Raw genomic sequence first — 57,671 nt, forward strand, 5'->3', positions numbered from 1 at the left:
ATGGTATCCGGATCGATATCAACATTGTGTCTTTCTTTGACTAATTTTAAAGCATCTTTGATGATCGTTAAGGTACGAAGACCCAGGAAGTCCATCTTCAAAAGTCCGGCACTTTCTGCTACAGAGTTATCAAACTGAGAGACTAAGATATCAGCATCTTTCGCTGCAATAGTCACAGGAACAAGATTACTCACATCTTCCGGAGTGATAATCACCCCACAAGCGTGGATCCCGGTATTTCTGATACATCCTTCCATCTTTTTGGCACTCGCAAGAACCCCAAAACGCGGATCTTCAGGATTGCCAAGCACCATTCTCATCTCATCGACAAGCATCTGTTCTTCAGGCCGTAATTTATCGTATTTTGCTAATGCTTTAGCAATATTCATTCCCGGTACAGAAGGAATCAATTTTGCAATATTATTAGTATCAGGAATAGGGATATCTAATACTCTTCCGGCATCTTTAATCGCGGATTTACCTCCAAGAACTGAATAGGTAATGATCTGTGCTACCTGATTTTTTCCGTATTTTTCAACTACCCACTTGATAATTCTGTCACGCCCTTCATCATCAAAGTCAATATCAATATCCGGCATTGAGACCCTTTCTGGATTCAGGAATCTCTCAAAAAGGAGATCGTATTTAATAGGGTCTACATTGGTAATTCCAATGCAGTATGCGACAGCAGATCCTGCAGCAGATCCTCTTCCGGGACCAACCCAAACACCCATATTACGGGCTTCATTACAGAAATCCTGTACAATAAGGAAGTATCCGGGATATCCAGTATTGGCAATAACGTCCAGTTCAAAATCAAGACGCTCTTTTATTTCATCTGTAATTCCAGTGTCAAAATATCTTTTTTTGGCTCCTTCATAAGTAAGGTGGGTAAGATAGGCCATCTCCCCTCTTTTCCCTCCATCAGCCTCATCTTCAACATGTATAAATTCTTCCGGGATATCAAATTTAGGAAGGAGAACATCTCTTTTCAGTGTATAAGGACTGAATTTGGCGAAAAATTCTTCGTACGCCTCAAAAGCATCAGGATAAGCCAAAAATGTCTCTTTAATCTCATCACTGCTTTTCATATAATATTCTCCTGCGGCCAGTCCTCTTCTTTTCCCGAAGCCCTTCCCTACAGGGGTTGACAGCTTTTCACCATCTTTAATACAACTTACGATATCCTGAATATTGGAATCATCCTGATTGCTGTAAAAAGTTTCGTTTTGAGCTAAAATCTTAACATTATATTTATCAGCCAAATACAATAGTACTTCATTTAAATGCTCTTCTTCTGGAAGTTTATGGTTTTGGATCTGAGCGTAAAAATCATCCTGAAAAGTATCTTTCCACCATTTAAAAAGCTCCTCCCCTTTCTGTTCCCCTGTATTTAAAATAGCATCAGGAATATCTCCCAAAATACCCGAAGTTACAGCAATTAGTCCTTCTTTATATTCAGCGATAAGCTCTCTGCTAATCCTTGGAACTCCAAAATAAAATCCTTTTAAGAATCCGATACTTGAAAGTTTCGCAAGGTTTTTATAGCCATTAAAGTCTTTTGCCAAAAGAACGACCTGCGTTCTCCTATCCGGATCATCTTTTGTAAACTGTTTTTGTTCGTACCGCTCTGAAATATAAAATTCACAGCCTACTACAGGAATTAAGGGCTCTGAAACAGGTTCTGATTCTGTAAATCCTGTTCCATTCTCTTCTGCTTCCTGTTTTTTAGCCAGATATTCTTTATGTTTTTTAACCCGGTCTGAATTGGCAGATTCTACAGCAGAAACAAACTTAAATGCTCCCATCATATTTCCCAAATCCACCATTCCTACAGCAGGAAAGTTCTCTTCAGTAGCTTTTTTTATTAAATCTGAAATACTGGAAGTTGCCAGTAGGGTTGAAAAAACACTGTGATTGTTGAAATTAAAATATTTACCCAGATCAATTTCATCAATACTTCCGAAATCGTTCTGCTTTTTCTTATTATTAAACTCTGCAACCTGCCTTCTGATGACAATGCTAAAAGGTTTAATGGGATCCGGATGAAGTCTTTTAAAATATTCTAACTGATCTTCAGAAACCTTGAGTATCTCGGCGGGAATAATCCCAATCCTCATCATTTCGAAAAACACCTGAGCAGTTGCATTAACGTCAGCTGCAGCGTTATGAGCTTCATCGAATTTATGTCCGTAAAGCTTTTCGTAGAGTTCCTCCAGTTTGGGAGACTTATATCTTCCTCCTCTTCCTCCTCCGAGCTGACAGTAATTGGTACCCAAAATCATGGTATCTGCCTTCGGCTTTTGCTGAAGATTATCTTCTAAATTTTTTCTGTAAAATTCTGCGCCTACGATATTGTAATCAAATTCCACATTGTGTCCAGACACAACTCTTACTTTGTTTAAGACTTCAGAAAATTTTTCTAAAATCTCTTGCAGATCCTTTCCTTCTTCATTGGCTATTTTGGTGGTAATACCGTGAATTCTGGCGGCATTAAAGGGAATATCATATCCTTCAGGTTTTATAATGTAATCCTGATTTTCTATCAACGTTCCATCGTCATCATGCAGCTGCCATGCGATCTGAACCATTCTTGGCCAGTTATCTGAATCCGAAAGCGGCGCGTTGAAATTTTTTGGTAAACCGGTTGTTTCTGTGTCAAAAATTAAATACATGTAATTTTCTAACTTTTTTAAAAAAGAGAATGTAAAGTTACTTCATTTTTTCTAATTATTTGATCACCTACGGCTAGGTAAATTGATACTTTTCTTTTGTATTATTATTAACAAAATTAAAAATATATAATTTAAACACCTCGTTTAAGATAACAACAAAAATACAATTTAGCTAAATAGTGCTAATAGATATTCAGTAAAAACTACAATAAACTATCATAAAACATGTAATTTTAAATATTTTATCATATATTTGTTCGCCTTATAATTTTAACAATTTACTAATCATTATGAAGAAACATTTACTTTTGGTCGGCACTTTGGCTATTTCACTGCTAAGTGCGCAAAACAATGAAGGTCTAAAAAGAGAGTTTGAGAGACAAAATATTGAGAATAACAAGAAGTTTGATTCTTATGTATCTAAACATTATGGAGCAAATAAGTCTCCAGAGATTTTAAAAGAAATTGAAGAGCAAAGAATTAACCTTGCAGGATTTAATCCAGACGGAAAACCTTATTTTTATAAAAATGAAGATATAAGACAGGTTTCCAATGCTAATGCTGATGCTCTTACTACCGCAGGTGGAGTAATTGGGTTGACAAATGCTTATAACGGTGAAGGTATTAAGTTTACAATTTTCGATGGAGGAAGAGTATACGCAGCACATCCTGCTTTTGCAAACATTGCAGGAAGAATTACCAACAAGGAAGCAACTACCCAAATTTATAGTGCCCACTCGACGGGCGTAGCAGGGTTCATCGGAAGTACCGCTGTAACGATTAGTGGAACTATTGGAGGTGTCCCTGTAACAGGGAATATTCAGGGAGTTGCTAAAAATTCCACTATAGATTCTTACAGATTCGCAACGACCACACTACCAGGAAACACCTCAACCAGTACAGTATATCAGAAAATACTAACTGCGCAACCTGCGCTTTCTAATCACTCTTATGGAAGTAATCAAGGATGGGATATTGCGACAATAGGTGGAGCAAATGCATGGATATGGAACGGAGCTTTTGGAAGCCCTAGTACATCTTATGATTTACAAGGAACTTATTTTGGGGATGATCAAAATTACGATCAAATAGTATACAATAATCCTTCTTATATTATTGTAAAATCTTCTGGTAATTATTTTGGATATGGTCCTGATTATCCTGGAACATCAGCTTTTCCAAAATATTATACAAATTCCAGTGGTACTCAAGTTCAGTTCGCAGCTACTGATGTATTACCTTCAACAAACTGTTCACAAGGATTTGATTGTATAGGCCCTGGATCGTTAGCAAAAAACATTATTGTTGTTGGAGCTACTGATGTTATTACTACAAACAACTTCAAATATACCACGTCAACTGATGTTGTGCATTCAGATTACAGCAGTGCAGGCCCAAGAGATGACGGCGGTATAAAACCGGATATTTCCACTACCGGAACCAATGTTTTTTCTGCAGCAACAGCAGAAGATACAACAGGAAGTATTAGTTATGATTATGGAAGTGGAACGTCATATTCTGCTCCAGTTGTTACAGGAGTAATCGGTCTATGGACACAAATAAATAAGGATCTTTTCTCTAACCAAGTTTTAAATGCATCAAGCGCTAAAACGTTAATGATCCATTCTGCTTCTGAGGCAGGAAACATCGGACCAGACCCATTATTTGGATGGGGATACATTAACGCTAAAAAAGGTGCAGAATTATTAGTAGGAAAATCAAATAATACTGTTATATTCAATGATGAGACTTTAAATAACGGTATAATCAATAAAAAAACTATTACAGCTTCTGGTACAGAACCCCTTAAAGTAACTATTTCTTGGATAGATCCAGCATATACACTTCCTGCCAATCTAACATGGGCAGCTGCATATAACAATAGAAGTTCAAGATTAGTAAATGACTTAGATTTAAGAATCATTGACACCGTTACAAATACTATTTATTATCCTTGGAAGTTAAATGCGGACTCTCCAAATACACCCGCAACAAAAGCAGACAATACAGTTGATAATGTGGAACAAGTAGTAATCGACGCTCCTGTTGCTGGAAGAAACTATAGAATTGAAATTTCAAACAAAGGAAGCTTGGTTAATAGTACTGGTGCAATTGCTCCTCAAAATTACTCTATTATTACTACAGGATATAGCCAACTAGTATTAGGAACTAATGAAATTAATAAAACAAGCGGTATTACCGTTGCTCCTACCATTACCAAAGACATTGTAAAAGTATTGAAAGCGCCTAAAAAATCTTCTTTCAATGTGTACGACTTATCTGGTAAGAAATTACAGAGTGGTACTATCAACAATGATCAGGAATCTATTGACCTTTCTTCATATACTAAAGGAATCTATATCATTGAAGTGAAAACCGGAAATGATGTTATTTCTAAAAAAGTTATCAAGGAATAATTAATAAAATATATCAAATTATTACAAAATACTAACACTTGTTAGTATTTTGTTTTTTTATGTATATTTGCTTTCTATGGAAAATACACTTCACGAAAAAGTTTCTCAGGATATTTTGCTTAAGGCGTACAATCATATGATGCTTGCAAAGGCAATGGCCGACATCTATGAAGAAAACAGAAATATTTGTAAATATGTTCATAGTACTTCAAGAGGTCACGAAGCCATTCAGTTGGCAACAGCTTACCAGTTAAAGAAAGAAGACTGGGTTTCTCCTTATTACAGAGACGAAAGCATCCTTTTGGGTATTGGATTTGAGCCTTATCAATTAATGCTGCAGTTATTAGCAAAAGCTGAAGACCCTTTTTCAGGAGGCAGATCGTATTATTCACACCCTTCGAGCAGAGACGAAAACATGCCGAAGATCATCCATCAAAGTTCCGCTACAGGAATGCAGACTATCCCTACAACCGGTGTTGCACAGGGAATAAAATACATTCAGGAATTTAACCTTCAACAATTCGAAAACAATCCTGTGGTTGTTTGTAGTTTGGGAGATAATTCCGTGACAGAAGGTGAAGTAAGCGAGGCATTACAGTTTGCTGCATTGCACCAGCTTCCGATCATTTTCCTTGTTCAGGATAATGAATGGGGAATTTCCGTAACCAAAGAAGAAGCAAGAACATGTGATGCTTACGATTTTGTCGCAGGATTCACTGGTTTAAGCAGAATGAGAGTGGACGGAACGGATTTTACGGAAAGCTTTGAAGCCATGAAAAAAGCCGTAGATTTTGTAAGAAATGAAAGAAAGCCTTTAGTAGTTTGTGCAAAAACAGTATTGATCGGCCATCATACTTCAGGTGTAAGAAGAGAATTTTACAGAGAGGAAGAAGAGATCGCACAACATAGAGAAAAAGATCCAGGAGAAATCCTTAGAAAACAATTGCTGGATTCAGGAGCTGATGAAGAATTATTAAAACAAATCACGAAGAAAGCAAGATTAGAAGCTGAAGAAGCTTTTGAAAAAGCTCAAAATGCAGAAGATCCAAAACCTGAAACCGTAATGCACCACATTTTCGCTCCTACTCCGGTTACGGAAGAGGTGGGAACACGTGAACCTGCAGGCGGAGAAAAAATCGTTATGGTAGATGCTGCGATTCACGCTATCCAGGAATTAATGTGGAAACATCCGGAAGCATTGCTTTACGGACAGGATGTAGGAGAAAGAATTGGAGGGGTTTTTCGTGAAACCGTTACATTAGGAAAGAAATTCGGAAATAAAAGGGTTTTTAATACCGCTATTCAGGAAGCCTATATTATCGGTTCTACAACCGGTATGAGTGCAGTAGGCTTAAAACCTATTGTAGAAGTACAGTTTGCAGATTATATCTATCCTGGAATCAACCAGCTGATTACTGAAATTTCAAAATCAAACTATTTAAGCAACGGAAAATATCCGGTTAGCAATATCATCCGTGTTCCAATAGGAGCTTACGGAGGCGGAGGACCTTACCACAGCGGAAGTGTTGAAAGTATATTAGCCAACATCAAAGGTATTAAAATCGCCTATCCAAGTAATGCAGCCGACTTTAAAGGATTATTAAAAGCAGCTTATTACGATCCGAATCCTGTCATCATGTTAGAGCACAAAGGCCTATATTGGAGTAAAGTTCCTGGAACTGAAGACGCCAAAACCATAGAGCCGGCAGAAGACTATATGTTACCTTTCGGAAAAGGAAAAATCATTATAGAAGCTGATAAAAATGAAGTTGAAAAAGGCCGTACCTTATTAGTAGTAACCTACGGAATGGGAGTTTATTGGGCAAAAGAGGCTGCGAAAAATTTCAATGGGAAAGTTGAAGTTATTGACCTGAGAACTTTAATTCCACTTGATGAAGAACTTGTTTTTGAGAGAGTGAAGGCTCATGGAAAATGTATTGTTCTGACAGAAGAACAGCTTAATAATTCTTTTGCAGAAGCTTTCGCACACCGTATTTCAAAAAATTGCTTCAGATATCTGGATGCTCCTGTAGAAACAATGGGATCGCTCGATACTCCTGCAGTTCCAATCAACCTGATTCTGGAAAAGGAAATGCTTCCCAACGCAGAAAAACTTTCGAAGAAGATCGAAGAAATGCTTCAATATTAAATTCATATAAAAAATTAAAACCTCTAAATATTTTAGAGGTTTTTTTGTGTACATTTAATTAGCATAAATAGTTCCTGTTATAAATCAAACTAATAATCAAAAAACCAATGAACTAGATCAGTCGTATGACAAAAAGTAAAGCTATGGGATGATGTATGATACATCAATTGGTCTCTATTTTGCTTATTCCCGTCCATTAAAACACAATATTCCCTATGATCACCACCAAATACTTCAACTATCAACAGATATTTAACCTGGCAGGCGTACATCTTATATGGCTTAGTGTATGGTGTACCGTGGTCGCCACCGTATATTACTTCTCGAATTGGCAGTGGATGATTATTCCATGGGTGCCTGTAGCTTTGATTGGTACTGCAGAAGCGTTCTATGTAGGTTTCAAAAATAACCAGGCTTATGACAGGCTTTGGGAAGCCAGAAAAATTTGGGGCGGTATTGTCAATTCAAGCCGGTCCTTCACCTCTATGCTCTACGCTTTTGATACAGAGAAAGGAACGATCAACGATCTAGATGAAAGAAGAAAAAAAATAGTATACAGACACATTGCCTGGCTGTATACCTTCCGGGAACAGCTTCTGATTCCTACCGAATGGGAACATATAAGTCTTAAAAAACATTTTGGAACCATTAACCAAAAACGCCACCGCCTCATCAAAGCAGGTTTTCCGGATTATGGAAGGACTTCTATTTTCCAGCATAAATATCTTTCAGAAGAAGAATTCTCAGTGAATGGTGATTATAAAAATTTTGCCACTTATTTAATTTCATTACAGGCTAAAGACATCAACGATTTAAAAAACAGCAACGTTATTTCAGACTTTAATCAAACGCAGCTCCAAAATTGTTTAAATGAATTCTACAATTACCAGGGACAGGCGGAAAGAATTAAAAAATTCCCTTCACCAAGGCAGTTTGCCAGCACAGGATTTATTTTTAATGTCATATTTACGATTTTACTTCCCCTTGGCTTGGTTAATGAGTTTGCTAAATTAGGAGATTGGGGAATCTGGACGAGCATCCCGTTCTGCATCGTTATCGGATGGATTTACATCGTTATGGAATTGGTAGGAGACTATTCTGAAAACCCTTTTTCAGGGTTAATGTTCGACATTCCCATGCTTTCTATCTGTAGAAACATTGAAATAGATCTTCTTCAAATTATTGGAGAAAATGAAGACCTTCCTGACGCCATATCTTCAAAAAACGGTGTTTTAATTTAGATTAGAGAACAATTGCAGTGGTGTTTTTTACCTCAGAGATCATAAAAGAGCTGTGGGTACTCGCAATATGCTGCAAAGTCGTTAATTTGGATAACATAAAATTACGGTAATCCGCTATATCTTTCACTCCAATTTTCAGGATGTAATCATAATCACCACTCACGTGAAAACATTCGGTCACTTCCTGTAAAGTCATGATTTCCCGTTCAAACTGAAGCACATGCTCCTTTTTATGCTGAGTCAGTTTCACATGACATAATACGATGAAATCCCGATCGACCTTGTTCCGGTCAAGAATAGCTACATATTTTGAAATTACACCTGTATTTTCAAGTTTCTTTATCCGCTCATATACAGCAGTTACCGACAAACCAAGCTTGTAGGACAGCTCTTTGGTAGTTTGTTTAGCATCTTCCTGTAAAAACAGGAGCAGTTTTTTGTCAGTTTCATCTAATGCCATAGATAATTTGTTGGTTAGAATTTACATTATTCAAATATAACAAACATTTTTTCGGTATAATCAGTTTTTAATAGTTTTATATTCTAATATTTCAAAAATAGGTTGTAATAATTCTGGAATTCATTCATTTTTAGTCCGAACAAAAAATAATACGATCATGAAAGACTTTAACGCAGCTAACGAAATACAGGATTTACAATATTTCGGTGAATTCGGCGGAGTAAACCCATCCATTTCAGACAGTTCAACGTATACTTTCCTTTCTGCTAAAACGATGTTTGATACCTTTGAAGGGAATGCAGACGGCTGTTATTTATATTCAAGGCATTCTTCGCCCATGAATCTTTATCTTTCTCAGGCATTGGCAAAATTGGAGAACACCGAAACAGCGAATGTTACCGCATCCGGTATGGGAGCAATCACTTCCGTTTTATTACAGGTATGTAAAAGTGGTGATCATATTATTTCCAGCAGGACCATCTATGGAGGTACCTATGCTTTCCTTAAAAACTTCCTTCCCCCTTTTCAAATTGAGACTACCTTTTTAGATATCAATGATTTTGAAGCGGTAGAAGCATCTATAAAACCTACTACAAAAGTAATTTACTGTGAAAGTGTAAGCAATCCTCTTCTTGAAGTCGCTGATCTGAAAAAGCTTTCGGAAATCTGTAAAAAGCATAATCTACAGCTTATTGTTGACAATACATTCTCCCCGCTTTCTATTTCTCCTAAACTTCTAGGAGCAGACATTGTGATTCACAGTCTTACAAAATTTATTAACGGCAGCAGTGATACTGTAGGCGGTGTATATTGTGGAAGCCAGGAGTTCATTAATGATACTAAAAATGTAAATTCAGGGGCTTGTATGCTGCTGGGGCCTACCATGGACAGTTTCAGGTCTGCAAGCATTTTAAAGAATTTAAGAACACTGCATATCAGAATAAAGCAACACAGCCACAACGCTATGTATTTAGCTGAAAGATTCGAAAAAGACGGATTACGCGTAGTTTACCCCGGTTTAAAATCACATAAAAATCATGAGTTGATGAAAAGCATGATGCATGAGGAATATGGATTTGGCGGATTATTGACTTTAGACGCAGGAACGACTGAAAAAGCCAATGAACTAATGGAACTTATGCAGCAGGAAAACTTAGGGTATCTGGCGGTAAGTTTAGGATTTTATAAAACTTTATTCTCATGCTCAGGAAGCTCAACATCTTCTGAAATTCCGGAAGAGGAACGCGCTGAAATGGGAATCACCGATGGATTGATCAGATTCTCTATAGGATTGGATCACGATATCCAGCGGACGTACGAAAAGATGAAAGAATGCATGCAAACGGTAGGCATTCTCAACCATGAAACCATCTCTATATTAAACTAATTTATTGTAATAAAAGCTGTTGATTTTCATCAGCTTTTATTTTTTGTGAAAATGTTTCGGGAAAGCATCTTCAGGTTTCATTCTGAAAATATTGATCAGAATCCAGGATTTCAAAAAGCCATACCCGTAAGAAAACATTTGAATATAGGTGGAGATAACAGCCATCCCCGCAATGCTGATATTCTTAGTCACCCACAAAGCATGGAAAAGGACTAAAAAGGTATAAAGACCATACAAAGCAAGGATAATCCCTCTTCCCAGAATATAATATTCTAAAAAGCCTACAAAATAGCCCAATAAAAACAACGTAGGAAAAGCAAATGAAATTTTTACATAATTAGGATGTCTTTGGTTAAGAATAGGTCTTGCACATCCAAATTGATACACCTGCTTGGAAAACTTCCCAAAATCTACCCTGCGCTTGTGATACACTCCAATATTGTCAAAAAAAGCAGTGGTAAAACCATTTTCCCAAAGCGTCATGGAAAGATCCGGATCCTCCCCGATTCTCATCTCAGAAAATCCGCCCACTTTTTCAAAAACTTCTTTTTTAACGCCCATATTAAAACTTCTCGGCTGAAATTTCGAAATTGAATTCTTATTACCCCGTATTCCTCCTGTCGTAAAAACAGAAGTCATTGAGTAGGAAATCGCTTTCTGCATCAGATTAAAACCTTTATGGGCTTTATCAGCACCACCAAATGCGTCGCAAGGCGTTGTTACAATGTTTTTCTTAATATTTTCAATATAATCCTTTTCTACAATAACGTCACTGTCTACAAAAACCAGCCATTCGCTTTCTGCTCTCCGGGATCCGTAATTTCTCGTTAAGCCAGGTCCGGAATTGTCTTTTCTGAAATATTTCACTTTCAGTATTTCTTCAAAATTACTGATGGTGGGCTTAAGGTCAATAGAAGAACCATCATCCACAATTATAATTTCGAACTCCTTATCGGTTTGATGGGTGAGTGAATTCAGCAACTCGAAAAGTTCGTCTCTTCGGTTGAAAATGGCAACGATAATGGAAATAGTAGGGTTCAAGTTGAAAATTTTTCAAAATTACTTATTCAGGAAAGAACGTGCAAATGTAACCTCAGTTTTATGAGAAAATTAAGGTTGTTCTTTCAATTCATTGAAAATTTGTAAGGATCAAAATAATCCTAATTTGAAATACAAATACAACACCACAGCCGTACACAAGGCGATCAGGGAAATACAGAAAAAATCAAAAAAGAAAAAAACCTTCCAGACCGGAAGGTTTTTATAACAATTTTATTGATTTTCAATTTTATGAAGTTTTTTTGTTCCTTCATACATTTCATACTGTAAAAATCTGGTTTCCAGTTTTCCGTTGAAAAGCTTGATTTTTCTTGAAGGGCGAAGACCGATTTTCTTTACCGCTTCCAGATCTGAAGAAATCAACCAGGCTAACGTATTAGGATAGTGAGTTTTGAAAGTATCTCCAATCTTTTTATAGAAATCCTCATCATTGATGGCAATTCTTTCATCATAAGGCGGATTGAAAACCATCAGTAACGGGAAAAGTTCTTTCGTAGACTCAAAGAAGTCCTGTTTTCTTACTTCAATGATATCTTCCATCTCTGCTGCTTCAATATTCGTTCTTGCTGCGTTCAGCATTCGGGTATCGATATCATAACCAACAATTTTTCCGGTAAATTCTTTTACTCTATTCACTCTGAATTCCTTGATCTTGGTGAATAAATCAGCATCATAATTACTCCAGTTCTGGAAAGCAAAACGATGTCTGAAGATCTGAGCCGGAAGATCTAGCGCAATCATTGCCGCTTCGATCAACAACGTTCCGGAACCACACATCGGGTCAAGAAAGTTTCCTTTTCCGTCCCAGCCTGCCAGCTGAAGCATTCCGCTTGCCAGCACTTCATTGATAGGAGCCTCACCCTGTTCCTTTCTGTATCCTCTTTTAAATAAAGGATCTCCTGAAGAATCCAGAGAAATGGTCACCAATTCACGGTCAATATGAAGATGGAATTTGATGTCCGGTCTTTTGGCATCTACATCCGGGCGTCTTTTATAATTATCCTGAAAATAGTCCACAATGGCATCTTTCATTTTCAGGGTAACAAACTGTGAATGTTTAAACGTTTCGGAATTTACGGTTGAATCAATCGCAAATGACTGATCTACATCCATAAACTTTTCCCATTCCACTTTAAAAAGCTTATCGTAAAACTGATGTTGGTTAAAAGCTTTAAATTCAAGAACAGGAATTAAAATTTTTAACGCAGTTCTTGCTGAATAATTAATTTTGTAAAGAAACCCAAGGTCACCTTCACAGTTTACAGCACGGTTTTTAATTTCTACGTTTTTACCGCCCAACTTTTTGATTTCTTCTGCCAAAATCGGTTCCAGACCGAAGAATGTCTTTATCTGAATCTTTAGATTTTCTGTGTCCATATTTTTAGATTAACTTAATTTCCCAATGATTATTTTTGAATCCTACAGATCAAAATAAACCATCAAGAATACTAAGAGTATTATTTTTAAACGATATCGTTTTTCTCTATCGTTTTGTTTCGATTTATAATTCCTTTAAAACTAAACATTTACTTTATTTAAAGGACATATTTCTTTTTTAGACTGCAAATTTAGTTATTTTTGCATTATGGAATGGTTTGAATCTTGGTTTGATACACCTTATTATCATTTGCTTTATAGTAACAGAGACTATACGGAAGCAGAAAACTTCATTACAAAACTGACTGCGGAGCTTCAGCTGCCGCCTTCTTCCAAGATCATTGACCTGGCTTGTGGAAAGGGAAGACACTCGGTTTTCCTTAATAAATTAGGCTATGATGTGCTTGGATTGGACCTTTCCAGACAGAGTATAGAATTCGATAAACAGTTCGAAAATCAGACCCTTCTTTTTGATGTTCACGATATGAGAAATCCTATCGATACTGATCCAATGGATGCTGTTTTTAACTTATTTACAAGTTTTGGATATTTTGACAATGAAAATGATGACAAAAAAGTTTTCCAGTCGGTATATAATTCTTTAAAACCCGGCGGTTATTTTGTGTTGGATTATCTGAATGAAAAATATGTAAGAAATAATATCGTTGCGGAATCTTTAGTAACCCGCGGTGGTATTGATTTTAAAATTCTCAAAAAAATTGAGGGCAGACATATTGTTAAAGATATCCGTTTCGAAACGGAAGGTCAGTCTTTTCATTTTTTCGAAAAAGTAAAGCTTCATACGCTGGAAGCTATCAACTCTTATGCAACAGAATGTGGTTTTGAAAGAATAAAAATTTGGGGAAATTATCAGCTGGATGAATTTGACAAAGAAAACTCACCACGTTGCATCAATTTATTTAAGAAAAAGGCATGATAACAGTTTTTTTACTGATTTTAAGCGTCATTGCAGGAGTATTTCTTGGAAAACATTTTGGTAAAAAAGAAAAACTTGCAAAAAATTTATTGGTTTTAAGTGCAGGATTTCTGATCACGATCTGCCTGAATGAAGTATTTCCGCAAGTATATGCTTCCGAAGAAAGCAGTAATCTAGGAATTTTTGTCATCGCAGGAGTCCTTCTTCAAATGATTCTCGAGGCTTTAACAAAAGGCTTTGAGCACGGGCATTTCCATCATCATAGTGAGAACAATATTCTTCCTATGGCTTTAATGGTAGGACTTTTTGTGCATGCATTCATTGAAGGAATTCCTTTAGCCAACGAAAAGGAGGCATTATCCCCCTACCTTTTAGGGATCGTTTTTCATAATCTTCCGATCTCATTTATTCTGGGTGCTTTCTTATTCAACAGAAAAAATGAATCTAAAAGTTCACCTTACCCATCTTTGCTGATCGTTGCTTTATTTGCCCTCGCTTCACCTATGGGAATGCTTCTGGGTAATTATTTCAATCCTGATCTGCAGCCTTACTTCCTTGCTATTGTAGGCGGAATCTTCCTGCATATCTCTTCAGTGATTATTTTTGAAAGCAACAAGAATCATAATATAGACTGGATAAAAATCGGATTGGTTATCCTTGGGGTTTCTCTAGCCCTGATCATGCATCTTTTCCATCATCATCCTGCTGGACATCTTCATTAAAAATAAACAATCAAATTATTGACAATAAAAAAAGCTCCGAATGAAATCATTCGGAGCCTCAATTTAATCACTCATTACACAAGCTGGAAATTAGAATTTCCAACCGAATGTAAGGAAAAAGTTATTTCTGCTGTTTTTCACATCAGAGACAGCGTAAGAATCGCTGGTCACGATATTTCCTGGTGAATAGTAAGCAGAATCTGTATTACCATTAAGCACACCTCTCAAAAATGGATTGCTGTACTTAGACGTTATGTTCTGATAAGAAGCATCTACATAGAAAGACTTGAAATCATATCCTAAACCAAATGACAATAAGTTTCTGTTATTAAGAATAAGGTTATTATAAGATTGATCTACAGAAGAAGTTCCCGCATCATTAAATCTACTGATCGTTAAAGCATCAAATGGACTGGATACAAATGAATATCCACCTCTTACTCTAAACTGTTGTATTCTGTATTCCCCTCCTATTCTTACTTCTGATAAGTTCTTGTAATTATCTTTGAAGAAATCATTCAATTCTGTTTCTGCACCACCATCTACTCTGTATTTCGGTTTTGTTAACCCAAGTGTATAGTCTACGTTTAAAGAGAAGTTTTTACTGGCTACAAAAGCAGCACTTACGGTTGCTTTAAGCGGAGAAGTAAATCTTCTTCCCTCATAAGCCATATCATCACCTAAATTAGCATCATTGTAGAAATTATAATTTCTGTCAATCGTCCAGAAAGTAGGTGTTTCAATCGCTGCTCCAACTCTGAAATTAGGATTCAGTTTACCAATTACCCCAAGGGTTGCTGAAAAACCTGAAGATCTTTCAAAATAGGGAGTATTCTGCTTGCTGAAATATTCTGTAGAACCATTTTGAAGAGAATTGAATGCCGCTGTATCATACTGGTCGATAGAGGCATTGAAGAAATTCAAGCCTGCTCCAATATACACACTGTGGTTATAATTAGCTCCAACACCGAAACTTGTTTTAGACAAGTATCCATACCTATTATAGGCATGACCGCCAAGTGAAGAACTTTTATTGGTGTCAAAATCATAGACCAGGTTACTGTTTCCCGGAGACTCTACATAATTATCAAGAGACTGATTGGAATAGTTGACCCCGATATTAATGAATTTCCATCCTGTTTCAGTCATCAAAGGAAAAGTAAGTACACCACCAACATTCCCAAGATCTGTATTTGTTTTGCTATAATTAATGGATGAACCTGCCCATGTAGAGGTATTTTTATTCCCACTTACAGACAATGTTCCTGAAATTTCTCCGGAAATGGCAACTCCCAAACCGGCAGGGTTGGTAAGCAGGGAGCTAGCATCCCCACCTAGTGCCCCATTAGATCCGGCCATCGCATTGAATTTAGCCGATCCCACCATAGGAGTACTGGAATATGCATCTACAGTATTTCTTATCACAGAAACATCCTGAGCCTGCGCATAAAATGCAGCAGCAACACTCATTAATACTAAAGATTTTTTTAACATTATTTTTTAAATAGTTATTAAGTTTGAAAATTATCTACCCCCTCTGAAGCCGCCACCGCCGCCGCCGGATCTCATACCACCGCCGCCGCCTGAAGAACCACCTCTGAAGCCACCACCTGAATTGAATCCTCCGCTAGATCTGAATCCTCCGTTATCATTGGATCTGAATCCACCATCATTTCTGTATCTAGGCTGTTGTTGCTGGTTGTTATAATTGTAGTTCGGTCTTGTCTGTTGTGTAGAGTTACGGAATCCACCGGATTGCCCTTGCTGATTTCTAAATCCACCATTATAATTACCTTGCTGTCTGAAACCACCATTTGTATTGGTATTTCTAAAGCCACCGCCATTATTTCTGAAACCGGCTGTATTATTTTTATAGATAGAGTTTGTCAGACCTGGATTATTTCTGTTAAATCCACCTCCTTCAGCACCACTTCTTCTGTAGATAGGTCTGTTGTAATATCCGTTACCCCAGTATCCGCCGTTCCATCCCCAGTACGGGTTATAGTATCCGCCACCCCAATAAGGATTGCCCCAACCATAGTATCCGCCCCAGTAAGGATTTCCCCAGCCGTAAGAACCGCCCCATCCCCATCCAAATGAGCTACCCCATCCGAAAGACATACCTAAGCTCCAACCTCCGTTCCAGCCCCAGTAAGGGTTGTAACCACCATAATATCCCCAAGGACTACCCCAGTTATTATTGTAAACATTGGTTTGGGATCCTGCAAAATTTCCCCAATCGGAATCTGTTACATTGGTATTCCAGTTATTATCACTCCAAGTATTATATCTGTTATCCTGCTCTTGAGAATTAGCTTGTGCATTCTGGATGATATTAGAGTCCTGATAATAGTCATAATATTGACCTACCCTGTTTCCGCCATCATTGATAATTACGCCTTCAGGTAGTGTATCTTTATTCGGGTCATAATAAACCCCATCAGTCTCGCTATACCCTCCCATCTGAGCACCACAAGACATAAGCAATAATCCGCTTGATATGGCTAAAATCCCTTTAGATCTTAACACACCGAGCAAATTTTTATGTATATTTCTTTTCATGATAACGTAAAAATTTTTAAATTAAATTATATTTGCAATGTGTACCAAAAATGTACCAAAACACTGATTAAAAAATCTATCAAAAATAGAGTTTTATTTTTAGATAACAATAATAGGAAAAAGTTAAAAAAATTAAAAAAAATAATGGCAAAATTAACCTCAAGAAGCGAAGATTACAGCAAATGGTATAATGAGTTGGTGGTAAAGGCTGACTTAGCTGAAAACTCTGGAGTGCGAGGATGCATGGTTATTAAACCATACGGCTATGCAATCTGGGAAAAAATGCGTGATGAAATGGACAGAAAATTCAAGGAGACAGGTCACGTTAATGCTTATTTCCCGCTTTTTGTGCCCAAAAGCTTGTTTGAGGCAGAGGAAAAAAATGCTGCCGGTTTTGCAAAAGAATGTGCCGTGGTTACCCATTACAGATTAAAAACAGACCCAAACAACCCTGCAAAACTTATCGTTGATCCGGATGCTAAATTAGAAGAAGAACTTATCGTTCGTCCCACATCAGAAGCAATTATCTGGAGCACCTATAAAAACTGGATTCAATCGTACAGAGATTTACCTATATTAATTAATCAATGGGCCAATGTTGTCCGTTGGGAAATGAGAACCCGTTTATTCTTAAGAACAGCAGAATTTTTATGGCAGGAAGGGCATACAGCTCATGCTACAAAGGATGAAGCCGTAGAAGAAGCAGAAAAAATGAATAAAGTGTATGCAGATTTTGCAGAAAACTTCATGGCAATGCCTGTAATTCAAGGGGTAAAAACACCATCTGAAAGATTTGCGGGAGCTGATGAAACTTATTGTATTGAAGCTTTAATGCAGGATGGAAAAGCACTTCAGGCAGGAACTTCTCACTTTTTAGGACAGAATTTTGCCAAAGCTTTTGATGTGAAATTTACCAACAAAGAAGGGAAAATTGAGCACGCATGGGCAACATCATGGGGAACTTCCACGCGTTTGATGGGAGCTTTAATCATGACCCATTCTGATGATTTCGGATTGGTACTTCCTCCTACATTGGCGCCTATCCAGGTGGTTATTGTTCCTATCTTTAAAGGTGACGAACAGCTTAACCAAATCAGTGAAGTTGCTTTAGATATTCAGGCTAAACTGAAGGCTAAAGGTATCTCTGTGAAATTTGATAATGATACTCAGAATAAACCAGGCTGGAAGTTCGCTGAATACGAATTAAAAGGAGTTCCTGTAAGAATTGCCATCGGGCCGAAAGATTTAGAGAATAAATCTGTAGAAATTGCAAGAAGAGATAATCTTACCAAAGAAGTACGTTCTATTGAAGGTGTTGATGTTTACATTGAAGAGTTATTAAAAACTATTCAGCAAGATATTTATAATAAAGCACTCAACTTTAGAAATGACAGCATTACAAAAGTTGACACGTATGAAGAGTTTAAAAAAGTGCTGGAAGAAAAAGGAGGATTCATCTACGCCCATTGGGATGGAACTGCTGAAGAAGAGGAACAAATTAAAGAAGAAACCAAGGCAACTATCAGATGTATTCCTTCAGATAATGACATTGAAACAGGTATTTCGCTAATTTCAGGAAAACCCTCTGAAAGACGAGTATTATTCGCAAAAGCGTATTAACATTTTTAATGATTTCTGAAAATTTCATTAAAATTTCAATAAATAATCAAAAAAAATAACGTTTGGACAGATTTTTGTTTAAATTTATATCAACATTAATCTAAAAAATAAATTTATTATGTCTTTAAATGTTATTGATTTAATTAAAGGACAATTAGGTCCCGCTTTAGTATCACAAGCAGCGTCTCAATTAGGAGAAAGTGAATCTGGTATTTCAAAAGCAATTGGAGGTTTACTGCCTGCAGTGGTGGGAGGATTAGCAAACAATGCTGATCATCCAGGAGTTTTAGATGCAATTACGAATGCTTCATCCAGCGGAATTTTAGGAAATTTATTGGGAGGTTCTTCTAATAATCCTATCATCTCTACTTTGTTATCGTCTCTTTTTGGTGATAAACTTGGTGGATTGGTCAATTCAATTGCCTCTTTTTCAGGAATCAGCAATGGTTCTGCAAGTTCTTTGCTAAGCCTTGTAACAGGAGCAACAGCAGGAACTGTAGGAAAATATGCAGCTGATAATAATCTGGATAAATCTGGTATTTCAAGTTTATTGAGCAGCCAGAAAGGTATTATCTCTACATTGTTGCCAGCTGGACTTTCTTTAGCATCGTTAAATATTGGCGATTGGGCTAAAGGATACAAGTTTGATAATGATAATGACGCTATAAAAACGCCGGTCGGAGAGCCTAAAATAGACGTTACAAGAAGTACAACACCTACAGGAACTAATCCTGATAGAAATAACGAAGGCGGAGGTTCAATCTGGAAATGGTTGCTTCCGCTTTTATTGCTAATTGCTGTTTCATATTTCATTTGGAAGCAATGTGAGAAAAAGCAGACAACCACCACAACCACTGTTGCTGATTCAACAGGATCACACACGGATACAGCGTCAACCGCAGTTACTCCAAGTGATACAACAGGAACTGCTGTAACTACTGCTAAAACTGATGAGAATATCGATTTAAACGGGGTTGCGCTTAAAGGTTATAAAGGTGGAATGGAAGATCAGATGATCACTTTCCTAAAATCTGGAAATTACAAAAATGCAGCTGATGACAGTGCTTTAAAAGATACCTGGTATGATTTTGACCACGTTAATTTCAAAGTGGCTAGCGCTACAGAATTGGAAGCAGGTTCTCAAGGACAGCTTGAAAATCTTGTAGCTATCTTAAAAGCTTTCCCTGAAGCTAAAATTAAAATTGGTGGTTACACTGATAAAACAGGTAATGAAGCATCTAACATTAAATTATCTAAATCAAGAGCTGAGTTTATCAAAGGTGCTTTAGCAAAAGCAGGAGTTGGTGCTCAGGTTTTAGAAGCTGAAGGATACGGAAGCAAATTTGCTAAAGTAGATCCTAAAGCATCAGATGCTGAAAGAGCTGCTGACAGAAAAATGTCTGTACGATTTGCAAAATAATTATAAACAGCTAATACTTAAATCCCGAAAATATTTTCGGGATTTTTTTTGTCTTAGTTTTTATATTTTCATTTATTTAATTACATTTGTTAGACATTTCTAACATTCACATTATTTATGAATCTCAACTTAAAGAGCGCTTGGCGAAAAGATAAAACTTCACATTCATTACCAGAGGTTTATTCTTCCATTAAGGTACCGGTAAAAGGGAGTTTTTGGAGAAAATACCTTGCCTTTGCGGGACCGGGACTGATGATTGCCGTTGGATACATGGACCCGGGAAACTGGGCAACAGATATTGCCGGAGGAGCGCAATTTGGCTATACTCTACTTTCTGTTATTCTTATTTCCAACATTTTTGCCATGGTTTTACAACATTTATCGGTAAAGCTTGGCGTAGTTGCAGAAAGAGATCTTGCACAGGCGTGCAGGGATCATTTCAATCCTACGACCAATTTTATTCTCTGGATATTATGTGAAATTGCTATTGCAGCCTGTGATCTCGCTGAAGTCATCGGTTCTGCGATCGCTCTGAACCTTTTATTTCATATTCCTCTTACCTGGGGAATCGTAATTACTACTGTTGATGTTCTCATCATCCTTTTACTTCAGGCAAAAGGTTTTCGATGGATAGAAAGTATTGTGGGGGGCCTCATTTTTATTATTTTATCATGTTTTTTATATGAAATTATTATTTCAAAACCGGCTATCAATGAGATTTTAGGAGGCTTGGTTCCTCAAAAAGAAATTATTCAGAATCCTGCTATGCTTTATATTGCCATTGGAATTTTGGGAGCCACGGTTATGCCTCATAACCTGTACCTTCACAGCAGTATTGTTCAGACCAGAGACTATCCCCGTGATAGAGAAGGAAAAAAAGAAGCTATTAAGTTTGCCACTTTAGACAGTACTGTTTCACTATTGCTAGCGTTTTTTATTAATGCAGCAATCCTTATTCTGGCTGCAGCCACTTTTCACACGACAGGCAATGAACATGTTGCAGATATCCATGATGCCTACAAAATGCTGACACCCATACTAGGGGCTTCCATGGCCAGTATTGCATTTGCTATCGCCTTGCTTGCCTCAGGTCAAAATTCTACGCTTACCGGAACGCTGGCAGGACAGATCGTGATGGAAGGTTTCTTAAACATCAGATTAAAACCATGGCTCAGAAGATTAATTACCAGACTTATCGCTGTAATCCCCGCCTTAATTGTAGCTATTTTATATGGTGAAGAAGGAACTACTAATCTTTTGGTTTTAAGTCAGGTGATCTTATCTATGCAATTGAGTTTTGCAGTTGTTCCGTTGGTGATGTTTACTAATGACAAAGCAAAAATGGGTGAATTTGTGAATAAACCTGTTTTAAAAGTCTGTGTATGGATCATTTCATTCATCATCATTATTTTAAATCTTTACCTGCTTTATCAGACTTTTGCAGACTAATAACAACTGTCGGCTTCAAAATCAACTATCAATTCATTCACTGATTCTAAAAAATGCTGTTCCATTATTACCTTCAGTAACGGCTGAAAGGGTATATAATCCGTGTAATTTTTTCACAGAATAAAAAATAAACTGCCTTAATGTCTTAATTTTTCATTTGGCAAAGTCTTTGCCAAACACACCTGTAAATAAATATTGAATTATGGACAATCAGGATATTAACGAAGAAAGCATCAATAATCAAGAAGAAAACACGATTCAGAACGAAACAGCTTCTGGAGAAAATGTGACAGCTACTCCAACTGCTGAGGAACTTTTGGCAGAAGAGAAAGACCGTTACATCAGACTGTATGCTGAATTCGAAAATTATAAGAAAAGAACAGCAAAAGAGAAGATGGAATTCTTCCAATATGCTAATCAGGATATGATGGTTTCTATGTTAGGAGTACTGGATGATTTTGAAAGAGCATTGAAAGAAATTGCTAAAAATGGAAATACTTCAGATTTACAGGGGGTAGAATTGATTTATCAAAAATTCAAAAACAGACTTACTGAAAAAGGATTAAAACCAATGGAAGTAAAAGCCGGAGACAATTTCAGTGTTGATTTCCATGAAGCAATTACTCAGATTCCTGCACCGTCAGAAGATTTGAAAGGAAAAATCGTAGACGTTATCGAAACAGGATATACTTTAGGTGATAAAGTAATCCGTTTTGCAAAAGTAGTAATAGGAAACTAAAATTTAATAATGATAAATGATAGGTGGTAATTGATAGACCTTTTATCCAGCAAGAATCAATCATCATTTATTTCACATCAATTGTAAGCATTTAAGCATCATGTCAAAAAGAGATTATTACGAGGTTCTTGAAGTAAGTAAATCTTCATCATCCGAGGAAATAAAGAAAGCATACCGAAAAATGGCGATCAAATTTCACCCGGATAAAAATCCGGGAGATAAGGAAGCCGAAGAAAAATTCAAAGAAGCAGCGGAAGCTTATGAAATATTAAGCGACGACCAGAAGCGCTCCCGTTATGACCAATTCGGTCATGCAGGCGTAGGCGGAAACGGAGGTTTCGGCGGTGGTGGCGGCTTTGGCGGTGGTATGAATATGGAAGATATTTTCAGCCAGTTTGGAGATATTTTTGGTGGCGGTGGCTTCGGAGGTTTCGGAGGTGGCGGCGGACGTCAGCAGGTGAAAGGTTCTAATCTAAGAATCAGAATCAAGCTGAACCTTGAAGAAATGGTGAACGGAACCCAGAAAACGCTTAAAGTAAAAAAAATGAAGATGGCAGAAGGTGCCACTTCAAAAACATGTCCTACGTGTAACGGTTCAGGAGTTCAGGTTAAAATAATGAACACCATGTTTGGGCAAATGCAGACCCAGGCTACTTGTGGAACTTGTCAGGGAATCGGAAAGGTTGCTGATAAAATTCCAGCCGGAGCAAATGCACAGGGGCTTATTAAGGATGAAGAGGAAATCTCAATCAATATTCCCGCCGGTGCAAGAGACGGAATTCAGCTGAATGTAAGAGGAAAAGGTAATGATGCTCCTTTCGGAGGTATTCCCGGAGATCTATTGGTTATTATTGAAGAAGAAATTGATAAAACAATCAAAAGAGAAGGAGACAACCTTCATCAGGAATTATATATTTCCTATGCTGAAGCTGCATTAGGAACCAAAAAAGAAATCTCTACCGTTGGCGGAAAAGTGAAAATAACGGTTGATCCGGGAACACAGTCCGGAAAAATCCTTAGGTTAGCAGGAAAAGGCCTTCCTAGCATCGACAGCTATGGAAAAGGTGATATGTTTATCCACATCAATGTATGGACACCACAGAAGCTTACAAAAGATCAAAAAGATTTCTTTGAGAAGCAGATGTCCAGCGGAGAAATGGAAGCAGAACCTTCCGGAAAAGAAAAAACATTTTTTGATAAAGTGAAAGACTTATTCAACTAAAAATATAAAAGGATTCTTACGGGAATCCTTTTTTTATGGGCAATGGTCTGGTTTAATTTTGAATTAATAAATTAAATCATGAATAAAATTTCATTTACCTTTCTACTTTTATTATTGATTTCTTGTCAGAATGAAAAGCAGAATTCAATTGTTAAAGAAAATAAAATTGTGGAGAAGGATTTATCGAATTATAATTTTCGAAAAATAATTCTTCCTAAATTAAAGCATGAAACTGACAGAAAAAAATTAACAATCCTCTTAAATCATTTAGATGAAAAGCATTTAAGTCTTTGTGATTTTGTTAGAAGAGAATTTGAAATTGATGATTCATGTTTTGCTATTGCAAAAGAAAAATATCCCTATCCTGAAATGCAGGTGGAATTTATGGAAGTTCATGATAATGTTTATGAAATTGCTCATAAAAAATTTCTACGACAAACTAACGTTACTGAACACGATGCTCTTTTTCTTACAGTTGCATATTCTTTTGATGAAAATGTAAAAAATTTCTGCGGTAAATATTAATTGAGACTCTTTTATGGTTTCTCATTTTTCTTTATATTCGTTTTTAAAATAAATTAACCTAAAGCTAAAAATGGATACAAGAGTAGTATTTTTAAATGCTTGCAACGAAATTGCCGCTCAACTCGAGGGTTTTAAAACACTTGAAAAGGGACAAAGGCTTAAGAAAATTTCGAAGGATAAAGATATCTATTTTGAAATTTATTTTCAGTCGAGTTTCAGGAATGATTCTTCATCCATCCAGATACTTCCACATATCAATATCTATTCTAAAATATTAAAAAAATGGCAAATTGAACAGAGAAAAAATGAATATTCGCAAGGATTGATCTATGGAAACCAGATTGGTTATTTAACTCCCTTTAATAATTGGAAAGAATGGAACTTAGCCGGTCTGTCTTATAAAAATTCAATTACTGAAATTACAGAAAGTATACAAAAATACATCCTGTCTATTTTTGAGATTTTCAGTTCTAAAGAAACTGCCATTGCTTTTTTAAAGAATAATGGAACAAAATTTAATCAATGGACAGAAGATTCGATTTCTCCTCTAGATTTCCTCCTCTGTTTTTCTGAAAAAGAAACCGCTGAAATCTTTTTAAACAATTTTATAGATCATTGCCCATACAAAAGAAACATTCTTAAATTGTATGAGAACTTAAAATCTGAGAATGAAATTGATCTCAATTATTCTGAATTTCACGGAGCGGATGCAATTAAATTAGCCTATGTGCAAGGGTTGAAAATACAGTAACTTTATTACAACAGATATTTTAATTTTCTATTAAGAAAAACTAATATTAAACTTACCATTAATAACACTCCGATAAAGATCACAAACCTGAATGTGGTAAGGTGAAGGTTAAAAATCCATTCCATGATTAATGGATGAACCAAATAAATTGCGGTTGAAATACTTGCTAAAATTTTAGAATCTGTTTTTACAGGAATACTTTTACAGTATAAAAATACAATGGGACAGGCAATCAGCAAAGATATTAATAAATCAATGCTTTCCTTTTTATCTAATCCTAATACTTTATAATTCAAAAACGCTTCAAAAACGACAAGAGCTACTGATCCTATAACCAGCAGCAAAGATGGCTTCTGCTTTACATCAATATACAGTTTTTTAATAAGAAAACCTATTCCCAAGAATGGAAAACATACAAATAGGAAATTTCTGTAGGAAGGAAATAAATTCAATGTTGTGTCTAAATCCCCGGTAAAATAATGAAGATTCCCCAACATTTGTATTACATATCCACAACTGAATAGAAACAAAATCGTTGTTATAATAAATTGTGCCGATTTATTTCTTAGCATAAACAAAACAATTCCAGCAAAGAAAGTTCCTATCAGATACCATAAGTGGTGATATCCAAAAAAAATATTTATTAAAATTTTACCTTCTTTCCAGAAAGGAATATAGATTATCGACCATATTGAATACAGTAAAAATATTCTTATCAGCCATTTTTTCAACTTATGAATATCATCTACATGATAAAAATAATATCCCGTTATTATTAAAAAAACAGGAACCCCTATTCTAAAAAGGCCATTTACAAGTACATAACTTAATGAAGGATAAAAATCTATCAGTAAATGCATATGCAAAAAAACCACAAAAAATGCGAGTATAATTTTTAATATATCAATCGATAAATTTCTCATATTTATTAATAAATACAAGGTTAAATGCATTCATAAGCGAATATAAATTATTTTTCAGAGAAACTATTTACGGGTAGCCAAAGTATATATTTTTTTACCCAATGTAAAGACCGCCACAGCAGCCAAACCTCCTACAACTCCAAGTGTAAGCTCTTTCAGAACATCTGGCCAGGTTGGAAGTAAGCCATGAAAAAATTCTACTCTATGTAGAAAAATTCCACCAGCTACCATTATTAAAGCAATCGTACCGACTACTCCCAATATTTTAATAACAATAGGTAAAGCCTTCACTAATAAATGTCCAAGCCTACCGAAAAAACCTTTATCGTTACTTTTTTTAATTAATTTAAATCCGGCATCATCCATTCTTACGATCAAAGCTACAATTCCATACACTCCAACAGTAGCAATAAATGCAACTAAGCTCGTTACTAAAATCTGCGTAATGAAAGGATGACTTTCTTCCAATACGGTTCCCAAAGCAATAATTACGATCTCGATCGATAAAATAAAATCCGTTGTAATAGCCGATTTTACTTTCGCTTTTTCTATTTCTTCAGAACTTTTTTCGTCTTCTACAATTTCCTCTATAACTTCATGACCTTTTTTGTCACGGTGAAAAAGAAACTCTATCACTTTTTCAACTCCTTCAAAAGCCAGATAGAATCCTCCAAGGATCAATACATAATTAATAGCTGGAGCATACAACCAATTGAGTAAAAAAACGATAGGCAGGATGATCAATTTGTTGATAAAAGACCCTTTTGTGATCGCCCATAAAACCGGAATTTCCCGGGAAGAAAGAAAGCCTGTTGCTTTTTCTGCATTTACCGCCAGATCATCTCCTAAGATACCCGCCGTCTTCTGAGTGGCTATTTTACTAGTAACCGCAACATCATCCATCAACGCAGAAATATCATCCAAAATTGCAAAAAAACCAGACGCCATATTTTAATATTTTTTTAATATCTGTTAAACGGAACAAAAATAATTATTTAATTCTATTTTTGGGTTGTTTATAAAACAATAATTTTACTCTAAATTAAAATGACAAATTTTATTCCATAATGATCGTTATACCCACAAAAAGTCATCATTCATTTGAGTTTAAAAAGACCTGTATTGATTGTTGGGAAAGCAATACGGTTTCTGTAAAGACTCCTTCAACGGAAAGTATTTCTTTTGAATTTTCAGATGAATTTTATATAAAAAATTCTGAAAAACCTGACTTTGAAAGTAAGCTGGAAGATTTCATCAATATTTATTTCGAAAATGAAGCAAAAATATCCGCGGTATTTATGCCTGTTCTTGATGCTTTATTAACCGCCAATCATGATATTGGAAATGGTGTACAGGAAGACATACGGCATAAGAGCGTTGAAATTATCGCTCTTCATGAATTCAAATTGACAATAAAATTATATCTCTATCACGGATATACAGAATGTTTTATAACCATCAACAGGGTTAAAGATTATTTTCTGGTCACTAAAATCGACTACAATTGGGCATATCAAAGGTTTTAATATTTCGTAACTTTGATTTGCTTTATCATGAAGATCATTGCAAAAAAATAATACGTTTCAGCCATGAATTCACCTCCAACAGATCTTGAATACAGCTTACAGTCTTACTTTGAAAATATTGAAGATCATGATTTGAAAACCATTGTCTCCTTTTTCAAACCGGAAACTGTTCGCAAAAATGATTTTTTCCTGCGCGCCGGGAAGAGCAGTACAAAATTAAGTTTCATTCAATCCGGATTTTTACGCATCTTTATTGAGACTGAAAAAAAAGAAGTGACCCAGTGGATTTCTACGAAAGGATATTTTATTACTGATCTTTCGAGTTTTATGTCTGCCAGTCCTGCCCGGTGGAATATTCAGGCACTTACGGATACTGAAATCTACTCCATTGACAAAGAGGATTACGAAGCCCTCCATCAGCTGGTTCCTCAATGGTATAAGCTTGAAAAAGCTTTCATAATTCATTGTTTTATTACATTGGAAACAAGAGTTCTCACCCATCTTTCTATGACTGCTGAAGAAAGATATACCGCATTTTTTAATGAAAACCGTGAATTATTTGCCCATATTCCACTGCAGTACATTGCATCTATGCTCGGGATGACTTCCGAAACATTCAGCCGGATAAGAAATAAGACCGCTCACGAAAACTTTTGATATTTATCAAGTAGATATTTTCTATTCTGGCCGAACTTTGTCCTCATCAATATCAAACATCATGGCAAAGAAAATCGAGACACAAATAATTATTAACGCAGCCCCGCAAAAGGTTTGGGAAATTCTCACTGATTTTAACAATTATCCGAACTGGAATCCATTCATTAAAAGTATAGCAGGGTCATTAGATACCGGTAGTATTTTAAAAGTTACCATAGAACCGGAAGAAGGAAAAGGAATGACATTTAAGCCGGTGGTTCAATCATCAGTAAAAAATAAAGAGCTAAGCTGGCTTGGAAAGCTTCTGTTTAAAGGAATTTTTGATGGTAAGCATCAGTTTCAACTCATCGATAACGGAAATGGAACCACCACTTTTATTCAGTCTGAAGAATTTTCCGGTATTCTGGTGTCATTTATTAATCTTGACAAAACTTCCGAAGGATTCAATAAAATGAATCATAGTCTAAAGGAACAGGCTGAAAAAAGACCATAAATATGAACAATATATGCTGCGTTAAAAAGAGTTAGCACACATCATAAAATATTTTATTTTCATTACATTTGAAGTATGAAAAAGCTAATTATCAACTATCATTTTTTTGTTTTAGGATGTATCAGCTTTTTATTAATTTCATGTAATACAAAATTCAGGGTTTGGGTGGGCGATCATAATCAGAAGATTTACAATTTAAAATACGGTGAACATCAAAGACAGAAGATGGATATTTTCCTTCCTGCTGACTATCCTGAAACATCACCTGTTGTTTTAATGGTCCACGGCGGTGCATGGACGTTCGGAAAAAAAGAGCATATGATCCAGATCCAGAAGATGCTTTTTGCGCATAATATTCCAAGCATCAATATGAACTACAGGCTGGTTTCCAGGCGAAAAAATATTACTTATAAGCAACAGCTTGAAGATATTGGCTTAGCCATAGAAAAATTTAATTCTCTGGCTCAGAAGGCAGATCTTCAACCCAATAACTATATTCTGCTTGGAGAAAGCGCCGGCGGACATCTATCACTACTCTATGGATACCAGCATCCGGATCAGATTAGGAAAATCATTTCTCTGAGTGGTCCTACCGATTTCTACAGCCCGGAATATTTGCATTCTTTTTACTCAAAATACACATCGCCTACTTTTCAAAAAGTAGTAGGAGTGAAGTTTGACCGTAAAAATGTGTCTGAAGATTTTAAAGAAGCCAGTCCGATTGCCAATATCACCAATGTTCCTACTTTATTATTTCAGGGAAATACAGATTTTCTTGTTAATCAGCATCAGGGACTTGCCATGGACTCTGCCCTTACCAGGCTAAACGTACCGCATAAACTGGTTTTTATGAAAAGAACGGGCCATGTACCCAGGTTTTTCAGTAAGATGAAAAGAGACAGCATCATCTATCCCAATATTCTGGAATGGATAAAAAAATAACCCGCTAAAAAGCGGGTTATGTAGATTATATTATAGTTCTCCTTATTCAGGATCTTTATCTTCATATTTAGAAAAATCCTGTTTTTTACCAAACATAAACTTGATGATAACAGGAAGCGTCGTTATTAACACAATGATAATAATGATAAACTCAAGCTTTTCTTTTAAGTTAATTCCGAACTGATCCAGAAATAATTTATCCAAATAATGACCTGCGAAAATCAAGATAAATGACCATAAAACAGCTCCAATAACGTTATCTCTCAGAAATTCTCTCTTATCCATTTTAACAATACCAGCTACAATAGGGGTAAAAGTTCTTACTACCGGTAAGAATCTCGCCATAATAATTGCTAAAGCTCCATGTTTTTCAAAGAAATCGTGCGCCTGATAAAGATATTTTTTCTTAAAAAGCATCGTATCCTGCTTTTTATATAGTGTCGGTCCGGCTTTTACGCCGAAATAATATCCTACTTCATTACCAATAATTGCTGCAATGGCTACTGCTGTTGCTAAAATAGTCGTATCTAAAAAATCGCTCCCAGTAGAGCCGAAAGTCTCTTTGATAATTTCTACTGCATAAATCCCTGAAACAAAAAGCAATGAATCGCCTGGTAAAAAAAATCCTACAAACAGACCTGTTTCAGCAAAAATGATAAATAAAATAAGCCAAAACCCACCCATTTTTATATAAAACTCAGGGTTTAATAAATCTTTCCAACTATTGAAATCTTCCATATATATTGATAAGTAACAAAAATAAGCTTAATAAACTTCAAAAGGAAATTTATTATAAGATTTTAACTAAAATTCAAACATGACATTTACAGGTCGAAATCATCGTCTGAAACCGCGGTACCATCAGCCATCAGGAAGGCTTTCAGGAACGGTGTAAGATTTCCGTTCATCACAGAATCCACGTCTGAAGTTTCGTGGCCGGAACGTACATCTTTTATCAGTTTATAAGGATGCATGACATAGTTTCGGATCTGGCTTCCCCACTCGATCTTCATTTTATTGGATTCAATTTCAGTTCTTGCTCTCATTCGTTCCTCCAATTCCATTTCATACAATCGGGAACGAAGAAGCTGCATGGCTTTTTCTTTGTTCTGAAGCTGTGAACGGGATTCGGAGTTTTCAATAATAATTCCTGTAGGTGCGTGACGAAGACGAACGGCCGTTTCTACTTTGTTAACGTTCTGCCCACCTGCTCCTGAACTTCGCATGGTTTCAAATGAAATATCTGCAGGATTGATGTTGATTTCAATGGTATCATCTACCAAAGGATACACATAGACCGACACAAAACTTGTGTGCCGCTTCGCATTGCTGTCAAAAGGAGAAATCCTTACCAGCCTGTGAACTCCATTCTCTCCTTTCAAGTAACCGAAAGCATATTCGCCGTCAATTTCCAATGTAACGGTTTTTACCCCGGCAACCTCTCCTTCCTGGAAGTTAAGTTCACGGATTTTATAGCCTTGTTTTTCAGACCACATGGTATACATCCTCATCAGCATCGCTGCCCAGTCACAACTTTCTGTACCTCCAGCCCCTGCAGTGATCTGCAGCACAGCAGATAGCTCATCACCTTCATTGGAAAGCATATTTTTGAATTCCAGGTTTTCAATTTTTTCAACCAGCTGTGGAAAGGCTTGATCCAATTCTTTTTCAGAATCGGGATCTTCTTTGGCAAATTCCATTAAAACCTGCAGGTCTTCAAACTGGGAACGGATTTCTTCATAGTCTTCCACCCACCTTTTTTTAGAACGCAGTTGTTTCAGAAAAACTTCGGCCCCTTTTGGATTGTCCCAAAATTCAGGAGCGGCTGTTTTTTCATCATCATTGGCTATTTCTATCTTTTTTTTATCAATCTGAAGATATTTGTGAAGGTCTTCAATTCTGGATTGAACTTCTCTTATATGGTCGTTGTTAATCACGAATGTTTCTTTTTTGCAAAAATACGGATATTTGTTGTATTCCCACAGATTTCAAGAATTTACACGGATCTTAGTCGAAATGGGTGCAGTTATACTATTTTGCCTCAAATATTTTTTTCAAGTCTTCTTTTGACCGCATACTTTCAGTTTTGAAACCGAACATACTTAATGCATAAGCAAATAGCAGCATACCTATAGGAATCAATACATCAAAAGATATTTTTTCAACTGCAATCAAGATAGTTGTTAAAAAAAATAATATAAATGAGCACCAAAATACTAGAAAAATAAGTACAAATACGTGTAATTTCATTTTAACTTCAATTTGTGTTTCATTGTTATTTTCTTGTATTGATCCACTTATTTGCGGAAGAAAAGAATTTCTGTTTCTTATAATTCTATTCATTTCAAAATGATGATCATCAATAAAACCTTCGTATTCTTTTGTTGATTTATTATTAGATGTAAAGCCACTTCCTTTCGTTTCCATACAGTCAGAAAGTCTTTTTATGATGTCTCGTTTTGATAAGTTTGTAGTGTAAACTATATGTTCAAAAGGTAAATATTTCATGTATAAATATTTTTTAATGGCAGCTCACCATTACGATTGGAAATATTGGGATATTTTATATTTAGATTAAATCATTTCTGCAACAATTTCACCAAGTTTAGGAGCTAAAGCGACTCCCATTCCTGAAAGTCTCACCACACAGAATTCTCTGTCTGAAAGCTGTTTTACAATGGGAGTTTTCTCAGAACCCATTGCCATAATTCCTGACCATCTCATGGAAATTTCAACATTCTGATGGGGAAGAATAACCTCTCTGAGAAAATTTCCCAAATGATCCTGCAGAAATTCGGTAATTTCAAAATCTGTAGTTTCTTCTGTTTTAAAATCCTGATTTCTTCCGCCGCCTAATAAAATTCTGTTTCCAAGATTTCTGAAATAATAAAATCCTTCATCATAATGAAAAGTTCCTTTTATCTTTAAGTTTTCTATCGGTTCGGTCACAATAATTTGCCCGCGAGCCGGAATGATCTCTTCGTTTTCTATAAATTTTGAACTAAAAGCATTGGTACAATGAATAATTCTGTCTGATTTAATCGAAAGATCTTCCGAAAGCTGTACTTCAATTTCATCAGTATTTTCAACAACCTTTTTGACTTCCATTCCGAAAAGAAATTCAACTTTTAATTCATGGCATTTTTCTAAAAGCTTCATCAAAAGTTTTCCTGAATGCAGACTTCCTTCACAAGGATTTTCAATTAAAAACTCAGATTTTTCCAATCCAAATTCTTTAATTTTTTCTTGTTGTAAAGAATATGTTTTTTCGTTTCCAGTGATAGATTTCAATTGTTCATTTACCTCGTCAATCTTCTCTAAGGGTTGATTATTATTAAGAATTTCATAGCCTTTACATAATTCAAAATCAATTTCAGAATGGTTGAAATACTGTTGGATTTTTTGAAGTCCGTCGAACCTCATCTTTACGAGTTGCAATGTTTTCTCCCAACCCATTTTTTCAGAATCGGCAATGATTTCGGTAAGACTTCCAAAGCATGCAAAACCGGCATTTCTTGTTGACGCACCCAACGGAACAGAGTTTCTTTCAATAACTAAAACCGATTTTTCAGGATATTTTTCTTTAACGGAAATAGCTGTCCAAAGTCCTGTAAAGCCACTTCCGATAATGATTACATCCCGTTTTCTGTAAAATATTTCAAGCTCCCAAATGCTGTTCATAAGTAATGCAAATGGTGTTTTTGTGAATGCTTATTTTTCAACATTACCCTTCACTTTTTTCTTCCCCATTATGATGAAACCCGATGGCTCTCCTCGGTTCTTCCACCGCTTTATACGTTTCGAGTTCTTTTTTCAGTGCCTCAATTCTTAATTGAAAATCATCAAAATTATTGATCACAGCATCTGCCAGGAATCTGGTGATTTGATTCAGATATTCTTCGGTTAATTTTCCGGCAGCTTCTCTCAATGCGGCATTCAAAAGTTTTTGGTCGATTCTTAAGTTTTCGTTTTTGTTTCTCTGATACAGGTTTTTGATGTGCTTTTTCAGGCTTTGTGTAAAATCAATCAGCATGGTATTGCTGAAAACCTTCATTTTGGAAGCGATATCGTGCCAGAAAGGAACTTTATCTGCTTTATTATTCTTAAGAATTTTATATAGGAGTGAATCTTCCTGAAGTCCTTTCGTCATGGCATACAGGATAATTTCAGAGCGCTCTGCGGCATTGGGCGGGAAAATAGGAATCATGACATCGAATCTTCCGGGAGACAGTATTTCTTCATCAATTTCTGATACGGAGTTTGCAGAACCTACCATCAGTAATTCTTCTTTTTCAAATTTCCCGATATAATGAAGAATAAGTTCCTGAGTTTCGAGATTGCAGGATGCGATATCTGTTTCAGCCTTGCGCTGCATCATAATTTCATCAAAATCATCCATGAACAGGAGCACTTTATTCTCTTTCATCATGCTGACCAAAAAGTCATTGAAATTGGTGGGAGTACCATCTACGAAAGAAGTTCCCATATAATGCTTTTTGACTTCTTTGAATTTGTAACCGATTATTTCCGCAATTTTGTTAGCCCAAAAAATCTTACCGCTTCCGGGAGGTCCGTACAGGATAATTCCGGCCGGTTTATTGATTCCCCAGTCTTTGATCTGTTGTGGGTTGAGGAATGGTTCCAACGCGGTAGATATATAGAAAAACAAATCCCGATATCCTATGAAATCCCGATGTTGCAGGCTTGTTTTATGTCCAAAATAGTTGTAGACAAATTGATAGTTTCCTCCTAATTTGTTATCAATTCCATAGCTTGAAATAGATGAACGGAAAAATCCGTTATCAAAGATATTGGGGTTGCTATCTTTCATGGCCTGCTCAATTTTTTCTCTGGGCTGGTTAATGGTTTCAGCAATCTGTTCCACGGTTTTATTCTTGTCCAGATCTTTTTCGTAGCGCCTTAAAAAGTCTATATTTTCACGGGCGAATTTTTCAAAATCGTCTTTTATTTCAAAGTTGGTACTGATACAAAATCCCAGATCCAGGTCAAAATCCTGTATAAATTGTTTGATGGCTTCCGCCGAAACATTGAGCTCTTTTGCCAATTCAATTAACTTCATAACTAATGATTAATTGAATCAAATTTAATATTTAAAAATTATAATTAATCGAAATATCCTGTAATCTTTGTAACATTTCATCAATTACATACACTACTACTATGTAAAACAAATTACATGGAAAAAATTTTATCAGTAAAAAATCTGACAAAAAAATTCAAAAGAACTGTGGTGAACAATATTTCTTTTGATGTAGAAAAAGGCAATGTGTATGGTCTTTTAGGACCTAATGGAAGTGGTAAATCTACAACCTTCGGAATGCTGCTTTCAACGATAAATCCTACAAGTGGCGACTGGTACTGGTTTGGAGAGAAAGGAACAAGTCATGATGTGCTGAAAAAAATTGGTGCTATTATCGAACAGCCTAATTTTTATCCGTACTTAAGTGCGGAAACCAACCTTAAAATTGTGGCGGAAATCAAGGGTACTCCATACGGGAGAATTGATGAAGTCCTGAAAACGGTAGGGTTGTATGAAAGAAAAAAAGATGACTTCAAAACGTTTTCTTTAGGAATGAAACAACGTCTGGCCATTGCCTCTGCTATTCTGAATAATCCCGAAGTACTGATTCTTGATGAACCTACCAACGGACTTGATCCTGAGGGAATTATCCAGATCAGGGAAATCATTTCCAGTATTGCGCTGCAGGGTATTACCATCATTATTGCCAGCCATCTTCTGGACGAGATTGAAAAGATATGCAGCCACGTTATTGTATTGAAGGAAGGAAACGCTATCTACTCCGGAAGAGTGGATGAAATGACGGCTAACAATGGTTATTTTGAGTTAAAAGCAGACAACAACACTCTACTATTGAGTACACTGGAAGAAATGCAGTGGTTTACTTCGGTAAAACTGGATGGTGAACTGATCAAAGCACAGATCCGTGAGGATGCTTCGATCTCAGCTTCCACGCTTAACCAAAAGCTTGCTGAAAAAGGGATTTTCCTTTCGCATCTTAACAAGAAAAAACTATCTCTTGAAACTCAATTCCTTGAACTTGTAAAAAACACCAATACTCATGCTTAAATTATTAAAACTTGAATATTACAAAAACCTGAATTACCGACCATTCAAGGTTTTCACCATACTTTATTTTGCGATTCTTATTGCGCTTCTTTTTATCGGATTAGTAGATCTGGATGTTTTCGGAGGTACCATTAATTTAAAAGAGCAAGGCATTTATAACTTCCCTGAGATCTGGAATTTTACCACATGGATTGTAGCATTGCTGAAGATATTTCTTGGATTGATCATCGTTTTTTCAATTTCTCAGGAGTTTACTAACAGAATGTTCAAACAGAATACGATTGACGGATTAAGCAGAAAGGAATTTATCGGTTCCAAGCTATTAACCATTACGATTTTCACGGTGGTCTCTACGCTGATTGTATTTTTAATCACGTTATTCCTTGGTCATCAGTATTCTAAGGTAACAGATTCAGAATCGGTCTTTAAAGAAGTGTTTTTTATTGGAAACTATTTTGTAAAGCTTTTTACTTTTTTCTGTTTCCTGATGTTTTTATCTGTGCTGTTAAGAAAATCAATGTTCGTTTTCCTTGGATTTTTTGTCTACTGGGTCATAGAGAGCATTTTTACTGTGGTGGAAACGTATCAAAAGGTGAAAGGACTTCAAGGACCTGAAAGAATGAAAGTAATGAAAGATGATTTTTTCATCTCTCACCTTCTGCCGCTGGATAGTATGTCTAACCTTATTCCTAACCCGATGATGCGATTGGATATGGCTAAAATGATGGGCGTAAAGTATGAATTTACCTATCCTACTGAAAGCTTAATCGCGTGTATCGTTTGGTCTGCCATCTTTGTTTTTGGTTCGTACTGGATTCTTAAAAAGAGAGATTGGTAGGTGATTATTAATTGAAGAATTTAAGGATTGAAGGATTGAAAAATTTAAAGATTAAATATTGAAGCGGTTCATTTGAGCCGCTTTTTTTGTGGATGCAAGGTTGGAGGAGCTTATATTTGATACATTCCAAATACCTTTTTATTGGCTATTTGTTGATAAAAAACAAAAAAGATATCCATCATTATAATTTTATATTTAATTTACAGGAAAATCAGAGCAGTTAAAAAGAAGTTGTTTAAAATTTTATTTATTTTTATCAAAATAATGCGCGTTAGAAAAATATATTACGTTCCCGGATTGATCAGTGCCTTATTGATCCCGATTTTGTTTTGGTATTATGGGAACCAACGTGTTCATCCGCTTTATGGCGCCGTAGTATTTGGGACTCCTTCAAAGCATACATCTAGTGATAGTATTGACAATACTTTTGAACCTCTACGAAACTGGAATTACAAAAAAATTATTGTAAAACCCAATACAGCACTTCAGTACCAGCAATATTATGTCTCTGAACTTAAAAAACTTCAGCAAAGAAATGAAAAAGAGAGCGGCATTGAATTTATCATTGGTGATAAAAATAATTATCAGGATCTTATAGCACTGATAGATGCTATGAAACTCTCAAATCAAGAAACTTATGGAGTTGATGTAGGTCATACAAATCATTTTTTTGCCGTTCATTTTTATAAAGATCCAGAGAGGGCAGAATATGGAGATGACCTTATTGAATATCCTACTTATCATGAAGAATACTATTTCACGGATTTCTAAAAATTTGAATCTATACTCAAAAAATTACCTAAACAAGCTTACTACATCATTTTTGGATTTTTAATTCTACTAAACATGTCAATGCTGAGTATTAAAGAAAGATTTCAAGTGCAAAAGTTTCATCATTATAAAATAGATTCTTCACTTCGCTCTGAATGACAAGTGAAACATATCAAAATAAAAAGACCGCCTTTCGGCGGTCTTCTTTCATTTACTTTTTATCTAATAATGGAAGATATTCTCCGTATCCTTTTTTCTCCATTTCTGCTTTCGGCACAAATTTCAGGGAAGCACTGTTGATGCAGTAACGCAACCCACCTTTATCAGTAGGACCATCTGTAAAGACATGTCCCAAGTGAGCATCACCTGTTTTACTGCGGACCTCTACTCTATCCATTCCGGCAGAACGGTCCAGTTTTTCATTAATCAGTTTTTTGGTGATCGGTTTAGAAAAGCTTGGCCATCCGCATCCGGATTCAAATTTATCGGTAGAAACAAATAAAGGTTCTCCTGTAGTGATATCTACGTAAATTCCTTCACGGGTTTCATTCCAGTATTCATTTTTGAAAGGCATTTCAGTTCCGTTTTCCTGGGTAACTCTGTACTGTTCTGAAGTCAGTTCTTTTTTTAATTCTTTTTTGTCCTGTTTCTGATACTTTGCTTTAGGAAGCGGGTTGGCATTTTTCGCCATTTCAAACAATCCCGGTTCAATATGACAGTAACCGCCAGGATTTTTGTCCAGATAATCCTGATGATAATCCTCTGCTTTATAGAAATTTTTCAGTGCAATAGTTTCTACCACTACCGGTTTTCCGTAGTTTTTGGCTAATTTCTGCACTTCTTCTTTTACAATAGCTTCCGTATCTTTATCTGTTGAATAAATTCCCGTTCTATATTGATCTCCTCTATCATTTCCCTGTTTGTTTACACTGGTAGGATCAATGGTTTTAAAATACAAATCGATCAGTAATTTTACATCTACCTGTTCAGGATCATATTTTACTTTTACGGTTTCGGCAAAACCTGTTGAATGGCTTACGACCTGCTCGTAGGTAGGATTTTTAATATTCCCGTTGGCATATCCTACTTCAGTTCCTACCACTCCACGAATCTGTTGAAAAAAATGTTCTGTCCCCCAAAAACATCCGCCTGCAAAATAAATCTCTCTAACGTTCTTATTGTCCATAATTTTTTGATTTTCTTTTTTCTCTTCTTTAGGTTTAGTGTTGTTTAAAAACCCGGCCTTTGCTGCAAATACTGCGATACCCAGAATAATACCGAGTACAATTAATATATTTTTCATTTTTCTCTTTTTATTATTGTCCATTATTTCTCAATTTGATAGATCATTAATCCAAATCCTAAAAACATCACATCTTTGATGATAAAGAAATCAGTGACCGGAATTCCATCCACCATTTTCCATATTCCCGGAGTTGTAAATAAATAACTTAATGTGACCAGAAAGACACCTATCATTCCCATGGCAGCATACTTTCTTAGAAATGCAAATTTCACACTAAAGATCAGTAATGCTGCAATGATAATTTCTATCACTCCGATAGCATTTGACACCGTCTGCACATCCGCTATTTGATATACGAAAAAGGTAAGAAAATGGTTTTCTATTAAAGGTTTAATCGCTGCTGCTTCTGTGGGGGTAAATTTGAAAATCCCGATCCAGAATAAAATAAGTGAAGCCCCTGCCAGCGAAATATAATATCCAAGTGTGTAGGTTGGATGATTTCTGATGTGTGTGGATGTTCCGTTCATGTCTTTAAGATTTTGGTAATACTTTATCGTTTTCAAAAGTATAGTCGGAACCATTTCAAAATCCTGACAAAATATGTCTTATAAATCTAACCTTTCAGCTATTTTATTTTTAAACTCCTGAATATCAGACGGATTAATTTCATTCTCTTTTTTATGAGAACATTTTCTTTTTAAAATATCATCTAAAATTTTCAGTTTCTGCTGATAGGCACGGCACCATTTACAGATTTTCAGATGCAGCATAAGCCTCCGGTTTTCCGTTTTGGAAATGGCTCCTGCATTCTGCTTTTCCATAAGCAGTGTGGCTTCACTGCATGGCAGAAATAGTAAATGAATAAATTTTTTCAACATTTTTTTTACAATTCTTTATGACTTTCTAAACCAGTTATTATCCAAACACTCTCTAAGCTGCAACCGGCTTCTCTGTAAAATCTTCCATAGATTAGTCGTGGAAATCTCCAGTTCCTGACTTACTTCCTGCGCTTTTTTTTCCTGCAGATAATACATTTTTAACGGAATCTTCCATCTGGAGGGCAAATCTTCAATGCAGTCTTCCAGCGTCGTATTAAAATCATGATCATCCAAAAGATGTGTTTCTTTACCCGAAGAATCCCAGTCATTAAGGACCTCATTATTATTCCACGAGCCTGTTTCATCAAAAAAATGATCAAGCTTAATATGAGGTTCAGACTGATATTTTTTACGGTAAAAATCTGAAACTTTCCTGTTTAATATAGCCATCAGCCAGGTTAAAGGCTTACTTTTCCCCTCAAATGATTCATAAGAAGAAAAGGCGGCAAGAAATACATCCTGAACAATATCTTTAGCAGTATCTTTATCGGAAAGCACATAAGCAGCTCTTTTCAAAAGAGGTTCAGAGTACTGTTCCACCCAACTTTTCAGTACATTATTTTTCTCCATACGGCATGAGAATCATTAAAACTCTAAAACGAAGATAATAGAAAAATTTATAATTGATTGTTTAAAATTTTAAATTGATCACATGCTCCCATTATAAAGTTACAATTATTTCTGATATTTTTATTTTTTACAGAATATAATGTGTTAATTTTTAACAAAATTACATTTCATACAGTATAGTTTTCAATAATAACCAGCATATCATTAAATATGAACCTGTAAAGTAAAAGATTTTCCAAAAACATCCTTTTCAACTTCTGCCATTCAACAAAAGGCAACATACATTTTATAAAATATTTCCCTCCATGCTGAGTCTGGCATAACAAAAAATCGTTTTATACCGGCTGAAATAAAAAACTTTATTTCCAAATCCGTTAAAAATCTTAAATTTGCAACTTATCAACTTTTTGATATTTTTTAACGCAAAGCAAAACTATGACATCACAAGAGATACGTCAAAAATTTTTAGATTATTTTAAAAGTAAAGGCCACCTTATTGTTCCTTCAGCACCTATCGTACTGAAAGACGACCCTACCCTAATGTTTTCCAACTCCGGAATGACGCAGTTCAAGGATTTTTTCTTAGGTTACAAAACCCCTACCGCCCCTAGAATTGCCGATACACAGAAGTGTCTGAGAGTTTCAGGAAAGCATAATGACCTGGATGATGTAGGTAGAGATACTTATCACCACACCATGTTCGAAATGTTGGGAAACTGGTCTTTTGGTGATTATTTCAAAAAAGATGCGATTGCTTTTGCCTGGGAATTATTAACCGAAGTGTATGGAATTCCTAAAGAGAATCTGTATGTAACTATTTTCGAAGGGGATGCATCAGAAAATCTTGAAAGAGATCAGGACGCTTACGATTTCTGGAAATCTCACATTTCTGAAGACAGAATTATCAACGGAAATAAGAAAGATAATTTCTGGGAAATGGGTGAAAGCGGACCTTGCGGACCATGTTCAGAGATCCATGTTGATTTAAGAACTCCTGAAGAAAAAGCAGCAGTTTCAGGACTGGAGCTGGTAAACAACGATCATCCTCAGGTGGTGGAAGTATGGAACCTGGTTTTCATGGAATTCAACAGAAAGGCAGATAAAAGTTTAGAAAAACTTCCTCAGCAGCACGTAGATACAGGAATGGGCTTTGAGCGTTTATGTATGGCGCTTCAGGGAACCACTTCCAACTATGATACCGATGTTTTCACTCCGCTAATTGCTAAAGTTGAAGAGCTTTCAGGTAAAAAATATACTGGAATTTTAGAGGACGAAAAAGATATTGCGATCCGTGTAGTGGTAGACCACATCAGAGCGGTTTCGTTTGCTATTGCTGACGGGCAGCTGCCTTCCAACGGAGGTGCAGGATACGTAATCAGAAGAATTTTAAGAAGAGCGATCTCATATTCATATAGATTTTTAGGAATGAAAGAACCTTTCCTTTTCGAATTGGTTTCTGTTCTTAAAGATCAGATGGGAGCTTTCTTCCCTGAATTGGAAAAACAGGGCACTTTGGTAACGGAAGTCATTAAAAGTGAGGAAGAATCATTTTTAAAAACCATTGAAAGCGGTTTGGTAAGAGTAGAGAAACTGATCCAGCAAACTATTGCAGAAAATTCAAAAGTTCTTCCTACACTAGAAGTTTTTGAATTGTATGATACGTATGGTTTCCCGGATGATTTAACGCGAATCATTGCTGAAGAAAAAGGACTTACCATTGATGAAGAAGGTTTTAAAGCAGAAAGAAAAAAACAGCAGCAACGTTCAAAACAGGATTCGGCTCAAAAGGTTTACGACTGGGTCGTATTGCAGGAAAAACCTGAAACATTTGTTGGTTATGATCAACTAGATGCTGAAACTTATATTACAAGATACAGAAAAGTAGAAAATAAAGACGGCGAATTTTATCAGGTGGTCTTAAGCAACTCTCCTTTCTACCCTGAAGGAGGTGGACAGGTAGGTGACAAAGGTCTTCTTGAAAACGCTGTTGAAAGCTTCGAAGTTCTGGAAACAAAGAAAGAAAACGGATTAATTATTTCATTAATTAATGCTCTTCCGAAAGATGCCGGTGCTATTTTCTATGCAAAAGTAGATCATACGGAACGAAAAAACTCACAGGCCAACCACTCTGTAACCCACCTTTTACACGAGGCTCTGAGAGATGTTTTAGGAACTCACGTAGAACAGAAAGGTTCCTATGTAGGCCCTGATTATCTGCGTTTTGACTTCTCTCATTTTGCTAAAATGTCGGAAGAAGAATTGGCGTTAATCGAAGAAAAAGTAAACCAGAAGATCAAAGAAAGTATTGCTTTACAGGAATTCAGAAATATTCCTATCCAGGAAGCGATCGATAAAGGAGCAATGGCTTTATTTGGTGAAAAATATGGAGACAGCGTGAGAATGATCCAGTTTGGAAGTTCAAAAGAACTTTGCGGGGGAACTCACGTAAAAAATACCAGCGAAATCGGACATTTCAAAATTTCTTCCGAAAGTTCTGCCGCTGCAGGAATCAGAAGGATTGAAGCGATTTCCGGAGATAAATCCGAGGAATATTTCAAAAATGCAGAAAAGCAGATCAACGAGCTTTCTCAGTTATTAAAATCTAAAGATGTTGTACGATCTATCGAAAAATTAATCGAAGAGAATGCTGCTTTAAAATCTGAAGTGGAAGCACTGAAAAGAGAAAAAGCAAAAGGCGAAATCGGAGACTGGAAAAATGCGTACGAACAAAAAGGCAACAAACAGCTTTTGGTTAAGAAAACTTCTCTGGATGCAGGTTCTGTAAAAGATATCGTTTTCCAGCTTAAGAAAGAAATCCCCAATTCTGTGACGATCATCCTTTCTAATGCAGACGACAAGCCTATGATTACAGTGGGTGTTTCTGACGATCTGGCAGCGAGCTATCAGGCTGGAGCTATCGTAAAAGAATTAGCCAAAGAGATCCAGGGCGGCGGCGGCGGAAATCCTGGCTTTGCAACGGCAGGAGGTAAAAACCTTGACGGCCTTGAAAATGCGTACCAAAAAGCTTTGAATATGTAATGTTCAAAACACTATAAAAATTAAAACAGAAACAGAAACTTTCCGGTTTCTGTTTTTTTATTATCTTTCAAAAAAAATTACCATGAAAAAACTATTACTTATTTGTTTTACTTCTATTCTATTACTTTCATGTCAATCAAAGAGCGATAAAGTCCGCAATTTTGTTGATATGTATAACAGATCTTCATCTATGATGGTGAGCTCTATGATCAAATCCAGCAAAGCAACCTCTACAGGTCCGGACGAAATTACTATTGAAGTAAACACTGATCATCAGGGATCGGATGATATGGAAGGCCAACTTATTACCTCTTCATTTCCGCAACTTATCGGACAGGCGATTAAAAGCGAAAAACTGGGCCAGGAACTGCTTGACAGCGGTGTAAAATTCAATCTTAAAATATATGGTGCAGACGGAAGAGTGATCGCAGACGAAGCGATTGATCAAAATAAGCTTAAAGGAACTACTCAAGAGGATCTAAGCTCTATTGCATCCGGTAATGCCACCAGCTCTCAGCTTAACTCTGTACTGGAAGTATTCAACAAAAACCTTCCGATGGAAGATAAGGCTACGGGAACAAAAGTAATAAGCATTAAAGCTGATGAAAACAAAAACATCGTGTACACCACAGAAGTTCCGGAAAGCTATAAGAAAATGCTTGAAATGGATGGCGCAGAGCAGGTAATAAAAGACGAAATGCTTAGAATGCCGCAGATCAGACAGATATTTTCGAGAACGGAAGTACTGGGTGTGAAAAACCTTAAATACCTGTATACTGATGTAAAAGGAAAAGTGATTAAAGAGATTACCATCACTAAAGAAGACTTAAAATAATGGATAACAAACCCGTTTGGAGAACTATCTTAAGTGTTGTGTTGGGACTTTTCGCTATTTTCAGAATCGCGACGACCTGTAATAAAAATTCAAGCAGTTCAAATAGTTCATCGTATTCAAGTAATTATCAGCCACAATCGTATCAAAGCGTAACCAGTGCAATTGAAGAGAGTAAAAATAATTACCGGAATAATATTCAGAATATATCGAATGATATTTTTTACGAAAGCTATGACAGCATCAATAAGCTGGGTGATTCTGAAATGACCATCTATCATATAAAAAAGGTGAAAAAAGACACTCTTTTACCGTTGGATCTTAGCGCGAAACTCAATGTAGAAGCCAACAGCTATATTCAGAAAAACTATGATGATTCATTAAAGCTTGCTGTAAAATTACCGGATAACACGTCCATTTTCATGCACAGCTATGAAGCCAAAAATGGTGATGTACTGGACAATCTGAAGGCACTAAAAAAGAAAAAAAGCATTCAGAATATCTCGTTAAAACTGGATCAGCCCAATTCTAAATTTGTAAGCTACAATTACAAACAGAATGGCAAAAAATATAACGGATATGCATTGATCTCAAAAGAAGACGGACAGTACACTTCCATCGAATTTGAAAACAATAAGCTCTCCAAAGAAGAACTTGAAATGAAAACTTTTAAGTTCTTAGCACAGCTTACCAAATAAAAGAAACGCCTGAAAATTTCAGGCGTTTCTTTTATGGTATAAAGATACCTTCTATTAAAACTCATGTGAATATCAATGAACAAAACTTTCCCGAAAGAATAAATATTACTACTTTTGACTAGTTTTTTTTATGAAAAGGGTTTTACTGTTTTTATTTTTTTTAATATCTTTTTTTGGTTTTTCACAATCAAAAATCACAGTCATTGACGAAACTGATAAAGCACCTATTCCGCATGCAAAAATATCCTGTGGCATTACAACTCTCGGATATACTAACAGCCAGGGGGTTTTAGAATTCAACACGACATGTTCAAACATTGAAATTGAGGCAGAAGGTCATCAAAAAGAATCTGCTTTTGTAGAAAAAAACATGCAGGTTTCTCTTTTTAAAAACTCATCCAAAACAACGGATATTGAAGCCATCGTTATTCAGGATAAAAGTGATCCGAGGGCATTGGAAATCCTGAAAAAAGTCACCAGATTATTTAAAGAAAATTCACCGAAAAGCCTGGGTTCCTATTCATATAAATCTTACGAAAAGGTTTCTATGGATATTGATGAAGACAGCATTTCCCAGTTCAACGAATTTTTTAATGAAACGAATTTATTCAAAAAGAAAAGGCAAAAGGATTCATTGAATAATGTTTCTGCCAAAAATATATTTTCGAAAAGTAAATTGTTTCTTTGGGAAAGAGCTCAGGAGTTTTTATATTCTCAAAAGTACGGTGAAAAAATCAACATCCTCGACAATAGAATTTCCGGTCTTAAGCAGCCCATCTATGAAATGATTGCGATGCAGCAAAGTAACCGGGATAAAATACCTAATCAGATCAAACAGGAAAACCGCGGCCTGTACCGTTTTTTTCTAACCGATACGATTGAACTGGACGGAAGAAAAAACTTTGTCATCCGTTTCCGTGAGGTGAATTACAAAAAGCCTGATAAGAAAAGAAAATACAACGGAGCGATCTACATAGATACCGAAACCTACGGAATTAAAAAAATTGAAAACTTCAGCAAAACCAAAAACGATGGAATCATTACAAGTACCTGGGTTTTCTATAACAATAAATGGTTTTTGTCGGATGAAAAAGTAAAACTGCGGATGAGCCGAATGGCTATGGATGAAGACGATAAAGAGAAACCCACCGATAAACCTGAGAAAAAAGACAAACGGCATTTCGGAACCTATGCGGTGCTGACTTCTAAATATTTTGACTATCAATCTCCCATAGCACAGGAAGCTAAGGATTTTAAGGGGTATACTTTTTCCGTGAAAAATGCGGATGGAAAATCGCTGGATCTATACAGAACAGATCCACTTACTGAAAGGGAAAGAAATACGTACACTACCATCGACAGTCTGGGTAAAAAATACAATATCGACAGTAAAGTTAAGGTTCTTACGGGTCTTATCAACGGACAGATCCGGGTAGGAATTGTGGATTTTCCAGTTGATGAGATTGTGAACTATAACTTATATGAAGGCTTCAGGGTAGGGTTAAAAGCTAAACTGAATGAAAACTTTAATCCTTATTTTTCTCCGGATTATTATTTTGCCTACGGTTTTAAGGATGAAAAATGGAAATACGGAATTGGACTTGATATGAAGACCACTCTGGATAAAAGTTCATTTTTCAGACTTGAATATTACAATGATGTTACTGCTTCCGGTGAGTTTTACAGAAGACTCTGGAATTTCAAAATGAGAATGATGAATTATGGAAACAACCTTAATAATGATAAATATTATCATTACAGAGGAGCTACTTTATCTTATCTGAATGATATTACCAACGGACTTACGCTTGTTTTTGCAGCAAAAAGAAACTTTGAGGAAGCTAAATTCGATTATAATTTCAGAAATCAGGGGGCGGCATTTGAAAATTTCAATACGTTATTTACCTTAAAATATTCCCCGAATTCTACCAATATCATGACCCCTCAGGGGAAATCTCTTATCGACCAGAAATATCCTGAACTGTATTTTAATTATGAGCAGAGTTATAAAATATTAGGCGGAGATTTTAATTATACCCGTTTTGACGCACTTTTCGTACACAACTTTAAGTCATTACTGGGAACTACAGGCGTTCGATTGTATGGGGGAATGGTTTTTGGTGAAGCACCGATCTGGAAAAACTTCACGATGAACGGGCTGGCCTCTCCAAGCAGGGATCTTAACTTTAACCTTACTTCTTACCTGGGATTTGCCACCCTGGAAGGCGGAAAGTATTATAATGATAAATTTATTGCCTATTATTTTACCCACAAACTTCCTTTTTACCTAAAAAGTTTTGGTCAGAATGTCTCGAGCTTTGATTTTGTCTTAAGGGGAACTATCGGAGATATGAAGCATCCTGAGTATCATGATTTCAGGTTTAAAGAGTTGGACCACCTGTATCAGGAAGTAGGTCTGGAATGGAATAATTTTCTTTCGAGTTATTTTAATTTAGGTCTGTTTTACCGTGTGGGCTATTATACAACCCCTAATTTCAAACAAAATTTTGCGATACAGTTTAAATTAAAGCTGTTGGAATTTTAATATTTCCGCCTTCAGATTCAAACAATTACAACTGACTTAACATATATTTCAATCAATCCATACCATTCAAAAGAACATGAAAACAATACAGATACAAGCAGAACAGTTTTTTGAATTATTAAAATTAAAAAATACTTCAATGTGGGCTATTTTCTCACAGATGATCGACGGAAGCGAAAAGGAAATTGTTTTCACAGATCATGAAGAGAAGATCCTTTTCAGCTATATCCTGCCTTCCAATCAGGAAAAACTGGAAGAGGACCGGAAAGAATTCTCCAAACAGTTTTCAGACAAATTGGCTAACTTCAATTAAAAAATAACGATGAACAGAAATTATCTATTTTCTATATTGAGCCTGCTTGTTTTCGGCTTTGGCAACGCTCAAAACTATAAAAAACCACTGGTTTCCGCTATTAAAGAAGCTGATCTCAAAAAAGATATGTATGAAATGGCTGCCGATCAGTTTTGGGGCCGTGAAGCGGGAACATTAGATGAGCTCAAAGCCTCGATGTGGCTTGCTGATAAAGCTAAGGACGCAGGAATGAAGCCTGCAGGCGATAACGGAACATTCTTTCAGTTTTTTGACATGTACAGACATCAGGTAACACCGCAAAGTACCTTAAAAATTAATGGAAACAGCCTGAAATTATGGAAAGACTATCTTGTTGCCGAACCTGTAAATGCCAGTATTGATGCTGAAGTAATGTATGCAGGAACAACAGAACCTGAAGATCTTTCCAAACTGAATATTAAAGGAAAAATTCTGGCGATCAATGCATCGGATAAAAATATCAGCAAAGAAATGACGCTTTTTATAAGAAGATATCCGGGTTTTATAAGAACAAAATATTATGCTAAAGCTTTTGAACTGGGAGCGAAAGCCATTATTTTCGTGACGGATGATATTTCTGATCAAAGCTGGGTAGAAGTGCTTCCACAGATGACAAGAGGTTCTTATGGTGTGGAAGGTCTCCGTGAAAAAATCACCAACAATATTCCTGTTGTATGGATCAAAAAGGAAAATGCAGACTGGGTTAAAAATAATCCAAAAATATCGCTAAACCTCATCACAGAAACCTACAAATATCCATCCGTAAACATCATTGGAAAAATTGAAGGGACTGATCCTTCTTTAAAAAGTGAATATGTCTTGCTTAGCGGACATCAGGACCACGACGGAATCAGGCATCCTGTAAAAAACGACACGATCTACAATGGAGCTGATGATAATGCTAGCACCTGTGTTGCCATGCTGGCCATGGCAAGAGCATATAAAAAACAGCCGGGAAAGAGAAGTATTTTATTTGTTTTTCATGGAGCAGAAGAGAGAGGACTGCTAGGTTCCCGATGGCATGCTGCCCATCCTGTTGTTCCGAAAGAAAAGATCGTAGCTGTCCTAAATGGGGATATGATCGGCAGAAATGACAATAATGAAGCGGCTTTACTGGGTGGAAATGCTCCTCACAAAAACTCTGATGAATTGGTGAAAATGGCAGAAGATGCCAATAATGAAAGTACAAAATTCAAGTACCTGAAAGATTGGGATTCTCCGAGCCATGCTGAATATTTCTATTTCAGGAGCGATCATCTTCCGTACGCAAAGATTGGAATTCCTGCTATATTTTTCACCAGTGTGCTTCACGATCAATACCATACTCCACAGGATGAATCTGAAAATATCAATTATAAAAAGCTGTATAAAATGACGGAATGGATGTACAGAACTTCCTGGAAAGTAGCCAACGAGCCTGAACGTCCAAAAGTTCTTTCGAATTTTTCTCTTGAACGATAAAAACTGAGCTAAGCTCTATTTCTGTTAATGATTATTGCTCAGTAAATAGATATGAAAAATGACCACAAACACTCAAAAATTAAAAAAATTATTACCACTTTTCATCATACAATTTTTCACTTGGCTCGGGCTTTTTTCAATGTGGATTTACAGCGTTCCCGTTGTAGCAAAATATGTTTTTAAAGTGGCGAATAATGAGCAGAATTTCGAAAATGCCACTTTTTGGGTCGGGATTTATTTTTCGCTTTACAGCATTTTAGGAACTTCAATTGCCTTTCTTTTGCATCGCTATATTAAAAAATACAATGCTTATTTATTACATTCAATCGCACTATTAATAGGAAGTTTCGGTTTGATTTCGATTTATTTTTTTGCATCGCCAATTGCTTTACTTCTTTCGTTTGGATTGATTGGCGTTGGCTGGAGTAGTATTAGTACAATTCCATATTTAATGGTAGAAAAAATTTCCAAGGATGAAGAAGACGCCGATAAATATTATACAATTTTTAATTTTTCTACGGTAATTCCGCAAGTTGTAGCGGCATTTTTATTGGCATTTCTAACTAGAAATTATTTCTCCGGAGAAACCAATAAAACCATTTTTTTGGGGGGAATTTTTATGCTGATTGCCGCAGGAATTTGTTTTGGGATTTTTTTAAAAAAGAAAAATTAATTTTTTCCTCTTTATTAATATCCTTGTCAAGGTTTAAAACCTTGACAAGGATATTTTCTGGAGACTTTGCATTAGGGTAGTGTATTATGATACAAAAGTTAATAAAACTATACTTCAGTTCTGCTTTCAGCTTTCAAATTGCAGCCTACAAACTTCCTTACATTATTAAAAAAGAAAGCCTTATCCCAAAATCAGGTTAAATAAGAATATTCATCAGTGAGGAATCTTCATTAAGATAATGGACAAAAAAATCATATTTTTTCATATTACTTAATAAGGGCTGAAAGTCTTTTTGGTCTTTCAAGGCGATTCCTACGACAGCAATTCCTTTTTCTTTAGAGTTTTTCTTGGTATACTCAAAACTGGTGATGTCATCATTAGGTCCCAGAACATCAATCACAAAGGATTTCAGGGCACCGGGACGCTGTGGAAATCTTACCAGAAAATAATGTTTTAAGCCTGCGTATAAGAGCGCCTTTTCTTTGATCTCTTCCATTCTGGTAATATCATTATTACTTCCGCTGATGATGCAGACTACGTTTTTTCCTTTTATTTCGTCCTTATATTTTTCCAGAGCGGAAACAGAAAGTGCTCCCGCAGGTTCTACTACAATAGCATCTTTATTATACAGAGAAAGTATGGTTTCACAGATCATTCCTTCATCTACAGTTACTACATCATGCAATACATCTTTACAGATATTGAAGGTGATCTCCCCTACTTTCTGTACGGCAGCTCCGTCTACAAAGCGGTTTATTTTTTCCAGGTGAACAGGTTGTCCTCTTTCTATTGCCATCTTCATGCTGGCAGCTCCGGATGGTTCTGCCCCTATGATTTTTGTATTAGGAGAAAGCTTTTGAAAAACACTGCAAACTCCAGCTGCAAGACCTCCGCCTCCAATGGGTAGAAAAAGGTAATCAATAGGTTGATCTGCCTGTTCCAGTATTTCCAGGGCTACGGTTGCCTGTCCTTCTATAATGGCCGGATCATCAAACGGATGAATAAATACGCCATCATGATGCTCACAATATTGGAGTGCGGCTTCTTTCGCTTCATCAAAAGTATCTCCATAGAGTACAATTTCTACATAATCTCCGCCAAACATTTTTACCTGTCCAAGTTTCTGACTTGGGGTTGGCAGCGGCATGAAAATTATTCCTTTTGTCTTCATGGTACTGCATGCAAAGGCCACTCCCTGGGCATGGTTTCCTGCACTGGCGCAGACGACTCCTTTGGCAAGGCTTTCTTTAGATAAGGTGGCCATTTTATTATAGGCACCTCTTATCTTGTAAGATCTTACCCGTTGCAGGTCTTCTCTTTTAAAACTGATGTGGGCATCGTAAATACCCGACAGATTATTATTGACCGATAACGGTGTTCTGACACTTACATTTTGAAGTCGCTCAGCAGCTTTGTATATTGGATCTAAGGTGGACGGGCACGTTTCATTTTCCATCTTGCATTAATTATTTTCAGGTCTTAAGCTGCGTACCGTTTTCCCGGCCTGCCACATTTCACTTTCTCTAAGTTCTTTCAATTCTGCATCCAGTTTTTCTCTGTAATCCGGCTTGCTGTTGCTGTCAATGGATAGCTGAGCTTCTTTTCCGGCTGCTACACTTTCATATAATTCTTCAAATAAAGGCGAGGTTGCATCTCTAAATCTTTTCCACCAGTCTAGTGCTCCTCTTTGTGCGGTAGTACTGCAATTAGCATACATCCAGTCCATTCCGTTTTCGGCAACCAATGGCATCAGCGACTGCGTTAATTCTTCTACCGTTTCATTAAAGGCTTCTGACGGGCTGTGTCCTTTTTTTCTTAATACATCATATTGTGCAGCAAATATTCCCTGTACAGCACCCATTAAGGTTCCTCTTTCTCCTGTAAGATCACTGTATACTTCATTTTTAAAATCAGTTTCAAACAGGTAACCGCTTCCAATAGCAATTCCCAATGCGATGACACGGTCTCTTGCTTTTCCTGTAGCATCCTGGTATACGGCAAAACTGCTGTTCAATCCTCTATCCTGTAAAAACATTCTTCTTAACGAGGTTCCTGAACCTTTTGGCGCAACCAAAAATACATCTACATCAGCCGGAGGTACAATTCCTGTGCGTTCATTAAACGTAATTCCGAAGCCATGAGAAAAGTACAATGCTTTCCCCGGTGTTAAATGCTGTTTTACGGTAGGCCAGTATTCTATCTGGGCGGCATCACTCAACAGGTAGCAGATAATGGTTCCTCTTTTAAGGGCTTCTTCTATTTCAAATAATGTTTCTCCCGGAGTAAATCCATCAGCCACTGCCTTATCCCATGATGCAGAGTTTTTACGCTGTCCCACAATCACATTGATTCCGCTTTCTTTTTGGTTAAGTGCCTGCCCGGGACCCTGTATTCCGTATCCGATTACTGCTACCACTTCATTTTTTAATACTTCCTGAGCTTTTTCCAGGGGAAATTCCTGTCTTGTTACTACCGTTTCTTCTACTCCTCCGAAATTCAATTTTGCCATTTTTTTACTATTTAATGATTAATTTTTTAGTTTATATTGATATGTTGCGTCGCTCTTAAAAAAACATTCTGATGATGATGTACTTCCAGCACATCGATCTGTTTTTCAATCTGACGGGTCAGTTTTTCTACCGCTTCTTCAGTTTCTTTAATGACAATTACCATTTTTTTTATCCCCGAAGCTTCTGACGGTCCTACACTAAGGCTTATGATATTGATCCTCCTTCTGGAAAACAGGGTATTGATCCGGTTCGCCGACCCCAGATGACTTTCTATATAGGCGGTGATCATATATTCTTTTTGATCCGTATTCATGATTTCTACATTTTATTGTTGGTTAATACTATTTCAGAAACACTTCTTCCCTGCGGTACCATAGGGAAAACGTTGTATTCTTTCTCTACCATGATCTCCAAAAGGTAGGCTCCTTCCGTATTCAGCATTTGCTGTAATGATTCTTTTAAGTTGTCTCTGAGCACCACTTTTTCACCCGATATTCCATAAGCTTTAGCCAACTGGACAAAATCGGGACTCTGGATATCTACGAATGAGTATCTTTCATTATGGAATAATTCCTGCCACTGCCTTACCATGCCCAGAAAACAGTTATTAAGGATGATGATTTTTATATTGGGATGATACTGCATCACGGTACCCAATTCCTGTATATTCATCTGAGCACCTCCATCTCCCATAATGGCAATGATCTCCCGTCCTGTTTCCGCATAAGAAGCGCCTATTGCGGCAGGCAGACAAAATCCCATGGTTCCGAGTCCGCCACTGGTAATATTGCTTTTTGAATGGTTAAACTGAGCATACCGGCAGGCAACCATCTGGTGCTGGCCTACATCCGTCACAATCACAGCATTTCCCTGAGTGAGTTCGTTCAGATTTTTGATCACTTCACCCATGGTGATTTCTCCTTCAGAAGGATTCAGCTCATGATTGATTAAATTAACCTGTTCTATTTCCCGGCAGTCCCTGAACTTCTGATGCCAGGCATTATGCTGTTTAGGTTCAAGCAAAGCAGTAAGTAAAGGCAGTGTTTCTTTACAGTTTCCGATAATGGGAACTGTTACTTTTACATTCTTATTGATTTCCGCTTTATCAATATCAAGATGGATAATTTTTGCCTGCACTGCATATTCATCGAGTTTTCCGGTTACCCGGTCGTCAAAACGCATTCCTACCGCAATCAGAACATCGCATTCATTCGTCAGGAGATTGGGACCGTAATTGCCGTGCATTCCTACCATTCCTACAGCCTGCGGATGATCGGTAGGAATAGCACTCATTCCCATAATCGTCCAGGCGGTCGGGATTCCTGATTTTTCAATACACTCCAAAAATTCTTTTTCTGCCTTTCCAAGAATTACTCCCTGACCTACGATGACAAAAGGACGCTCTGCATTGTTGATTAATTCTGCAGCCTGTTCAATGAATTCATTCCTGATTTCCGGGTCCGGCTGATAGCTTCTGAGAAATTTACAAGGAGTATATCCCTGATATAAAACTTTCTGAAGCTGGGCATTTTTCGTAATATCGATTACCACGGGTCCAGGTCTTCCGGATCTGGCAATATAAAAAGCTTTGGAAATCACTTCAGAAAGATCATCCGCATCAGCTACCTGATAATTCCATTTGGTAACAGGGGTGGTAATATTCATGACATCGATTTCCTGAAAGGCATCGGTTCCTAATAAATGAGCATACACCTGCCCTGTAATACACACCAGTGGTGTACTGTCCAGTAATGCATCGGCCAGCCCTGTAACAAGATTGGTTGCTCCCGGACCGCTGGTTGCCAGTACCACTCCTACTTTTCCGGATGCTCTGGCAAAACCCTGAGCTGCATGTACAGCACCCTGCTCGTGGCGTACCAGAACATGCTCCAACGTTTCTTTATAATCATAAAGCGCATCATAGATCGGGATAATGGCTCCTCCGGGATACCCGAATATTGTTTTTACCCCTTCCTGTAAAAATGCTTCAAGAATAACCTGGCTTCCGCTAAGTTCCGTTCCTATCAAACTGCTTTTATCTGAGGTGAAATTTTGACTGTTCATTGTACTTGATTTTATATTTCATCTGTTACACAGCCTTCTGCTGCTGAAGAAACGGTTAATGCATATTTGTACAGTAATCCTTTCGTAACTTTTAATGGAGGTTTTACCCAGCCCTGTTTCCTGATTTCAATTTCTGCATCAGAGACATTCAGTTGTATGGTATTGCTTACTGCATCGATTTCAATGAGGTCATCATCTTCTACAAAAGCGATTAGCCCGCCTTCCTGCGCTTCAGGAGTAATGTGTCCTACCACAAAACCATGGGTTCCACCGCTGAATCTGCCATCCGTAATCAATGCTACAGAGTTTCCAAAACCTGCTCCGATCAAAGCACTGGTGGGTTTCAGCATTTCCGGCATTCCGGGCGCGCCTTTTGGCCCTTCGTTACGGATAACGATGACATCGCCATGTTGTACTTTTCCGTTCCGTATGCCTTCAACCAGATTTTTCTCTCCATCAAATACTCTTGCTTTACCCAGAAATTTCTCTCCTTCTTTCCCCGTTATTTTAGCAACGCTGCCTTTCTCTGCAAGGTTTCCGTATAATATTCTGATATGCCCCGTTGCTTTTACAGGATTTGAAACAGTTCTTATTATTTTTTGTTTTGAAAAATCCAGCTCTGGTACGTTTTCTAAATTTTCAGCCAATGTTTTACCGGTAACCGTAAGGCAATCGCCATGAAGCAGACCTTCATTGAGAAGGTATTTCATGACCGCGGGGATTCCTCCGTGTTCATGAAGATCCTGCATCAGGTATTTTCCACTAGGTTTTAAATCGGCAAGCACGGGCGTTATATCACTCATTTTTTGGAAATCGTCCTGCGTTACCACCACATCAACACTTTTTGCCATGGCAATAAAATGCAGTACGGCATTGGTGCTTCCGCCCAGCACAATGATCATACGGAGTGCATTTTCAAAGGCTTTACGGGTCATGATATCAGAAGGTTTGATGTCTTTTTCCAGTAATTTTTTCAAATAACCGCCGGCTTCCAGACATTCATTTTGTTTTTCCAGACTTGTAGCAGGGTTTGAAGATGAGTAAGGCAGGCTCATTCCTAATGCTTCTATCGCTGAAGCCATGGTATTGGCAGTGTACATTCCCCCGCAGGCACCTGCTCCGGGACAAGAATTTTTGATCACGCCGTTGAAATCTTCTTCAGAAATTTCGCCTGCTATTTTTTGTCCTAATGCTTCAAAAGCTGAAACGATATTGAGCTGGTTTCCCTTATAACATCCTGGAGCAATTGTTCCGCCATAAACCATAATAGAAGGTCTGTTCAGTCGTCCCATCGCCATAATGGTTCCAGGCATATTTTTGTCACATCCAGGCAAAGCGATGATGCCGTCATAATATTGCGCTCCACAGATGGCCTCAATACTGTCCGCTATAACATCACGGCTTACCAATGAATAACGCATCCCGTCTGTTCCGTTGCTCATCCCGTCGCTTACCCCGATGGTATTAAAAACCAATCCGGCCAGGCCTTGTTCCCAAGTTCCTTTTTTTACGATCTGGGCCAAATCATTAAGGTGCATATTACAGGTATTCCCATCGTAGCCCATACTGGCAATTCCGACCTGGGCTTTCTGCATGTCTTCATCTGTAAATCCTATCCCATAAAGCATGGCTTTTGCGGCCGGCTGTTCAGTGTTTTGTGTGAATGTTTTTGAATATTTATTTAACATAGTATCCTGTATTTGCTGTTCTTATCATTTTCAGTGTGGGATTAAAAATTTCAATTGTTGGAATTTATCAATGAGGCTTTTTATTTAATTTCGAGCCAAAACTACAGCTTGTAATGCTCTTTTTATTTTCACTTTTATAAAAATTACAATATCCAACTGTTTAAAAAACCGATTTATTTATTTGACAATCAAATATTTAAGTATTAAATATTTACAACGACAGAACTCCTTACCAGTTTCAGATAAGCCTGCTGTACCTTTTCACTTGCAGTGTCTTTCCAGTTTTTGGTGAAGGGAACATCATCCAAAGAATCCAGCCCTACAATTTCAGCTGCTGTACCACAGAAAAAAGCGGCATCAGCCCCTCTCATTTCTTCAGGTTTAAAAAAGATTTCTTTAACGGGAATATTAAGTTCGCTGCATATTTCAAAAACGGTCTGTCTGGTAATTCCCGGCAGGATGCTTCCTTTTGCGGGAGTAAATAATGTTCCGTCTTTTTCATAGAATATATTAGCTCCTGAGCTTTCTGCGACGTTGCCGTATTCATCGAGTAAAAGGGCTTCATCATAGCCTTTGTCTTTGGCATCCTGGCAGGCGAGAATAGAATTGACGTAATGTCCGCCTACTTTGGCTTCGACTTTAAAAGCATTAGGATTGGGGCGTTGAAAACCAGAAGTCATGATCTTCATTTTATCTGCCAGATATCCGTTGCTCCATTCCCAGGCGAGCAGCGACAGGTAGGATTCTTTTCCTTTTGAAAGGGACATATTGGGAGAACAGGTAACCAATGGGCGGATATAGGCATCGGTGAATCCGTTACGCTCCAAAAGCTCATAGGTAAGGTCTGTCAATTCACTCACTGAATAATCAAAAGGGATATACATCAGCTCTGCCGATCTTTTCAGCCTTTCATAATGTTCTTTTGCTTTAAAGATTCTGGTCCTGCGATCAGTGCTGTAAGATTTTATGCCTTCAAAAACAGAGTAGCCATAATGAAGTGACTGTCCGTAAAGATCCATTCCGGCATCTTTTGCTTTTACAAAATTTCCTTTAAAATAAATAAGGGTTTCGTTGTCGTAATACATTTTTTATACAGTTTAAAATTCATTGAAATAAAAAAGCCCTCTCACAATGTGAGAGGGCTTAGAATATATACATGCAATATCTTTCCGTCTCACAGTCGTAAGGGAATAATAATGACGATAATAATGATTGCTAATAAGTACATAGTTTCTGAAATAAAAAAAGCCGCTTCAATATGAAACGGCTTTATATAATGTAAAATAATTTTATTGTTATACTACCGCTCTTTACTATTGAATGACAATAGTATTAATAATAGAAATGACAATAATATTTTTCTGATTCGTAAAATTCATGGTGTAAAGGTATTAATTTTTCAATACTAAGCAATATTTTTTACCTTTTTTTTGATTTTTAATTTTTTCCAAGCAAAAAAACATTGGAAATTTACAGATTATGAAATTTCCGGAAAACCCTATCCAGAAAGAGAATTTACAATATCATGAGTCATATTTTCCAGCACTCTTTTAATTTCTGTTTATTATATACAATTTTACATGTATTGTCATTCCGACGAAGGAGAAATCTCGTTTATAGATTAGATTCTTCATTTCACTTCGTTACATTCTGAATGACAGGAGAAATAAGCAGCACTGTACAGTCTGGTGTAAAATTGTATATCCTTACCTAATGTTTTTTCTCAAGAAAATTCCATCATCGTTTTCTTTGCTTCGGCAACATCGTGAACCCTCAAAATTTTTGCACCCTGTTCCAATACTGTTCTATGAAGTTTTTGGGTTTCTTCATTGATATCCAAAGGAGATTTACCGAGAGGTCTATAGATGAATGATTTCCTGGAAATCCCTATCAGCAAAGGAAATCTACCAAATCCCAAGTATTCTACTTCATGGATCATTTTCATCTGATCTTCCATCGTTTTTCCAAAACCAAATCCCGGATCAAGAATAATATCTTTCACACCTTTCTCCAGCAACAATACCGTTTTCTCAGAAAAATAACGGTTCACTTCCAATGTAATATCTTCAAAGGTAGTTTTATCATGCATCGTTTTGTATGACGGATTAACATGCATCAGAATGTAGGGAAGTCCGGTTTCCGCTGCTGTATCAAACATCGCGGGA

General features: G+C 36.6%; 51 protein-coding genes (2 of these 51 cut by a window edge). 27 read left to right on the forward strand and 24 right to left on the reverse strand.

The window, feature by feature from the left end; all coding sequences use genetic code 11:
* A protein-coding gene (gene dnaE, locus SB679_RS15360) for a DNA polymerase III subunit alpha (RefSeq protein ID WP_410703164.1) crosses the window boundary here: on the reverse strand, nucleotides 1-2,675 show its 5' portion. Its footprint begins 1,993 nt before the window's first position; 2,675 of the gene's 4,668 nt are visible here — the first part of the coding sequence; its start codon is at nucleotides 2,673-2,675; its stop codon lies off the left edge, out of view.
* A gap of 290 nt (nucleotides 2,676-2,965) precedes the next feature.
* Between dnaE and SB679_RS15365 the strand changes: the two genes are divergently transcribed.
* From SB679_RS15365 to SB679_RS15375, 3 genes are all read left to right on the forward strand, one after another.
* Nucleotides 2,966-5,092: a S8 family peptidase gene (locus SB679_RS15365; protein WP_410703165.1), complete on the forward strand. Its 2,127-nt coding sequence runs from the start codon at nucleotides 2,966-2,968 to the stop codon at nucleotides 5,090-5,092.
* A gap of 76 nt (nucleotides 5,093-5,168) precedes the next feature.
* A complete protein-coding gene (locus tag SB679_RS15370) occupies nucleotides 5,169-7,241 on the forward strand; it encodes a thiamine pyrophosphate-dependent enzyme (RefSeq protein ID WP_410703166.1) in 2,073 nt (690 codons plus the stop codon).
* Between the two features lie 215 nt (nucleotides 7,242-7,456).
* Nucleotides 7,457-8,482 (forward strand): bestrophin family protein, encoded by a 1,026-nt coding sequence (locus SB679_RS15375; RefSeq protein WP_410703167.1) that lies wholly within the window; start codon nucleotides 7,457-7,459, stop codon nucleotides 8,480-8,482.
* Nucleotide 8,483: 1 nt separating this feature from the next.
* On the opposite strand, the gene SB679_RS15380 is transcribed toward SB679_RS15375, so the two are convergent.
* Nucleotides 8,484-8,942: an Lrp/AsnC family transcriptional regulator gene (locus SB679_RS15380; protein WP_410703168.1), complete on the reverse strand. Its 459-nt coding sequence runs from the start codon at nucleotides 8,940-8,942 to the stop codon at nucleotides 8,484-8,486.
* 157 nt (nucleotides 8,943-9,099) lie between these two features.
* Here SB679_RS15380 and SB679_RS15385 point away from each other — a divergent pair, with 157 nt between their 5' ends.
* Nucleotides 9,100-10,329 (forward strand): aminotransferase class I/II-fold pyridoxal phosphate-dependent enzyme, encoded by a 1,230-nt coding sequence (locus SB679_RS15385; RefSeq protein WP_410703169.1) that lies wholly within the window; start codon nucleotides 9,100-9,102, stop codon nucleotides 10,327-10,329.
* A 36-nt stretch (nucleotides 10,330-10,365) separates the two neighbouring features.
* Here SB679_RS15385 and SB679_RS15390 read toward each other — a convergent pair whose 3' ends face one another.
* Together SB679_RS15390 and SB679_RS15395 are read right to left on the reverse strand one after the other, a co-directional pair.
* Entirely contained in the window at nucleotides 10,366-11,370 is a 1,005-nt protein-coding gene (locus SB679_RS15390; RefSeq protein WP_410703170.1) for a glycosyltransferase, read from the reverse strand.
* A gap of 231 nt (nucleotides 11,371-11,601) precedes the next feature.
* Complete coding sequence (locus SB679_RS15395; RefSeq protein ID WP_034711015.1) at nucleotides 11,602-12,765, reverse strand: class I SAM-dependent RNA methyltransferase; 1,164 nt, start codon at nucleotides 12,763-12,765, stop codon at nucleotides 11,602-11,604.
* Between the two features lie 208 nt (nucleotides 12,766-12,973).
* Here SB679_RS15395 and SB679_RS15400 point away from each other — a divergent pair, with 208 nt between their 5' ends.
* Together SB679_RS15400 and SB679_RS15405 are read left to right on the forward strand one after the other, a co-directional pair.
* A complete protein-coding gene (locus SB679_RS15400) occupies nucleotides 12,974-13,702 on the forward strand; it encodes an SAM-dependent methyltransferase (RefSeq protein WP_410703171.1) in 729 nt (242 codons plus the stop codon).
* Complete coding sequence (locus tag SB679_RS15405) at nucleotides 13,702-14,424, forward strand: ZIP family metal transporter (protein WP_410703363.1); 723 nt, start codon at nucleotides 13,702-13,704, stop codon at nucleotides 14,422-14,424. Before SB679_RS15400 ends, SB679_RS15405 begins: the two co-directional genes overlap by 1 nt.
* A gap of 90 nt (nucleotides 14,425-14,514) precedes the next feature.
* Here SB679_RS15405 and SB679_RS15410 read toward each other — a convergent pair whose 3' ends face one another.
* Nucleotides 14,515-15,918, reverse strand: coding sequence for an OmpP1/FadL family transporter (locus SB679_RS15410; protein ID WP_410703172.1), 1,404 nt, complete (start codon nucleotides 15,916-15,918; stop codon nucleotides 14,515-14,517).
* 30 nt (nucleotides 15,919-15,948) lie between these two features.
* Entirely contained in the window at nucleotides 15,949-16,986 is a 1,038-nt protein-coding gene (locus SB679_RS15415) for a prolyl-tRNA synthetase (RefSeq protein WP_410703173.1), read from the reverse strand.
* Between the two features lie 144 nt (nucleotides 16,987-17,130).
* On the opposite strand from SB679_RS15415, the gene proS reads away from it, so the two are divergent.
* The 7 genes from proS (at nucleotide 17,131) to SB679_RS15450 (ending at nucleotide 24,712) form a co-directional block, all read left to right on the forward strand.
* Nucleotides 17,131-18,606 (forward strand): proline--tRNA ligase, encoded by a 1,476-nt coding sequence (proS, locus tag SB679_RS15420; RefSeq protein ID WP_410703174.1) that lies wholly within the window; start codon nucleotides 17,131-17,133, stop codon nucleotides 18,604-18,606.
* Nucleotides 18,607-18,724: 118 nt separating this feature from the next.
* Entirely contained in the window at nucleotides 18,725-20,026 is a 1,302-nt protein-coding gene (locus SB679_RS15425; protein ID WP_410703175.1) for a DUF937 domain-containing protein, read from the forward strand.
* A 117-nt stretch (nucleotides 20,027-20,143) separates the two neighbouring features.
* Nucleotides 20,144-21,475, forward strand: coding sequence for an Nramp family divalent metal transporter (locus SB679_RS15430; protein ID WP_410703176.1), 1,332 nt, complete (start codon nucleotides 20,144-20,146; stop codon nucleotides 21,473-21,475).
* A gap of 202 nt (nucleotides 21,476-21,677) precedes the next feature.
* Entirely contained in the window at nucleotides 21,678-22,214 is a 537-nt protein-coding gene (locus SB679_RS15435; protein ID WP_410703177.1) for a nucleotide exchange factor GrpE, read from the forward strand.
* Nucleotides 22,215-22,314: 100 nt separating this feature from the next.
* Entirely contained in the window at nucleotides 22,315-23,436 is a 1,122-nt protein-coding gene (gene dnaJ, locus SB679_RS15440) for a molecular chaperone DnaJ (protein ID WP_410703178.1), read from the forward strand.
* Nucleotides 23,437-23,514: 78 nt separating this feature from the next.
* Nucleotides 23,515-23,961, forward strand: coding sequence for a hypothetical protein (locus tag SB679_RS15445; RefSeq protein ID WP_410703179.1), 447 nt, complete (start codon nucleotides 23,515-23,517; stop codon nucleotides 23,959-23,961).
* Between the two features lie 70 nt (nucleotides 23,962-24,031).
* On the forward strand, nucleotides 24,032-24,712 hold the full coding sequence (locus SB679_RS15450; protein ID WP_410703180.1) for a DUF4304 domain-containing protein: 681 nt from the start codon (nucleotides 24,032-24,034) through the stop codon (nucleotides 24,710-24,712).
* 5 nt (nucleotides 24,713-24,717) lie between these two features.
* Here the strand turns inward: SB679_RS15450 and SB679_RS15455 are convergent, their stop codons facing one another.
* On the reverse strand, nucleotides 24,718-25,635 hold the full coding sequence (locus SB679_RS15455; RefSeq protein WP_410703181.1) for an acyltransferase family protein: 918 nt from the start codon (nucleotides 25,633-25,635) through the stop codon (nucleotides 24,718-24,720).
* Between the two features lie 63 nt (nucleotides 25,636-25,698).
* Nucleotides 25,699-26,583 (reverse strand): DUF808 family protein, encoded by an 885-nt coding sequence (locus tag SB679_RS15460; RefSeq protein WP_410703182.1) that lies wholly within the window; start codon nucleotides 26,581-26,583, stop codon nucleotides 25,699-25,701.
* Between the two features lie 119 nt (nucleotides 26,584-26,702).
* Here SB679_RS15460 and SB679_RS15465 point away from each other — a divergent pair, with 119 nt between their 5' ends.
* From SB679_RS15465 to SB679_RS15480, 4 genes are all read left to right on the forward strand, one after another.
* A complete protein-coding gene (locus tag SB679_RS15465; protein ID WP_410703183.1) occupies nucleotides 26,703-27,161 on the forward strand; it encodes a hypothetical protein in 459 nt (152 codons plus the stop codon).
* A 63-nt stretch (nucleotides 27,162-27,224) separates the two neighbouring features.
* Complete coding sequence (locus SB679_RS15470; protein ID WP_410703184.1) at nucleotides 27,225-27,818, forward strand: Crp/Fnr family transcriptional regulator; 594 nt, start codon at nucleotides 27,225-27,227, stop codon at nucleotides 27,816-27,818.
* A gap of 61 nt (nucleotides 27,819-27,879) precedes the next feature.
* Entirely contained in the window at nucleotides 27,880-28,311 is a 432-nt protein-coding gene (locus SB679_RS15475; protein WP_410703185.1) for an SRPBCC family protein, read from the forward strand.
* A 75-nt stretch (nucleotides 28,312-28,386) separates the two neighbouring features.
* A complete protein-coding gene (locus tag SB679_RS15480) occupies nucleotides 28,387-29,253 on the forward strand; it encodes an alpha/beta hydrolase (RefSeq protein ID WP_410703186.1) in 867 nt (288 codons plus the stop codon).
* A gap of 42 nt (nucleotides 29,254-29,295) precedes the next feature.
* On the opposite strand, the gene SB679_RS15485 is transcribed toward SB679_RS15480, so the two are convergent.
* The 5 genes from SB679_RS15485 to SB679_RS15505 form a co-directional block, all read right to left on the reverse strand.
* Nucleotides 29,296-29,991 (reverse strand): DedA family protein, encoded by a 696-nt coding sequence (locus SB679_RS15485; RefSeq protein WP_317741708.1) that lies wholly within the window; start codon nucleotides 29,989-29,991, stop codon nucleotides 29,296-29,298.
* Between the two features lie 86 nt (nucleotides 29,992-30,077).
* Nucleotides 30,078-31,190 (reverse strand): peptide chain release factor 2, encoded by a 1,113-nt coding sequence (prfB, locus tag SB679_RS15490; RefSeq protein WP_410703187.1) that lies wholly within the window; start codon nucleotides 31,188-31,190, stop codon nucleotides 30,078-30,080.
* 94 nt (nucleotides 31,191-31,284) lie between these two features.
* Nucleotides 31,285-31,761, reverse strand: a complete 477-nt coding sequence (locus tag SB679_RS15495; protein WP_410703188.1) for a hypothetical protein — start codon at nucleotides 31,759-31,761, stop codon at nucleotides 31,285-31,287.
* 66 nt (nucleotides 31,762-31,827) lie between these two features.
* Nucleotides 31,828-32,934, reverse strand: a complete 1,107-nt coding sequence (locus SB679_RS15500; RefSeq protein WP_410703189.1) for an NAD(P)/FAD-dependent oxidoreductase — start codon at nucleotides 32,932-32,934, stop codon at nucleotides 31,828-31,830.
* A gap of 43 nt (nucleotides 32,935-32,977) precedes the next feature.
* Complete coding sequence (locus SB679_RS15505; RefSeq protein ID WP_410703190.1) at nucleotides 32,978-34,333, reverse strand: ATP-binding protein; 1,356 nt, start codon at nucleotides 34,331-34,333, stop codon at nucleotides 32,978-32,980.
* 117 nt (nucleotides 34,334-34,450) lie between these two features.
* Here SB679_RS15505 and SB679_RS15510 point away from each other — a divergent pair, with 117 nt between their 5' ends.
* The 3 genes from SB679_RS15510 (at nucleotide 34,451) to SB679_RS15520 (ending at nucleotide 36,971) form a co-directional block, all read left to right on the forward strand.
* Nucleotides 34,451-35,362: an ABC transporter ATP-binding protein gene (locus tag SB679_RS15510; RefSeq protein WP_410703191.1), complete on the forward strand. Its 912-nt coding sequence runs from the start codon at nucleotides 34,451-34,453 to the stop codon at nucleotides 35,360-35,362.
* A complete protein-coding gene (locus tag SB679_RS15515; RefSeq protein ID WP_410703192.1) occupies nucleotides 35,355-36,200 on the forward strand; it encodes an ABC transporter permease in 846 nt (281 codons plus the stop codon). The genes SB679_RS15510 and SB679_RS15515 overlap by 8 nt, the downstream gene beginning before the upstream one ends.
* Nucleotides 36,201-36,464: 264 nt before the next feature.
* Nucleotides 36,465-36,971, forward strand: a complete 507-nt coding sequence (locus tag SB679_RS15520) for a hypothetical protein (protein ID WP_410703193.1) — start codon at nucleotides 36,465-36,467, stop codon at nucleotides 36,969-36,971.
* 211 nt (nucleotides 36,972-37,182) lie between these two features.
* Here SB679_RS15520 and msrB read toward each other — a convergent pair whose 3' ends face one another.
* From msrB to SB679_RS15540, 4 genes are all read right to left on the reverse strand, one after another.
* A complete protein-coding gene (gene msrB, locus SB679_RS15525; RefSeq protein WP_410703194.1) occupies nucleotides 37,183-38,274 on the reverse strand; it encodes a peptide-methionine (R)-S-oxide reductase MsrB in 1,092 nt (363 codons plus the stop codon).
* A 23-nt stretch (nucleotides 38,275-38,297) separates the two neighbouring features.
* Nucleotides 38,298-38,744 carry a DUF417 family protein gene (locus SB679_RS15530; protein ID WP_410703195.1) on the reverse strand — a complete coding sequence of 149 codons (447 nt, stop codon included), beginning with the start codon at nucleotides 38,742-38,744 and terminating at the stop codon, nucleotides 38,298-38,300.
* A gap of 78 nt (nucleotides 38,745-38,822) precedes the next feature.
* Nucleotides 38,823-39,095, reverse strand: coding sequence for a hypothetical protein (locus tag SB679_RS15535; RefSeq protein ID WP_410703196.1), 273 nt, complete (start codon nucleotides 39,093-39,095; stop codon nucleotides 38,823-38,825).
* A gap of 15 nt (nucleotides 39,096-39,110) precedes the next feature.
* Entirely contained in the window at nucleotides 39,111-39,665 is a 555-nt protein-coding gene (locus SB679_RS15540; RefSeq protein WP_410703197.1) for a sigma-70 family RNA polymerase sigma factor, read from the reverse strand.
* Nucleotides 39,666-40,100: 435 nt separating this feature from the next.
* Between SB679_RS15540 and alaS the strand changes: the two genes are divergently transcribed.
* From alaS to SB679_RS15575, 7 genes are all read left to right on the forward strand, one after another.
* Nucleotides 40,101-42,704 (forward strand): alanine--tRNA ligase, encoded by a 2,604-nt coding sequence (gene alaS / locus SB679_RS15545; RefSeq protein ID WP_410703198.1) that lies wholly within the window; start codon nucleotides 40,101-40,103, stop codon nucleotides 42,702-42,704.
* An 82-nt stretch (nucleotides 42,705-42,786) separates the two neighbouring features.
* Nucleotides 42,787-43,539 (forward strand): hypothetical protein, encoded by a 753-nt coding sequence (locus SB679_RS15550; RefSeq protein ID WP_410703199.1) that lies wholly within the window; start codon nucleotides 42,787-42,789, stop codon nucleotides 43,537-43,539.
* Entirely contained in the window at nucleotides 43,539-44,234 is a 696-nt protein-coding gene (locus tag SB679_RS15555) for a hypothetical protein (RefSeq protein ID WP_410703200.1), read from the forward strand. Before SB679_RS15550 ends, SB679_RS15555 begins: the two co-directional genes overlap by 1 nt.
* 130 nt (nucleotides 44,235-44,364) lie before the next feature.
* Nucleotides 44,365-46,779 carry a hypothetical protein gene (locus tag SB679_RS15560; RefSeq protein WP_410703201.1) on the forward strand — a complete coding sequence of 805 codons (2,415 nt, stop codon included), beginning with the start codon at nucleotides 44,365-44,367 and terminating at the stop codon, nucleotides 46,777-46,779.
* Between the two features lie 76 nt (nucleotides 46,780-46,855).
* Nucleotides 46,856-47,092 (forward strand): hypothetical protein, encoded by a 237-nt coding sequence (locus SB679_RS15565; RefSeq protein WP_410703202.1) that lies wholly within the window; start codon nucleotides 46,856-46,858, stop codon nucleotides 47,090-47,092.
* Between the two features lie 9 nt (nucleotides 47,093-47,101).
* Entirely contained in the window at nucleotides 47,102-48,571 is a 1,470-nt protein-coding gene (locus SB679_RS15570) for a M20/M25/M40 family metallo-hydrolase (protein ID WP_410703203.1), read from the forward strand.
* Between the two features lie 58 nt (nucleotides 48,572-48,629).
* Nucleotides 48,630-49,244, forward strand: coding sequence for a hypothetical protein (locus tag SB679_RS15575; RefSeq protein WP_410703204.1), 615 nt, complete (start codon nucleotides 48,630-48,632; stop codon nucleotides 49,242-49,244).
* A gap of 196 nt (nucleotides 49,245-49,440) precedes the next feature.
* Here the strand turns inward: SB679_RS15575 and ilvA are convergent, their stop codons facing one another.
* The 7 genes from ilvA to folP form a co-directional block, all read right to left on the reverse strand.
* On the reverse strand, nucleotides 49,441-50,700 hold the full coding sequence (gene ilvA, locus SB679_RS15580; protein ID WP_410703205.1) for a threonine ammonia-lyase IlvA: 1,260 nt from the start codon (nucleotides 50,698-50,700) through the stop codon (nucleotides 49,441-49,443).
* Between the two features lie 6 nt (nucleotides 50,701-50,706).
* Nucleotides 50,707-51,753, reverse strand: a complete 1,047-nt coding sequence (gene ilvC, locus SB679_RS15585) for a ketol-acid reductoisomerase (protein ID WP_034710928.1) — start codon at nucleotides 51,751-51,753, stop codon at nucleotides 50,707-50,709.
* Between the two features lie 26 nt (nucleotides 51,754-51,779).
* On the reverse strand, nucleotides 51,780-52,067 hold the full coding sequence (ilvN, locus tag SB679_RS15590; RefSeq protein ID WP_410703206.1) for an acetolactate synthase small subunit: 288 nt from the start codon (nucleotides 52,065-52,067) through the stop codon (nucleotides 51,780-51,782).
* A 5-nt stretch (nucleotides 52,068-52,072) separates the two neighbouring features.
* Nucleotides 52,073-53,818, reverse strand: a complete 1,746-nt coding sequence (gene ilvB / locus SB679_RS15595) for a biosynthetic-type acetolactate synthase large subunit (RefSeq protein ID WP_410703207.1) — start codon at nucleotides 53,816-53,818, stop codon at nucleotides 52,073-52,075.
* A gap of 11 nt (nucleotides 53,819-53,829) precedes the next feature.
* Complete coding sequence (gene ilvD, locus SB679_RS15600) at nucleotides 53,830-55,506, reverse strand: dihydroxy-acid dehydratase (RefSeq protein WP_410703208.1); 1,677 nt, start codon at nucleotides 55,504-55,506, stop codon at nucleotides 53,830-53,832.
* 203 nt (nucleotides 55,507-55,709) lie between these two features.
* Nucleotides 55,710-56,591 (reverse strand): branched-chain-amino-acid transaminase, encoded by an 882-nt coding sequence (gene ilvE / locus SB679_RS15605; RefSeq protein ID WP_410703209.1) that lies wholly within the window; start codon nucleotides 56,589-56,591, stop codon nucleotides 55,710-55,712.
* A 638-nt stretch (nucleotides 56,592-57,229) separates the two neighbouring features.
* Nucleotides 57,230-57,671, reverse strand: the 3' portion of a protein-coding gene (gene folP / locus SB679_RS15610) for a dihydropteroate synthase (RefSeq protein WP_410703364.1). 320 nt of this gene lie beyond the right edge of the window; the window shows 442 of its 762 coding nt (coding positions 321-762); its start codon lies off the right edge, out of view; it ends in the stop codon at nucleotides 57,230-57,232.

It is taken from the genome of Chryseobacterium sp. SIMBA_029 (assembly GCF_046535275.1).
GTDB lineage: Bacteria > Bacteroidota > Bacteroidia > Flavobacteriales > Weeksellaceae > Chryseobacterium.

Coding starts and splice junctions, on each gene's coding strand:
- SB679_RS15365 (WP_410703165.1), top strand. CDS start 2,966: ATGAAGAAACATTTACTTTTGGTCGGCACTTTGGCTATTTCACTGCTA.
- SB679_RS15370 (WP_410703166.1), top strand. CDS start 5,169: ATGGAAAATACACTTCACGAAAAAGTTTCTCAGGATATTTTGCTTAAG.
- SB679_RS15375 (WP_410703167.1), top strand. CDS start 7,457: ATGATCACCACCAAATACTTCAACTATCAACAGATATTTAACCTGGCA.
- SB679_RS15380 (WP_410703168.1), bottom strand. CDS start 8,942: ATGGCATTAGATGAAACTGACAAAAAACTGCTCCTGTTTTTACAGGAA.
- SB679_RS15385 (WP_410703169.1), top strand. CDS start 9,100: ATGAAAGACTTTAACGCAGCTAACGAAATACAGGATTTACAATATTTC.
- SB679_RS15395 (WP_034711015.1), bottom strand. CDS start 12,765: ATGGACACAGAAAATCTAAAGATTCAGATAAAGACATTCTTCGGTCTG.
- SB679_RS15400 (WP_410703171.1), top strand. CDS start 12,974: ATGGAATGGTTTGAATCTTGGTTTGATACACCTTATTATCATTTGCTT.
- SB679_RS15410 (WP_410703172.1), bottom strand. CDS start 15,918: ATGTTAAAAAAATCTTTAGTATTAATGAGTGTTGCTGCTGCATTTTAT.
- SB679_RS15415 (WP_410703173.1), bottom strand. CDS start 16,986: ATGAAAAGAAATATACATAAAAATTTGCTCGGTGTGTTAAGATCTAAA.
- proS (WP_410703174.1), top strand. CDS start 17,131: ATGGCAAAATTAACCTCAAGAAGCGAAGATTACAGCAAATGGTATAAT.
- SB679_RS15425 (WP_410703175.1), top strand. CDS start 18,725: ATGTCTTTAAATGTTATTGATTTAATTAAAGGACAATTAGGTCCCGCT.
- SB679_RS15430 (WP_410703176.1), top strand. CDS start 20,144: ATGAATCTCAACTTAAAGAGCGCTTGGCGAAAAGATAAAACTTCACAT.
- SB679_RS15435 (WP_410703177.1), top strand. CDS start 21,678: ATGGACAATCAGGATATTAACGAAGAAAGCATCAATAATCAAGAAGAA.
- dnaJ (WP_410703178.1), top strand. CDS start 22,315: ATGTCAAAAAGAGATTATTACGAGGTTCTTGAAGTAAGTAAATCTTCA.
- SB679_RS15445 (WP_410703179.1), top strand. CDS start 23,515: ATGAATAAAATTTCATTTACCTTTCTACTTTTATTATTGATTTCTTGT.
- SB679_RS15450 (WP_410703180.1), top strand. CDS start 24,032: ATGGATACAAGAGTAGTATTTTTAAATGCTTGCAACGAAATTGCCGCT.
- SB679_RS15455 (WP_410703181.1), bottom strand. CDS start 25,635: ATGAGAAATTTATCGATTGATATATTAAAAATTATACTCGCATTTTTT.
- SB679_RS15460 (WP_410703182.1), bottom strand. CDS start 26,583: ATGGCGTCTGGTTTTTTTGCAATTTTGGATGATATTTCTGCGTTGATG.
- SB679_RS15465 (WP_410703183.1), top strand. CDS start 26,703: ATGATCGTTATACCCACAAAAAGTCATCATTCATTTGAGTTTAAAAAG.
- SB679_RS15470 (WP_410703184.1), top strand. CDS start 27,225: ATGAATTCACCTCCAACAGATCTTGAATACAGCTTACAGTCTTACTTT.
- SB679_RS15475 (WP_410703185.1), top strand. CDS start 27,880: ATGGCAAAGAAAATCGAGACACAAATAATTATTAACGCAGCCCCGCAA.
- SB679_RS15480 (WP_410703186.1), top strand. CDS start 28,387: ATGAAAAAGCTAATTATCAACTATCATTTTTTTGTTTTAGGATGTATC.
- SB679_RS15485 (WP_317741708.1), bottom strand. CDS start 29,991: ATGGAAGATTTCAATAGTTGGAAAGATTTATTAAACCCTGAGTTTTAT.
- SB679_RS15495 (WP_410703188.1), bottom strand. CDS start 31,761: ATGAAATATTTACCTTTTGAACATATAGTTTACACTACAAACTTATCA.
- SB679_RS15500 (WP_410703189.1), bottom strand. CDS start 32,934: ATGAACAGCATTTGGGAGCTTGAAATATTTTACAGAAAACGGGATGTA.
- SB679_RS15505 (WP_410703190.1), bottom strand. CDS start 34,333: ATGAAGTTAATTGAATTGGCAAAAGAGCTCAATGTTTCGGCGGAAGCC.
- SB679_RS15510 (WP_410703191.1), top strand. CDS start 34,451: ATGGAAAAAATTTTATCAGTAAAAAATCTGACAAAAAAATTCAAAAGA.
- SB679_RS15515 (WP_410703192.1), top strand. CDS start 35,355: ATGCTTAAATTATTAAAACTTGAATATTACAAAAACCTGAATTACCGA.
- SB679_RS15520 (WP_410703193.1), top strand. CDS start 36,465: ATGCGCGTTAGAAAAATATATTACGTTCCCGGATTGATCAGTGCCTTA.
- msrB (WP_410703194.1), bottom strand. CDS start 38,274: ATGAAAAATATATTAATTGTACTCGGTATTATTCTGGGTATCGCAGTA.
- SB679_RS15530 (WP_410703195.1), bottom strand. CDS start 38,744: ATGAACGGAACATCCACACACATCAGAAATCATCCAACCTACACACTT.
- SB679_RS15535 (WP_410703196.1), bottom strand. CDS start 39,095: ATGTTGAAAAAATTTATTCATTTACTATTTCTGCCATGCAGTGAAGCC.
- SB679_RS15540 (WP_410703197.1), bottom strand. CDS start 39,665: ATGGAGAAAAATAATGTACTGAAAAGTTGGGTGGAACAGTACTCTGAA.
- alaS (WP_410703198.1), top strand. CDS start 40,101: ATGACATCACAAGAGATACGTCAAAAATTTTTAGATTATTTTAAAAGT.
- SB679_RS15550 (WP_410703199.1), top strand. CDS start 42,787: ATGAAAAAACTATTACTTATTTGTTTTACTTCTATTCTATTACTTTCA.
- SB679_RS15555 (WP_410703200.1), top strand. CDS start 43,539: ATGGATAACAAACCCGTTTGGAGAACTATCTTAAGTGTTGTGTTGGGA.
- SB679_RS15560 (WP_410703201.1), top strand. CDS start 44,365: ATGAAAAGGGTTTTACTGTTTTTATTTTTTTTAATATCTTTTTTTGGT.
- SB679_RS15565 (WP_410703202.1), top strand. CDS start 46,856: ATGAAAACAATACAGATACAAGCAGAACAGTTTTTTGAATTATTAAAA.
- SB679_RS15570 (WP_410703203.1), top strand. CDS start 47,102: ATGAACAGAAATTATCTATTTTCTATATTGAGCCTGCTTGTTTTCGGC.
- SB679_RS15575 (WP_410703204.1), top strand. CDS start 48,630: ATGACCACAAACACTCAAAAATTAAAAAAATTATTACCACTTTTCATC.
- ilvA (WP_410703205.1), bottom strand. CDS start 50,700: ATGGAAAATGAAACGTGCCCGTCCACCTTAGATCCAATATACAAAGCT.
- ilvC (WP_034710928.1), bottom strand. CDS start 51,753: ATGGCAAAATTGAATTTCGGAGGAGTAGAAGAAACGGTAGTAACAAGA.
- ilvN (WP_410703206.1), bottom strand. CDS start 52,067: ATGAATACGGATCAAAAAGAATATATGATCACCGCCTATATAGAAAGT.
- ilvB (WP_410703207.1), bottom strand. CDS start 53,818: ATGAACAGTCAAAATTTCACCTCAGATAAAAGCAGTTTGATAGGAACG.
- ilvD (WP_410703208.1), bottom strand. CDS start 55,506: ATGTTAAATAAATATTCAAAAACATTCACACAAAACACTGAACAGCCG.
- ilvE (WP_410703209.1), bottom strand. CDS start 56,591: ATGTATTACGACAACGAAACCCTTATTTATTTTAAAGGAAATTTTGTA.